54 protein-coding genes and 1 pseudogene (2 of these 55 running past the window's edge) are annotated in these 56,947 nt (G+C 65.3%); 31 read left to right on the top strand and 24 right to left on the bottom strand.

Going from position 1 to position 56,947, the window contains the following annotated elements; translation table 11 throughout:
- Nucleotides 1–192: the 5' portion of a hypothetical protein gene (locus GFY24_RS04445; RefSeq protein WP_153803703.1), read on the bottom strand. The gene continues 69 nt to the left of window position 1, outside the view; only the first 192 of its 261 coding nucleotides appear in the window; its start codon is at nucleotides 190–192; its stop codon lies beyond the left edge, outside the window.
- Nucleotides 193–396: 204 nt separating this feature from the next.
- On the opposite strand from GFY24_RS04445, the gene GFY24_RS04440 reads away from it, so the two are divergent.
- Nucleotides 397–1,242, top strand: coding sequence for an alpha/beta fold hydrolase (locus GFY24_RS04440; protein ID WP_153803702.1), 846 nt, complete (start codon nucleotides 397–399; stop codon nucleotides 1,240–1,242).
- Between the two features lie 201 nt (nucleotides 1,243–1,443).
- On the opposite strand, the gene GFY24_RS04435 is transcribed toward GFY24_RS04440, so the two are convergent.
- Nucleotides 1,444–1,848: a DUF732 domain-containing protein gene (locus tag GFY24_RS04435; protein WP_194852744.1), complete on the bottom strand. Its 405-nt coding sequence runs from the start codon at nucleotides 1,846–1,848 to the stop codon at nucleotides 1,444–1,446.
- A 239-nt stretch (nucleotides 1,849–2,087) separates the two neighbouring features.
- Nucleotides 2,088–2,903: a hypothetical protein gene (locus tag GFY24_RS04430; RefSeq protein WP_153803700.1), complete on the bottom strand. Its 816-nt coding sequence runs from the start codon at nucleotides 2,901–2,903 to the stop codon at nucleotides 2,088–2,090.
- Between the two features lie 455 nt (nucleotides 2,904–3,358).
- Here GFY24_RS04430 and GFY24_RS04425 point away from each other — a divergent pair, with 455 nt between their 5' ends.
- Nucleotides 3,359–3,910 (top strand): hypothetical protein, encoded by a 552-nt coding sequence (locus GFY24_RS04425; protein WP_153803699.1) that lies wholly within the window; start codon nucleotides 3,359–3,361, stop codon nucleotides 3,908–3,910.
- A 285-nt stretch (nucleotides 3,911–4,195) separates the two neighbouring features.
- Here GFY24_RS04425 and GFY24_RS04420 read toward each other — a convergent pair whose 3' ends face one another.
- Nucleotides 4,196–4,588, bottom strand: coding sequence for a nitroreductase/quinone reductase family protein (locus GFY24_RS04420; RefSeq protein WP_309230451.1), 393 nt, complete (start codon nucleotides 4,586–4,588; stop codon nucleotides 4,196–4,198).
- Nucleotides 4,589–5,028: 440 nt separating this feature from the next.
- A complete protein-coding gene (locus GFY24_RS04415; RefSeq protein ID WP_153803697.1) occupies nucleotides 5,029–5,754 on the bottom strand; it encodes a response regulator transcription factor in 726 nt (241 codons plus the stop codon).
- A gap of 1,169 nt (nucleotides 5,755–6,923) precedes the next feature.
- Between GFY24_RS04415 and GFY24_RS04410 the strand changes: the two genes are divergently transcribed.
- Nucleotides 6,924–7,940, top strand: coding sequence for a hypothetical protein (locus GFY24_RS04410; protein WP_153803696.1), 1,017 nt, complete (start codon nucleotides 6,924–6,926; stop codon nucleotides 7,938–7,940).
- On the opposite strand, the gene GFY24_RS04405 is transcribed toward GFY24_RS04410, so the two are convergent.
- Nucleotides 7,922–8,116 carry a hypothetical protein gene (locus GFY24_RS04405; protein WP_153803695.1) on the bottom strand — a complete coding sequence of 65 codons (195 nt, stop codon included), beginning with the start codon at nucleotides 8,114–8,116 and terminating at the stop codon, nucleotides 7,922–7,924. The two genes, GFY24_RS04410 and GFY24_RS04405, sit on opposite strands and share 19 nt — an antisense overlap.
- A 154-nt stretch (nucleotides 8,117–8,270) precedes the next feature.
- A complete protein-coding gene (locus tag GFY24_RS04400; protein ID WP_153803694.1) occupies nucleotides 8,271–9,173 on the bottom strand; it encodes a hypothetical protein in 903 nt (300 codons plus the stop codon).
- A 380-nt stretch (nucleotides 9,174–9,553) separates the two neighbouring features.
- On the opposite strand from GFY24_RS04400, the gene GFY24_RS04395 reads away from it, so the two are divergent.
- Nucleotides 9,554–10,600 carry a hypothetical protein gene (locus GFY24_RS04395; RefSeq protein ID WP_375336008.1) on the top strand — a complete coding sequence of 349 codons (1,047 nt, stop codon included), beginning with the start codon at nucleotides 9,554–9,556 and terminating at the stop codon, nucleotides 10,598–10,600.
- A gap of 147 nt (nucleotides 10,601–10,747) precedes the next feature.
- On the opposite strand, the gene GFY24_RS04390 is transcribed toward GFY24_RS04395, so the two are convergent.
- The 4 genes from GFY24_RS04390 to GFY24_RS04375 form a co-directional block, all read right to left on the bottom strand.
- Complete coding sequence (locus tag GFY24_RS04390) at nucleotides 10,748–11,515, bottom strand: 2-phosphosulfolactate phosphatase (RefSeq protein WP_153803692.1); 768 nt, start codon at nucleotides 11,513–11,515, stop codon at nucleotides 10,748–10,750.
- Nucleotides 11,516–11,742: 227 nt separating this feature from the next.
- Nucleotides 11,743–12,123, bottom strand: coding sequence for a hypothetical protein (locus tag GFY24_RS04385; RefSeq protein WP_153803691.1), 381 nt, complete (start codon nucleotides 12,121–12,123; stop codon nucleotides 11,743–11,745).
- Nucleotides 12,124–13,113: 990 nt separating this feature from the next.
- Nucleotides 13,114–13,569, bottom strand: coding sequence for a nuclear transport factor 2 family protein (locus GFY24_RS04380; RefSeq protein WP_153803690.1), 456 nt, complete (start codon nucleotides 13,567–13,569; stop codon nucleotides 13,114–13,116).
- A 187-nt stretch (nucleotides 13,570–13,756) separates the two neighbouring features.
- On the bottom strand, nucleotides 13,757–14,146 hold the full coding sequence (locus tag GFY24_RS04375; RefSeq protein ID WP_194852743.1) for a hypothetical protein: 390 nt from the start codon (nucleotides 14,144–14,146) through the stop codon (nucleotides 13,757–13,759).
- Nucleotides 14,147–14,457: 311 nt separating this feature from the next.
- On the opposite strand from GFY24_RS04375, the gene GFY24_RS04370 reads away from it, so the two are divergent.
- Nucleotides 14,458–15,351 (top strand): hypothetical protein, encoded by an 894-nt coding sequence (locus GFY24_RS04370; RefSeq protein WP_153803688.1) that lies wholly within the window; start codon nucleotides 14,458–14,460, stop codon nucleotides 15,349–15,351.
- Nucleotides 15,352–15,609: 258 nt separating this feature from the next.
- Here GFY24_RS04370 and GFY24_RS04365 read toward each other — a convergent pair whose 3' ends face one another.
- Entirely contained in the window at nucleotides 15,610–15,963 is a 354-nt protein-coding gene (locus GFY24_RS04365) for a DUF4870 domain-containing protein (protein ID WP_228565994.1), read from the bottom strand.
- A 409-nt stretch (nucleotides 15,964–16,372) separates the two neighbouring features.
- On the opposite strand from GFY24_RS04365, the gene GFY24_RS04360 reads away from it, so the two are divergent.
- The 6 genes from GFY24_RS04360 to GFY24_RS04335 all read left to right on the top strand — a co-directional run bounded on the left by GFY24_RS04360 (nucleotide 16,373) and on the right by GFY24_RS04335 (nucleotide 21,145).
- A complete protein-coding gene (locus GFY24_RS04360) occupies nucleotides 16,373–16,768 on the top strand; it encodes a hypothetical protein (RefSeq protein ID WP_153803686.1) in 396 nt (131 codons plus the stop codon).
- A gap of 185 nt (nucleotides 16,769–16,953) precedes the next feature.
- Nucleotides 16,954–17,307, top strand: coding sequence for a VOC family protein (locus GFY24_RS04355; RefSeq protein WP_153803685.1), 354 nt, complete (start codon nucleotides 16,954–16,956; stop codon nucleotides 17,305–17,307).
- A 496-nt stretch (nucleotides 17,308–17,803) separates the two neighbouring features.
- Nucleotides 17,804–18,040 carry a hypothetical protein gene (locus GFY24_RS04350; protein ID WP_228565993.1) on the top strand — a complete coding sequence of 79 codons (237 nt, stop codon included), beginning with the start codon at nucleotides 17,804–17,806 and terminating at the stop codon, nucleotides 18,038–18,040.
- Nucleotides 18,041–18,580: 540 nt separating this feature from the next.
- Nucleotides 18,581–19,042 (top strand): hypothetical protein, encoded by a 462-nt coding sequence (locus GFY24_RS04345; protein ID WP_153803684.1) that lies wholly within the window; start codon nucleotides 18,581–18,583, stop codon nucleotides 19,040–19,042.
- A gap of 265 nt (nucleotides 19,043–19,307) precedes the next feature.
- Nucleotides 19,308–19,658: a type VII secretion target gene (locus GFY24_RS04340; RefSeq protein WP_153803683.1), complete on the top strand. Its 351-nt coding sequence runs from the start codon at nucleotides 19,308–19,310 to the stop codon at nucleotides 19,656–19,658.
- Nucleotides 19,659–19,678: 20 nt separating this feature from the next.
- Entirely contained in the window at nucleotides 19,679–21,145 is a 1,467-nt protein-coding gene (locus GFY24_RS04335) for a hypothetical protein (protein ID WP_194852742.1), read from the top strand.
- Nucleotides 21,146–21,335: 190 nt separating this feature from the next.
- Here the strand turns inward: GFY24_RS04335 and GFY24_RS04330 are convergent, their stop codons facing one another.
- Both GFY24_RS04330 and GFY24_RS04325 read right to left on the bottom strand, forming a co-directional pair.
- On the bottom strand, nucleotides 21,336–22,979 hold the full coding sequence (locus tag GFY24_RS04330) for a DUF6301 family protein (RefSeq protein WP_153803681.1): 1,644 nt from the start codon (nucleotides 22,977–22,979) through the stop codon (nucleotides 21,336–21,338).
- Between the two features lie 97 nt (nucleotides 22,980–23,076).
- On the bottom strand, nucleotides 23,077–24,564 hold the full coding sequence (locus GFY24_RS04325) for an MDR family MFS transporter (protein WP_153803680.1): 1,488 nt from the start codon (nucleotides 24,562–24,564) through the stop codon (nucleotides 23,077–23,079).
- A 510-nt stretch (nucleotides 24,565–25,074) separates the two neighbouring features.
- Between GFY24_RS04325 and GFY24_RS04320 the strand changes: the two genes are divergently transcribed.
- The 4 genes from GFY24_RS04320 to hrpB all read left to right on the top strand — a co-directional run bounded on the left by GFY24_RS04320 (nucleotide 25,075) and on the right by hrpB (nucleotide 29,750).
- Nucleotides 25,075–25,698 (top strand): hypothetical protein, encoded by a 624-nt coding sequence (locus tag GFY24_RS04320; protein WP_153803679.1) that lies wholly within the window; start codon nucleotides 25,075–25,077, stop codon nucleotides 25,696–25,698.
- Nucleotides 25,699–25,722: 24 nt separating this feature from the next.
- On the top strand, nucleotides 25,723–26,547 hold the full coding sequence (locus GFY24_RS04315; protein ID WP_153803678.1) for a helix-turn-helix domain-containing protein: 825 nt from the start codon (nucleotides 25,723–25,725) through the stop codon (nucleotides 26,545–26,547).
- A gap of 91 nt (nucleotides 26,548–26,638) precedes the next feature.
- A complete protein-coding gene (locus GFY24_RS04310) occupies nucleotides 26,639–27,238 on the top strand; it encodes a hypothetical protein (protein ID WP_194852741.1) in 600 nt (199 codons plus the stop codon).
- Nucleotides 27,239–27,284: 46 nt separating this feature from the next.
- Nucleotides 27,285–29,750 carry an ATP-dependent helicase HrpB gene (gene hrpB / locus GFY24_RS04305; RefSeq protein WP_194852740.1) on the top strand — a complete coding sequence of 822 codons (2,466 nt, stop codon included), beginning with the start codon at nucleotides 27,285–27,287 and terminating at the stop codon, nucleotides 29,748–29,750.
- Between the two features lie 55 nt (nucleotides 29,751–29,805).
- On the opposite strand, the gene GFY24_RS04300 is transcribed toward hrpB, so the two are convergent.
- Nucleotides 29,806–30,255, bottom strand: coding sequence for an SgcJ/EcaC family oxidoreductase (locus tag GFY24_RS04300; RefSeq protein ID WP_153803677.1), 450 nt, complete (start codon nucleotides 30,253–30,255; stop codon nucleotides 29,806–29,808).
- 161 nt (nucleotides 30,256–30,416) lie between these two features.
- On the opposite strand from GFY24_RS04300, the gene GFY24_RS04295 reads away from it, so the two are divergent.
- The 6 genes and pseudogenes from GFY24_RS04295 to GFY24_RS04270 all read left to right on the top strand — a co-directional run bounded on the left by GFY24_RS04295 (nucleotide 30,417) and on the right by GFY24_RS04270 (nucleotide 36,954).
- Nucleotides 30,417–31,340, top strand: coding sequence for a hypothetical protein (locus GFY24_RS04295; protein WP_153803676.1), 924 nt, complete (start codon nucleotides 30,417–30,419; stop codon nucleotides 31,338–31,340).
- Between the two features lie 120 nt (nucleotides 31,341–31,460).
- Nucleotides 31,461–33,465, top strand: a pseudogene (locus tag GFY24_RS43570) (ArnT family glycosyltransferase).
- Between the two features lie 79 nt (nucleotides 33,466–33,544).
- On the top strand, nucleotides 33,545–34,669 hold the full coding sequence (locus tag GFY24_RS04285) for a BTAD domain-containing putative transcriptional regulator (RefSeq protein WP_153803675.1): 1,125 nt from the start codon (nucleotides 33,545–33,547) through the stop codon (nucleotides 34,667–34,669).
- A 121-nt stretch (nucleotides 34,670–34,790) separates the two neighbouring features.
- On the top strand, nucleotides 34,791–36,020 hold the full coding sequence (locus GFY24_RS04280; protein WP_153803674.1) for a cytochrome P450: 1,230 nt from the start codon (nucleotides 34,791–34,793) through the stop codon (nucleotides 36,018–36,020).
- Nucleotides 36,021–36,066: 46 nt separating this feature from the next.
- A complete protein-coding gene (locus tag GFY24_RS04275; RefSeq protein WP_153803673.1) occupies nucleotides 36,067–36,636 on the top strand; it encodes a TetR/AcrR family transcriptional regulator in 570 nt (189 codons plus the stop codon).
- 24 nt (nucleotides 36,637–36,660) lie between these two features.
- A complete protein-coding gene (locus GFY24_RS04270) occupies nucleotides 36,661–36,954 on the top strand; it encodes a chorismate mutase (protein ID WP_309230450.1) in 294 nt (97 codons plus the stop codon).
- A gap of 36 nt (nucleotides 36,955–36,990) precedes the next feature.
- Here the strand turns inward: GFY24_RS04270 and GFY24_RS04265 are convergent, their stop codons facing one another.
- The 3 genes from GFY24_RS04265 to GFY24_RS04255 form a co-directional block, all read right to left on the bottom strand.
- Nucleotides 36,991–37,761, bottom strand: coding sequence for an SDR family NAD(P)-dependent oxidoreductase (locus tag GFY24_RS04265; RefSeq protein WP_153803671.1), 771 nt, complete (start codon nucleotides 37,759–37,761; stop codon nucleotides 36,991–36,993).
- Nucleotides 37,762–37,842: 81 nt separating this feature from the next.
- Entirely contained in the window at nucleotides 37,843–38,760 is a 918-nt protein-coding gene (locus GFY24_RS04260) for an alpha/beta hydrolase (protein ID WP_153803670.1), read from the bottom strand.
- 7 nt (nucleotides 38,761–38,767) lie between these two features.
- Nucleotides 38,768–40,231: an NAD(P)/FAD-dependent oxidoreductase gene (locus GFY24_RS04255; protein ID WP_153803669.1), complete on the bottom strand. Its 1,464-nt coding sequence runs from the start codon at nucleotides 40,229–40,231 to the stop codon at nucleotides 38,768–38,770.
- A 140-nt stretch (nucleotides 40,232–40,371) separates the two neighbouring features.
- Between GFY24_RS04255 and GFY24_RS04250 the strand changes: the two genes are divergently transcribed.
- Entirely contained in the window at nucleotides 40,372–41,415 is a 1,044-nt protein-coding gene (locus GFY24_RS04250; RefSeq protein WP_153803668.1) for an NAD(P)-dependent alcohol dehydrogenase, read from the top strand.
- 147 nt (nucleotides 41,416–41,562) lie between these two features.
- Here GFY24_RS04250 and GFY24_RS04245 read toward each other — a convergent pair whose 3' ends face one another.
- Nucleotides 41,563–42,453, bottom strand: a complete 891-nt coding sequence (locus tag GFY24_RS04245; RefSeq protein ID WP_153803667.1) for a hypothetical protein — start codon at nucleotides 42,451–42,453, stop codon at nucleotides 41,563–41,565.
- Nucleotides 42,454–42,736: 283 nt separating this feature from the next.
- Here GFY24_RS04245 and GFY24_RS04240 point away from each other — a divergent pair, with 283 nt between their 5' ends.
- Both GFY24_RS04240 and GFY24_RS04235 read left to right on the top strand, forming a co-directional pair.
- Nucleotides 42,737–44,251, top strand: coding sequence for an amino acid permease (locus GFY24_RS04240; protein ID WP_375335999.1), 1,515 nt, complete (start codon nucleotides 42,737–42,739; stop codon nucleotides 44,249–44,251).
- 150 nt (nucleotides 44,252–44,401) lie between these two features.
- A complete protein-coding gene (locus GFY24_RS04235; protein WP_153804144.1) occupies nucleotides 44,402–44,692 on the top strand; it encodes a hypothetical protein in 291 nt (96 codons plus the stop codon).
- Between the two features lie 68 nt (nucleotides 44,693–44,760).
- On the opposite strand, the gene GFY24_RS04230 is transcribed toward GFY24_RS04235, so the two are convergent.
- Both GFY24_RS04230 and GFY24_RS04225 read right to left on the bottom strand, forming a co-directional pair.
- Nucleotides 44,761–45,405: a DUF305 domain-containing protein gene (locus GFY24_RS04230; protein WP_153803666.1), complete on the bottom strand. Its 645-nt coding sequence runs from the start codon at nucleotides 45,403–45,405 to the stop codon at nucleotides 44,761–44,763.
- Nucleotides 45,406–45,495: 90 nt separating this feature from the next.
- Nucleotides 45,496–45,915: a DUF6153 family protein gene (locus GFY24_RS04225; protein WP_153803665.1), complete on the bottom strand. Its 420-nt coding sequence runs from the start codon at nucleotides 45,913–45,915 to the stop codon at nucleotides 45,496–45,498.
- Between the two features lie 120 nt (nucleotides 45,916–46,035).
- Here GFY24_RS04225 and GFY24_RS04220 point away from each other — a divergent pair, with 120 nt between their 5' ends.
- From GFY24_RS04220 to GFY24_RS04195, 6 genes are all read left to right on the top strand, one after another.
- The gene (locus GFY24_RS04220) at nucleotides 46,036–46,953 is read left to right on the top strand and encodes a ribonuclease Z (RefSeq protein WP_309230449.1); all 918 of its coding nucleotides are present in this window, start codon (nucleotides 46,036–46,038) and stop codon (nucleotides 46,951–46,953) included.
- Nucleotides 46,954–47,112: 159 nt separating this feature from the next.
- Nucleotides 47,113–48,789, top strand: a complete 1,677-nt coding sequence (locus GFY24_RS04215; protein ID WP_228565991.1) for a DUF885 family protein — start codon at nucleotides 47,113–47,115, stop codon at nucleotides 48,787–48,789.
- A 145-nt stretch (nucleotides 48,790–48,934) separates the two neighbouring features.
- Entirely contained in the window at nucleotides 48,935–50,332 is a 1,398-nt protein-coding gene (locus GFY24_RS04210) for an MDR family MFS transporter (protein ID WP_309230448.1), read from the top strand.
- A 109-nt stretch (nucleotides 50,333–50,441) separates the two neighbouring features.
- A complete protein-coding gene (locus GFY24_RS04205; protein WP_153803663.1) occupies nucleotides 50,442–51,602 on the top strand; it encodes a methyltransferase in 1,161 nt (386 codons plus the stop codon).
- Between the two features lie 57 nt (nucleotides 51,603–51,659).
- A complete protein-coding gene (locus GFY24_RS04200) occupies nucleotides 51,660–52,586 on the top strand; it encodes an LLM class F420-dependent oxidoreductase (protein ID WP_309230561.1) in 927 nt (308 codons plus the stop codon).
- A gap of 166 nt (nucleotides 52,587–52,752) precedes the next feature.
- The gene (locus tag GFY24_RS04195) at nucleotides 52,753–53,661 is read left to right on the top strand and encodes a Bax inhibitor-1/YccA family protein (RefSeq protein WP_153803661.1); all 909 of its coding nucleotides are present in this window, start codon (nucleotides 52,753–52,755) and stop codon (nucleotides 53,659–53,661) included.
- Nucleotides 53,662–53,725: 64 nt separating this feature from the next.
- Here the strand turns inward: GFY24_RS04195 and GFY24_RS04190 are convergent, their stop codons facing one another.
- From GFY24_RS04190 to GFY24_RS04180, 3 genes are all read right to left on the bottom strand, one after another.
- Nucleotides 53,726–54,046 (bottom strand): DUF1330 domain-containing protein, encoded by a 321-nt coding sequence (locus GFY24_RS04190; RefSeq protein ID WP_153803660.1) that lies wholly within the window; start codon nucleotides 54,044–54,046, stop codon nucleotides 53,726–53,728.
- 243 nt (nucleotides 54,047–54,289) lie between these two features.
- Nucleotides 54,290–55,507 (bottom strand): acetyl-CoA C-acetyltransferase, encoded by a 1,218-nt coding sequence (locus GFY24_RS04185; protein WP_153803659.1) that lies wholly within the window; start codon nucleotides 55,505–55,507, stop codon nucleotides 54,290–54,292.
- Nucleotides 55,508–55,681: 174 nt separating this feature from the next.
- Complete coding sequence (locus tag GFY24_RS04180; RefSeq protein WP_153803658.1) at nucleotides 55,682–56,143, bottom strand: hypothetical protein; 462 nt, start codon at nucleotides 56,141–56,143, stop codon at nucleotides 55,682–55,684.
- Between the two features lie 81 nt (nucleotides 56,144–56,224).
- Here GFY24_RS04180 and GFY24_RS04175 point away from each other — a divergent pair, with 81 nt between their 5' ends.
- Nucleotides 56,225–56,947, top strand: partial view of a cystathionine beta-synthase gene (locus GFY24_RS04175; protein ID WP_153803657.1) — the 5' portion only. 666 nt of this gene lie beyond the right edge of the window; the window shows 723 of its 1,389 coding nt (coding positions 1–723); it begins with the start codon at nucleotides 56,225–56,227; its stop codon lies off the right edge, out of view.

Here is a 56,947-nt window from a genome sequence, read left to right as displayed (position 1 = left end):
AGCGGCTTCCATAGAGTCGGCTCTGGGCGTGGTGCCCTCGAAGAGGCCGATGGTCCCGTCGGTGGCGTAGCGCTGGGCGGCGGTGACGTTCACCGGCTGCGGCGCGCCGCAGGCCAGTTCGCCGACCAGATACCGAAGAAGACGAATTGTCGAGGGAGCGACGGTGCGTTCGGCTCGGCCGCGGATCGGCACGGCCAGTTGACCTTCGCCCGCCCGTTGTAGCCGGTTCGGTCAGCGCGGTATGCGGCATGACCGGATACTTTCGTTAACTATAGTCAGCACTTGGGGTGGGCACTCCCTGTGCAAAACGCTCCAGCCGGGGAATGGCTGGGGCAGAGGGCGGCCCCGAAGCTAGAGTGGCCCTGGCGATATCAACCTGCCTGGGGGGAGCGAATAATGGTCGGTACGACCGGTTTTCTCGATGTGCCTGGTGCGCGTCTGCGCTACGAGGTTCGCGGCGACGGCCCGCCGCTCGTCCTGTTGCACGGCAACACGGGTGACGGCGACGTGTTCCAGTTCGTCGCCGCTCCGCTCGCGCAGCGCTACACGGTCATCACCTACGATGCGCGCGGCAACTCGCGCAGCGCACTGACCGTCAACAACCCCGGCCCGCAACCGGTGCGCGAACGCGCGGATGACGCGCTCGCGATCATCGACGCGCTCACCGACGAGCCGCCGTTCGTGTTCGGCAATAGCGGCGGCGCTATCACCGCGCTCGACCTGCTCAGCCGGTATCCGGACCGGGTGCGCCTGGTCATCGCGCACGAGCCGCCGATGTTCACCGTCCTGCCCGCCGCCGCCGACCACGCGGCCTTCTTCGCCGACGTCCACGCTACCTTTCTGCGCGAGGGCACCGACGCCGCGTTCCAGAAGTTCGGCGCGGGTATCGGCATACCAGCACAGAACCGGTCGGCCGAGCCGACGCAACTGCCGCCCGCTATCGGGGAGATGCGCGCACGCATGCACGCCAACCTGCCGTTCTTTCTTGGCAACGAAATGCTCGACGTCGTCGGCTACCAGCCGGACGTGCCCGCGCTCGCCAAGTCGGCCGACCGATTGATCTTCGGCATCGGTGCGGACTCGCGTGCGTTCCGGCCCGCGCTGCCTGCCCTGGAGTTCGCGCCGACGATCAACGCTGAACTCGTCGAGTTTCCCGGCGACCACGCTGGCTACCTCGGCTCGGCCGAGCCGTTCGTGACTACACTGCTGAATGTTCTCGCGGCCCGCTCGATCACGCAGTAACGGATCAGAGGCTTGCGACAGAACGGCCCCACAGGTCAGAGAAGCGCGCGTTCAAGTGAATTCGCGCTTCTCGGCATGTGTGTGCACTCGTTGGCCGAGCCCGCGGCCGGTTTCGAACGCCCGGGTCGCGGCAATAGAGTGCGTCGCGAGAGCCAGCGAGGACGAGGCGAACGTTCAGGGCGGGCCAGCCATGCACCGGCATCAGCCGGGGCAATAGGCAGTCTCGGCAGCGTTCACGAAGGCCATCGCCGAGCCGAACTCGCCTGGCTCCTCGCTCAAGAACTCGGCCAGACTGTGCTTCGATAGGCCGTCCGCGAGCAGATCACAGACGGCATGGCCACCCTCGGAAATGCCCGGGAAATCCGAGATGATGTCGGGAAGTACCTGAATGCCATCCCGCTGGATGAGCAGGAACCCGAAATGCGCGTCCTGTAACGGGCCGTAGTTGTGGGGCCCCGCGACCGGCCGAAGCTCTGCCGACGGCAATGCCGAGGCGGGGGCGGCGAACAGAACAGCAGCGGCCGCGGCGGCGAGCCCTGTAGCGATCTTCGAGAAGAGCAAGACAATTCCAATCGTGGGACAACTGCGCGACCCGGTGATCGCCACGAAGATCGTAAATGAGGTCGCTGAACTCCGCCTGGCGTCAATTCGCGTTACGCCACTGGACCCCACGTGGCGGGTACCGGCGGCCAGGCAAGGCCGGTAGCGGCAGACCTACCGCCACGCTGGCCGTTCCGAACAGCGCGACATGCGGCATTACCGGATATCTCGGGCCGCAGCGCGTTCCGCAACACTCGGTCGCACACCCAGCGGCAATCGCGGGACCTCCTGGACCCCAGACGATTTCACTCGTTCTTGGGAAGTCGTGGTTCCGTGTCGGGTGAAAGCCGTTCGCTGCCGGGAGCGTCGACCGGACCCGGGCGAGTGACGACCAGACGGCTGATAGCGTCCAGCCACGCGTCCTCGGGTGAAAGCGGTTCGCTGCCGGGAGGATAGATCGGTTCCGGGCGAGTTCCGAACAGGTAGTCGCGGAAGGCTCGCAGGTACTCGTCGAGCTCGCGCTGGTCGGTGAACCTGGTTTCGGTCGGGTCGAACCATTCGTCCGGTGTCGGCCGCCACCAGATCATGAAGTCGAGGGCTTCGCGCACCAGGGCCCCGTAGGTCGGATCCGCGGCGCAGGCGGCGCGCAGCGCCGTTGCGCTAGAGCGCATTCCGCGGCCGTATTCGGTGTGGTGCATGTTCACCAGCGGCCACAGCAGGCTACCGCTATGCGGGATTTCGTCCCACCACGTAGCCTTCGTGCACAGGGTCTCACTAGCTCGCCTGGGGCGTGATTGCGTGACAGGTGTCGGGTAGTCGCAGGGCGCGCCTCTTCGGTCGATGCTGCGGGTCGGCCCGATTCCGAGGTTCACGGGTGGATACCAGACCCCACGCCACACTGAAACGCCGAGATAGCGAGGATTCACCGGTAGTGGGTCGGCCAGCGAGACGTCGACGGTAATTCGGTGCACGGGTGGCAACAGTCCATCGGGGAACAGATCGGCGACTATCGACAAGCAATCCCGCACGTCGAAGCCGGTCACACCGACACCCCGCCAGAACCGGGCGTCAACGCACTCGTGCGGGTCGAATTCGATCCAGAACCGCCGCGCCGTGGTCATCCGCGATTTCCTCCCACCGGCACCGATGTCGAACGTCAACCCGATAATCCCAGAGCTGATCAGCGTCCACCACTCGATAATCGGCAATAGCGGACGTTTGGCACCGCACCAGGTTCCGGCCGCCAGCGCCCGCGCTGGCCGGTTCGCTCAGCGCGGGCGCGGCAGTTCCGGAAGTATCGCCACCCGCACACCGAGTAGTCGGACATCTGAATTGGATGTTCGACCACCGCATCGATTGGGAAACCGCTTCCGCGTCCGCCCTTCGAAGTTAGGGCTACGCGACCTTGTCGCCGGTTTCGTATCGTGAAGCGACCGCGCAGGAGAACACAGCCTCGCCCGCACGAAGAGCTGACCCGCCATGTCTCTCGAATCGCCCTCGGGCGCAACCAGGTACCGGTTCTGGCCGTGCCCGCATCGAAGCCCGACTACTGCCGCTGCTGCGCCTGCTCCTGGCCGTGCCCTGGGCGGTCGCGACCGTGGTGATGCTCCGGAGTCTGAGCGCCTGGGCCGGGCGCTGGGCGACGATCAGCGTGATAGTGGTCTGGTGTCTGATCTGCAGTTACGCGCTGCTCGTCGCACTGATCAGGCCGGACGAGTTGACGATGCGACGACGTGCCATGGAATCCCCGGGTGCCGCACCGAACGTCGCCCTTGCCGTCGAGAAGATCTCCGTCGGGGCGTGGAACCGCTACAACCGCACTTCGCTGATCGCCGGCATCGTCCTGGCGGTAATCGAAGTCGCGCGACTCGCGGCAGGCGCCGGACCGATCGCCGCGGTCTACCTCACCGGCGCGCTGGTGATGGCCGCGATCCTCGCCGTCAAGCTCCGGGTCGACGCCGCACTCTCCACCCGCGCCGGCAGCAGTGCAGACAGTGCTCGCGGTTTCGCCGCGGACGGCACGCAAGCCAATGCCGATCTCGATCGGACCCACGCCCTCGTCGAGCGACTCTCGGTCCTGTTGCTCCTCATCGCGGTCCTGCTCGCCCTGCTACCAGTCCTCCGCTGAACCGAAAAGGCCTGGTTCCATCGACCTTTCGCCGAACCACATGGCCAGTTCGAACAGCGCGCCACGCGGCATGAGCGAGCGTTCGAAGCGTCTTTAGATTGCCTAGGCCAGAGAACGTGGACGGGTCACGGTAACAGGCCGTCACATCCCCCCGGGATTGCCAGGTCGAGTCACGCTCGGGCCATTGAAGATCGAGGGAATCCGAACCGGCCTCGGATGGGTAGGCGCAGGCCCCAGCCATCCGACCGGATGGATTCGCTGACAGTAGTACGAGAGGTCGACAGGTCAGCCCAAGTCGATGCGAACGGTCAGCAGATCAGTACCGACCGCTCGTACAACTGCGCTGTTGGCCCACGGCAGCTCACGCAGCCGAGCTCGTGCGTCGTGGCCGTGCACCAAGTGAGCGGTGCCGGAGTACCACCGACCACGAATACGCAGCCGAACATGGTTGTCCACCTGGATGTTTCGGATGTATTGGGATTTCTCGCCGAACTCGGAAACGAGCCAGAAGGAGTTGCCGCTTCGGCGGCCGCCGATCGGCGTGATCCGCGGCTGACCGCTCTTACGCCCCGTTGTTTCGAGCAAGGTCTGAACCGGCAGCCGTCCCAGGATCGGGTTACCGATGTATCGTTGCCCTGTCGTTACCACCCGGTGTTGCAGGTCTCGCAACTTGGTCACGACCCCAATTTACCGAAGAATCAGTTCGATTGTTGACCAACGGAGGTCGGCGCGATGTGGCTCCCGGTCAGTGATCATCGAGCGGCCCGCGCGACAACGTCGAACCGCCGCAACCATGGCCAATAACCTGGCGCGCACAAACTGACCGAGCCGCCCCTGATCTCAGCGACACATGCGCGGTAGTCGGCAGATCAGTGTGTTCTGTCAGCCGAGATGATCTCAGCCCGTTGAACTTCCGGAGCGCCGAGTAACTGCTTCGAACCAAGCGATGAGCGGCGTGAGCGTGCTCGTGCTGGCCGCAAATTGGGTGGCCCTACGCTCGGTCGCCCGGCTGTAGCGCTCGCAAGGTCTCCTCGAACACTTCGACAAGGAGTCCGGTTCCGGCCTGCCGCACCACCTTCCGATGGTGGACACCGGCGGATTCTTCAACCGACAGACTCTCAAAGATTCGGGGCACTACCGGCAGGAGGACAGGGGCAGGTCGCGGTGAGGGCCGCGGCGTGCTCGGTGAGGTCGGTGCGGTCGTCGAGCCCGAGTTTGCGGGTCAAGCCGATGATGTGATTGCGGATCGCGCTCTCGCTGAAGAACAACCGGTGCGCGATCTGCTTGTTGGTCAACCCATGTGCCAGTAGCAGCAGGATCGTCATCTCTATGGTGGTCAGCGCCAGGGCCGGTGCGTGATGCCCGGCCGTGCGGTGCCGCAGCGGATGGGTGAGGCTGGGCACGGGCCGCCGGTCCAGGTGCGAGTGCCCGGTGGCGATGGCTTTGACCGCGCCCGCCACGTCGAGTTCGGTGAGGTCTTTGACCATGTATCCGGCCGCTCCGGCGTGGACCGCGGCGAGCATCGCCTCGGGGGCGATATCGGCGCTCAGAACCAGCCAGCCGATCCCGGGATGTTCGGTGCGCATTGCCCGGCACAGGTCGAGTCCGTCACCGTCGGGCAGGTGCGGATCCACGATCACCACTTCGGGCCGCAGCCGGGGCAGCAGCGCTTGGGCGGCGGCGACGGTGTCGGCCTCGCCGACGATCTCGACTGCCGGATCCCACTCCAGTAGATCGGTGAGGGCGTGCCGGACGATGTGGTCCTTGTCGATCAGGGCCACCCGTACCGGATGGTGGCGCGAGGGCGGCCGGCGAGTCGCGCCCGCGCGGGTGGGAATGCTCATTGCTTCACGATCGGCCTACCCCGCTGTTCTGCCATCGGGCCAACGGCACCACCGGGCGGGACTTTCGCCCCCGGACGGTTCTTTGAGGCCGACGGGTTCGCGGACAGCTATCGATCGGACATCTGCGACAGACGGTACCGGCGGCAGTGGCCTCCGATGCCATCTGTAGGCGTTTTACGGCGCTGACGAGCGTGGAGGGTTTAGCGTGGCGACGGGCATTCCGATCACGAGACCGATGCGCGCTGGTCTACCGGCTAATCATTGGGCTGTTCTCGTGCTCGGGGTGTTCGGGGGAGCCGCCCCGCCCTGGCGAGCTCTTCCTGCGGTTCCGGCCTGCAACCGGACCCGCGCTGTACATGGCAGTCCCCATCGGTGGATGCGACAACCCAACATGGCGAGAGCCTGTCCGTCCGCCGATGGTGCCAGCCTCATTCCCCAAGCGCGAGAACGGAAGTTCCGGCACCGGCGAGTGAGACCAGCAAGGGGCGACGTCTGCTACCCGCCGGTGCCCGTCGGAGCGGTTCGGTGGCACAGGTTGTCAGAGTTCAAGCGACCGGTGGAGGACCAATGGCAATGGTGAGCACTACAAGCCACAGCGCCGTAGCGTTGCGATTGCTGGCTGAGATCACGGCACGCTACGGCAGTCTGGATGCTTTCTGCGTACGCCTGCGCAGAGAATCAGAGGCCCCGACAGTGGTCCTGCCCCGGGTGGTCGAACCTACCTCGTTGACGTCCGGGCACCACCCCGCAGGCTCGGCCCTTTCATCGGCTCTGCCCAGGTTTGGGGGCCGCCACGCCCCCGCCGAGGGCTGAACCGCCCGATCCAGCACCACCGCCATGCACGCGTTGGGAAGTCGCTGTCGGCCAACCAGTTTGGACGGTCGAACCACGCGCGGGTCGCGGCATTACAGGTCGGCCGGTCGCGGTTGGCGGACGTTCGGCACGGAACGAACGCGGTCGCTCACATAATCCTCACAATTCGGGGCATGTATTGTGCCGCATCGCTGACGTAGGTTGCTGTTGTGTTCCTCAAAGCTTTTCGACCCTCCGATCCCATAAGTCGTTGGGGGGCAGTACTTTTCCCGGCCGACACTCCCACATCGGCGTCTTCGCCGCTCATCGTCCGCAGAATCAAAGCTGTTCGCTTCACCACCCCGACCGTCATATTGATGATGACGGCAGTCCTGCTGACCGGATGTGGCTATTTCGATCGAGGACGCGACCAGGCCGAGCATGACAGCTGGTCACGCAAGATCGAGACTGCCATCCGGGCCCTTCCGGGGGTGACCGACGCGTCACACCGGTTCGAGCACTACAAGGGCAGACACTTCACCGCCAATCTCGACGTGCGGCTCAGGGACGACGCCACACCGGCCGAGGCCGCGTCCGTGGTGAGTGCCATGGGCGCTCAACAGCTTCCGCGGCGTTTCCGCGGCGATCCGATAGAGGTCACCATCGATCGGATGGCGGACTCCTATTCCGCATACTGGCTTCTCGGCCGTGACGTGAGCGCTGAAGCGAACGCCGCAGACACCTGGGCGCGACTATGGGCCGCCGGCACCGAAGTGCACTGGGACTCGAGCGGCGGCGACGCGAGCCGCATAACCAACTCCATCGACGTCCGAGCGGGCTCCGAGAGCGAACCTCACCGCGCCACCGCGGCGATGCGCCGAATCATCCGGGACTTCCCCGAACTGGCATCCAACCAGTGGACCGTATCCGCCGTTCATGAGCGGGAGCGCGGGTTCACCAATCACTCGGAACGGAGCCCCGGGTCGTATCCATGGCCCCACGATCGCCTCATCCCCCACCAAGAGCCCACCCCCCGCTTCCCGTCCAATGATGAACTCGACCTGTGGCAGTGGTTCCTGACCGATCAACCCATCCCGTTCTTCGTTCGGGTGTCGGTCTACGACCCGCCCTCCGAAGGCCGCACACTGGCCGTCACCGTATTCCCTCCCGTGGGTACGGAATTCAGCGCCGCGCAGACCACACAACTCGCCGATCTGCATCTTCCCTACCTGGCTGGCTCCGGCGCGGCGGTCGACTACACGATCCACACACCCAACGGCCCCGTCTACTCCATGGGCCCCTTTTTCGAGGTCGTGGTCGGCGGCTGCCAGACACCCGGGTACAACGTCTTACCGGAGTCGCAGCCCTACGTGCGTCAGTACGAACGCTGCTGATCCGCGTCCCACAACCGCCGTGTTGAGATGATGGGTGACGGCGGCGTGGTGCGGTGCAGGTAGCTGAGTTCGAGGTGATCGGCCAGGGCAAGGCGGACCACGAACGATTCCGTGGTTTCACCGGGCTGGGGCCGAAGTCGGACGGGCAGCGGGCTGCGGTGGTCGCCGATGGTCATGGCTGACGTTCGGCCGGCCTCGGATCGGTACGGTCAGTTGATCTTCCGCTGGGCCGCTGGCCGGTGCGGTCAGCGCGGTATGCGGCAGATGAGTGCGTTCGTGGCGCGGTAATCGACACGGCAGCAGCCTGTGCGCTGCCGCGAGGGTTGGGTGCTAGCGATCCGGTGAGACCGGGATGTCCATGCGCCACAGGGGCAGAGTGCCGCGGTCGTATTGCCAAGTCCGCGCTGCGAGGTCGGCGGGAGATTCGACTCCGGACCGGCGCAGCGTGGCAACGATCCGGCGGGAGATACTGCCGCAGACCGCGTGCGCGTTCGATAGCGGTGTCTGCCACCAATTCCCGAGGCCGAATTCGTCATTGAGGGTCCAGCCTTCAGCGACCACTTCGCGCGCCTCGTCGCCGGTGAATGCGAAGGGATCGGTCATCACCTCCAAGGTGTGGAAGCCCGATTCGCTGATTTGCACACCAACTTCACCGGGGCCGGTGAACTGGAGCACCGTATCCCCGCCAAGGCCATGTCGGATCATCGCCGCGAGGTCTTCGGTGAATCGGTCCCAGTCGCTCATCGTTGCGCGTGTACCGACCATATTGCGATCGCTCACTGGCCGGGCTTGCTTCGACCAGGTGCCAAGCCTGAGTACCTGAAGCCATCTGTCGGTCCGGTCATTGCGCCTGGCGGCGAGGTCCGACTCGGACATGACGACCAGACAGTAGGCGTCGGAATCGGTGTTTATCGAGACCAGTGCATACCCCTGTTCATGGAGACATTCGCCGGTCAGCTGAAGAAAACGTTCGAGCTTGTCTCCGGAATGCCAATCCTCGCATTCGGCAAGGAAATTCGGGTGCCAATCCCAGGACGAGCCAGAGGGATACGAGGCCAGGTACTCCAGGCCGTCTCGGGCCGACTGAATGTCTTCCTTCCAGTCGAAATACCCTGCCATGTGATGGTCACCGAGAGCATAGATCAGCTCCAGCCGAGGATTGTCGGCTGCGGTCCGCACCGCCTCGGCCACCTCAGGAACGTTCGGCGCCACCAGTGCTGCGACGGCGAGCATGTCCTGCCGGACCGATTCGCCCGACTCCTCGCGGCGGGACTGCCCACCATCCACCGAACCCTGCTCGTTCACCTAGCATCCTTCACTCGAAACCTAACTGCTCACGTCGAGTTGTACTCGACGGCACTGACACTCGACCGTATCGGCCGCCATCTTCGAGCGCAGTGCCCTCAACTCGGCAGTTGCGGACGTTCCGCTGGACTCAGATCAGCACGGCCGGTTGATCTTCCGCTGTCCGGCGCTGGCGGGTTCGGTCCGCACGCCACGCGGCATAGAGGATGCCGCGCATCCCTCCGGAATTCCGCCGGTCGGTGGTTCGGTCTGGTGCCCTTGTCGTTCTGTGTTGTTACATTGTCGGCTGCAATGAGGAGAGTGTGACCATGGCCGATGACTGGGCGATGCTGCTGACTGATATTCCTGGAGTGCTCAACCCGGACCGGGGCGCACATGGGGAGGTCGTGCGGCCTCAGCGTGGTGAGTTCGTGCAGCTGCGCGATTCGGTCGGCGGACAGCGAATTCTGTTCTACCCCGACGAAAAAGGCATCGCGATCACCGTCTCGGTTCCCGATGATCAGGGAGCAGCCACCCGACTTCGGTCGGTCCTTCGGTCACAGCGGACAACCTCGTTCTCGCGCGGGCGCGATTACGAATCCGGCGGTATGCGGCCGCTGGAAGAATCGGTGTGGCACCCGCTTCCGGGGTCGGCCCGCGCTGTCACCGAGAACTGCAACGTCGGCGAACCGAAGGTTGATTCCGAGAACCTCGCGCGCGAATGGCGCACGGGCTGGCGCTACAACGCGGGCTACCGCGAGGAGATCGCGGCAGCAATTGTTGCGGTCATTCGCGATGGATTGGGCAGTGCGCCAACGGATCTGCGACTGTGCGCCTACGATGACGCCGGGCCTGCCCGCGCCCCGCGTCTGGGATCGGTGGTCTCGGACCAGCCCACGTCCAGAGGTGCCGCACGATGCACGGGATGGGACGACTTCACCGATCGCCTGGGATGGGTGCTGACCACATTGCCGTGCCAGGGGTATCTCGACCTGCCGATTACCGGAACCTCACTGCTCATTCAGCTCTCGAAGGGGCAGAGTGGCGATGTGATCGATGGTGAGCTCTGGAATGAGAAGTGGGCGAATCCGGGTCCACCGGAACTGCATGATCCATTGGTCCGGCTCGGATGGCGATGGGGCACTCCGGACTATCTCATCGACCATCCCGACAACCGGAAGTGGATGGGTCCGCGGACCGGAAGTGGTACCGCGAACCCCACGATGCACAGTCTGGCGGCCCGAGCGGTTGCGACCTTGCGCACGATCGGCGGGATTTCGGACCCGAACATGTTGGAGTTCAGGGCCTTCGTAAACGGCGCGGAGGTTCAGGAACTCCCGTATGTCGGCAAGGAGTTGGGGTTGAGTGACGCCTGAACCGCCGGGACTCTGCGCGCTCGGTCATCGGCCTGATGGTGCGGTCCGCCGGCCTCGGATGGGCATGGCCAGTTGATCTTCCGAGGTAGCGCGCTGGCCGTTCCGAACAGCGCGGTATGCGGCATGAGCGGATGCGTAAGTGCCTATTCACAATGCGTGAGTGAAGGCTCCATCGACCAGTATCGGCACATCCTTGCTGGCGTCGATTTCTGTCGCGATAGCCACGTCCTCGCCGAATCCGATCGCAGCAAGTTCTCGACCGGACGCGCAATCGCGGATCAACGCACCGACATCATCGACACCGTCGTAGCTGGCCTTGACGACCGATGCCTCCGGAGACAGTGGACCCGAGCCACGTTCGGCGAGCGCGGCAATGACCGCCGCAGCACCGAGCCAGTCCTCGACCGCGGGCCGTATAGCACCACCGCCGGGCCAGTGTTCACCGGCAGCGAATACCGCAACGGGTTTCCACTGGGTTCCCCAGCCCTGTCCAGCAATCCAATCCGCGACCGCCGAGGCGTTACGAAGGCACGCCGCGATCACCGGAACTCCAGTCACGGCGGCGGAAATCGCGGATCCGTTCGGTGAGGGCAGCACCAGACGCGCAGGAGCGGACGCACGGCGCAGAGCGGCAGGAGACAGCGACCACGGCTGTTGTCGCGAGACAGCCGTGCGACCGACTGCCAACTCCGCGTCCTGCTCGACGGCGAATTCCACAGCGCTGCCGTCGCGCCACCGATACGGCAAGACTAGGGTCCCGGCGTCGACCGCGACCGAAACCGCTGTCGTGAACGACAATACGTCCACCACCACGACAGCTGCGCTCTGCGGACCGAGCGCCTGTGCGCCCGCCAATCCCCAATCGAATCGCACACCCGATCCCAATTGCCTTGACCACTCCGGAAACTCGGACATCCTCGATCCCTCCCCATGCCCTGACGCAACACTCGATCAGCAGGTCAGTGTGTCAAAGATCAGACAGATGCGCTGAACGACATCGCGCCGACTGAGCCCCGTCATCAGCACGCGCATTTCGGAAGTGCTGGCAGACAACCGGTTTGGGTGGCAGACCAACGCGCGGTATGCGGCAGTTCAGTGCGTTCGCTTGTCCGGACACCCCAGTCGCCGCGAGGTGCCCGCGTTCAATGCGATGAGCCCGAGCTGTTGAAGGGCCAGGGCGGAATCGGACCGTTGTCGACCACCACGTTCTCGTACCGCATTCCGAGGATCGGATTGTCCGTGCTGCACCAGCGCTCACGGTCATACAAACAGCGCTCGTCGTGAGAACCACAGTTACCACCTGCGGCCGTGGTCAGATGTGGGGGAAGGTAGGCACGGGCTATTTGCTGTTTTCCTAGACCGCAGTCGAAGATCACGTCCACGCGGTAGGTGTCGTCAGTTTCGTTGCGGCACCAGCGGTCAGTGCACGAGACCCAGGGAGCCAGCACCACCGGATTGCCCGCGGCGGCCTGCGGTGCGGCAACACTGACGGCAATAGCGAACAACGAGCTGGTGGTGCTCAACAGGGCTGTCAATCGGTGCGGCATACGGCTAGAAGCTACAAGCCGTCCGGACGGGGCGCTATAGGGCATATGCCCTAATTCGATTCGGGCAGTGGCCCGTTGTCCATCGCGGCGCCACCAGATACTCTGGGGACAGCCTCGTCGCGTTCAGTCATACGCCGCTCGCTGCGGTGCCACCGAACCGGCCGGACTTCGCCGCTGCGTTGCTGGATCGCGTTGTCATCCTCCGGTCCTAAGCTACTGCGGCATAACCTGATCGATCGTAGGAGCATCCTTGTCCGAGCCTTCCATCAGCAGCTGTCACCGCTGGCTTGCTCCGCGGAGTACGCGCTGATTTCAACAGCTGTGCTGCTCGCCCAGGATCAGGACTGGGCATCACACCTCGTTCGGGTGGTCACCGATGCGCTGAACGAACCTGAAGAGTTTCAAACAGGAACATCGCAACTGGCTCGACGAACAGCCCTGCACCCCTGTCGAACTCGCATGTGAAGCGCTCATCGTCTCCCTGGGGGGAGGCATGTGGGGCATGGAGTCGTTCCTGGCCCTGTGTGATCACAGTGACGGTGCTGTCGATATATCCGACCGGCTGCGCCACGTTTCTCGCAACTGGAAGATGCCGTTGGACCTCAACCCCGCGAGCCTCGGATTCGCACAGCCCGACCAGCTCGACGGCGATACCTATCTGCGCGAAGTGGCAGGGCGTTGCCGTGCGGTCGGCCTGGCCCTGTTTCGCTTGTGGCGAGGTGACAGTTACGAATTGGCTTCGTGCGAGCGAACCGTTGCGCTCTGCTGCTGGCCGATGCGGCCGCTGCCGGCTTCACCTACGAGGCAGACCGGATTTTCGAGGTCGTAGAGCCGCGGTAGGGTGCTCGCTCATCGGCAATAGCGTGCGTTCGGCCGACACCAGATGGACGGGGCCCGTTGATCTTCCGCACGGTACCGCGCTGGCCGATCGGGTCATTGCGATCAGCGGCATTGTGGGACGTTCGATCAGAGGCCCTCGGGCTGACGGCCATCGTCGAATGCCTGGGCGACAGCGAGGCTGTCCTCGTACACGTGGTGGCGAGTGATGAGTCCGTTCTCGACGGTCAGGTGCAGAGCGAATCGGGAACGGTAGGCGCGTCCGGTGCGGCGGGTCATCTGGCGAATCTCGCCCAGTACCACCGCATGCGGGCCGTCGACGAGAATGCGCTCGACCACGGTGCCAGCTCGTTCCGGCACGTGGTGACGGGCAATCTCTTCGTAGTGCTCGGCGGCGTCGGCGCGCGTGGCGCGGGGGCGGATCCACGGGGTCGCCGGTCGGTCGTGCTCATGCTCGGGCCAATTCAGTTTCCAGTCGCTGACCTGGGCGTATAGTGCGGCCGTCGCATCCGAATCACCCGCACCGATTCGGCGCAACAACTCCTCGACGACTGTGCGGGTGGCGCTCGTTCCGACATCGTTCATGCCCACAATCCTGTTCGCGACAGCACGTCTCGTCGATTACTTGCGAGGTAATACAGCGCGGAGTGGCCGCTGTCATAACGCCACACCTCACGCTGCCAGGGGTCGATAGCGACCCCGCGGATATCCGCTCAGCTGTCGAACCGGCGTAGGGCTTCCTCGATCTCCTCGAGGGTCGTTTCGCTGGGATTCAGCCCAGGTTCACCGCGCCTCGCCTGTCCTCGACGTGCACGACGTGAAGTTCGGTGCCGTCCCGATGGCGCTTGGAACGTCCGTGCAGCCCGACGGCGATCTGCGACGGATCGTGAGGCTCATCGGGGCCGACGTAGGTGAGGACGTCGTTGTGGTGTCCGGTGACGACCCATCCCTCGGCATCCTCGAGGTCGATCACCCCGAAGTCTCCTGCCGCTGATCCGGCATGCGCCGGGCCGAACTCCGCCAGGATCGAGGTGGCTTGTTCGGCGAGGTCCCCATCCGGAGCGGTGAGCACGACACAAGTGCCGTGCTCGAAAAGCACCCACGACTTGCGCGGGTCGGCGAGAAGCTGCTGCCAGACATCTATGAGCATTTCTGCGTTCATGACGGTCATCCTTGCGCAGAGCACCGACCTGTCCGGTTTCTGTTGGACAGTCTCACCCGAATGATCCGAGAGATCGTCATGGGCGGGCTCGCAGGCGCAACTCAGCGCATCACGCTCAACTCGGCAGTAGCGTGCGTTCGGATGGCACCAGATGCCTAGAGGCGGTTGATCTTCCGCAGCGGCGCTCTGGCCGTTCCGAACAACGCGGTCAGCGGCTTACCGGATGGCGTCGGGAGGATCTCGGTGTACATGCGAATGGGGCTGGCGGACTGTGAGTTTGGACGTCGGAGTTCACAGCTATGGTGACGGCCGTGACAAACGCGTTCTACTTCATGCAGCTATCGGTGACATTGACGGCGGCGCTGACAGCGGACGAACTCGACGAGCTGCGCTGGCATCTCCGCATTGGACCTCGACCACAACGGTCACTGCAGGTCGACGGCAGCTTCCGATTCTTCTACTTCACCGGTAGCAGTCGGGGCGAAGGCTGCGGTGTCGAACTCTCGCAGATCGATGACGGACGATGGGCATTGACAGCCGCGCAAGAGCCGTCTCCCGACGATGTCGATCAGGCCGAACCCCTATTTCGTTGGCTGGCAGCGAAATCAGATCCGTCGGTGGTGAATCCGGACGGCTCGGTCCTCCTCGGACGACTCCGTTTTTACGACGAATCGGACTGGACAAACGGGCTCCTGATTCACAGGGACCAGCTTCACTATCCCCGCATCCACAAGCGACCAGCGTCCGAATCCATGACCGACGCCGAGGCCGTCGTGACCACCTGGAACGACTTCGCCTCGCGGTTGGAGCTCACGTTGGGGCGGATCCGCGGCGGCGACTGGATAAGGCTGGGCACCACAGGAAACCGGCACGCCTGCTTCTTCGGCGATTCCAACGACGAGACTGTGTGCAATATCGTTTCCAACGACTACCTCGACGACGACTTCCTGATGTCCGACGACGAGGAGGCCGGTATGAGACGGCTCGGATGGGACGGGCCCAGCGACGGATACTGGATCCGGCGCCTACTACACCCGGCCACGACCAACCAACTTCACAGCGCTGCCGAGGCATCCATGTTGGCGTTCCGCGATCTGCTCGACGTGGCATCCCCACAAGAACTTCTGCTCTCGGCCTTCAGCGAGCACCCCGGTGAACAGCCGGACACCACTGCGATGGGAATGAACCTCTCACCATGGCCATAACCTCCAGGACAACACCCGGACGCAAGTCCTGACCATCCTGGAATCGGCAGTTCCGGACGTTCCAAGCGGACTCCAACGGCCCGAAATGAGCGGGTTCACGCGGTCGCCGCAACCTCTCAAATCGTGAGTGTTGCGACGACCGCGTGAACCCGCTATGACTCGGGCCGTTGATGTTCGGACTGTCGCGTCCGGCCGCCGTGCGGGGGTGTTGACAGCATCATCGATTACGTAATCCGGCTGGGGACTTCGATTACGCCGCTACTTGACCGAGTCGGCCAGCTGATCGGCATAGGGGGCAATGAATTTTCCGACAATGGGAAGTTGTGCGCGGACACCGCCGGTGTTGTTCGCCTGGACCATGGCCCTGATCCAGATGACGACCGCGAAGACCGCGACCGCGAGTCCGGCGAGGCTGAAGATGATGCCGAGGGCTCCCAGGAGTGAGCCGACGATGCTCAGCACGGTATTGAGGACCGAGACCGCTCCGAAGAAGACGATCGATTGTGCGGCATGGAATTTCACGTCGGGGTCGTTCTTTCCCATGAATAGGAAGATGATTCCGGTGAGCCATCCCAGCGCGTACGACAGGATCGCGCTGGTCTTTTTATCCAAGCCGGCGGACTGGGGTTGGTTCGCGGGGGGTTGTGAAGATGTCATGGGGTAAGTAGATGCCGCACACGCCTCCTCCCGATCCCAACTTTCAGCTCGAACCCTCAGGTCGCGTGCCAACCGACGTCTGCGATCTCGGACGGGGTTCTCGCGACGAGATGACTGCCAGCGAGCTGGAAACCCCTGGGCGACGGCTCATTACACAATCGAGCACCGGAACGCCGAAGCAGCCCCGGGGCTCTGCCGACTGCCGGTTGACTCCAGACCGGGGCCGGGCTCCGTATACCCATCCTCGACCTCCCCGTCGAATGGTCTTTGGCCAGGCACTTGCGGATCTTGTCGGCCCTATGCAGCAGTATCTTCCCTGCGCCCGAGACGACACGTTCGCGGGCGCTGAAAGAAGGGCGGGGATATGACAATTCACCGATTCACCAAGTACGCACACCGCGCAGCTCTCGTCGGTGCGATACAGCTGGCTCTCATCGCGGGGCCCGCTGTCGTCACCGGGCACGCTGACGTCGATCCGCTGACCACCTGGTGCGGCCTGTACCTCGGGCAGAGCAAGGGGGAAGTCATGGCCGCCATGGGAACTCCGAACGGGCACCAGGCCGAGTCGCTCATCGCCACGGTGAAGTGGATGCATGACGGGGCGACGACTGCCGAATGGGATCCCGCGGGAGCGATCCTCTTTGCGGCATTCGACAAGGACGACACCACGATCAAGTTGCTGTCCTACGACGCGACATCCGGGGTCAACGGCTCCGTAGCGCCGGCGGGTCTCGCCTGCGATCCGTGGCGCGCATCCTGACAACCCCGAACGACCGGGCCTGACGACGGGCGGATCTCGACCCGTGAGAGGACGCCGCCCGCGACCACACTCGAGGTCGCGGGCGCCGTCATCTCCCGCTCTGGCCCCTTCGGACCGCGCGGGTCGCCGCATGTGCGGACGTTCGGTGGCCGTTGACCGTCCGGCAGTACCGCAATACTTGTGGAATGGGGAACCGATGGGTTGGGGTGACAATCGATTGCGTGGACGTGGAACAGGTCGCGACCTTCTGGAGTGCGCTGTTGGACCGTGAGCGGGGACCGTCCGAACCCGGTTGGGTCTATCTCGGCCGTTCCGGTGATCAGCAGCCTCGTCTGGTCTTCCAGCCCGTGACAGGGCCGAAGTGTGGCAAAGTGCGGCTTCACCTTGACGTCGCCGTGGATGACATCGACGAAGGGATTGCTCAGGTCATCGTGCTCGGCGGTCGGTGCACTGGTGAGCGGCACAACTACGACGAAGGTGTGGTTGTTGTGATGGCAGATCCGGAAGAGCACGAATTCTGTCTTGTGCAGTACTACTGATCCGCTCATCCCAGCGTGCTGTCCGCAGTGGCGGATGTGCTGAGCCCCAACGGGTCTGGTCAACAGCTGCTGCGGAGTCGCCGGTTCGGTCAGCGGGATATGCGGCAAGAGCGGATGTTCTGCCATCAGTCCGTGGTCCCGCCTCGCTGGTAGTGTTTGTCGAATGGGGAGGGCGGGATGGGATTCGCTGTGCGGCAAGGTGATTCGACAGTTGCCGCGATTCGGCGTCGTGCGCGGGCGTGGATGCTGATACTAAGCGCCTGTTAAGGGTTGCGCTGCCGATGCGTACCGGACGGCCGAGTGAGCGAAGGGCGGACCGATGCGAGTTATGACAGCTCTGAGTGTTGCCGCCATTGCGGTGGTCAGTGGTTGTTCGAATAGCCCGGCGCTGTTGCCGGACAGTCCGGAACGGGCTGTGCGAGACCACATCGCGGCCGCCGGCGCAGGCGACGTCGCGACACTGCGTCGGCTCGCTTGCGGCAACCTGGCAGAGCAAATGGCTGTCCGGAGCGACGAGCAGGTCCGGACAGCCTTCAACCGGTTCTATGAACCAAAGCCCGACAAGTTCAGCGCGTCGGCTCCCACCGGGGATTCGGTCAGCGTGCTCGGGTTCTACACCGGTGTCACGGATCTGGATATCGCCTTCGATACCGAGCAACACGGCCGATGGCAGGTGTGTGAAGTCCGCAAGGGCAACGGGGTCTTCGGCCCGCGGCCCGGCCCCTTCCCGTGAATGTTCGGCCACCCCGGACTACTCGGTCATCGGCAAGTGCGTGTGTTCTGTCGATGCCGGGTCGCATACGGCCCGTTGATCTTCCGCGAGGAGCGGGTCGGCATTGGGGTCACGCTGGACCGTCGCCGCCACGGCCTTCCGCCTCGAGCGCGAACTCAGGCGGGGGCAGCGAGTTACAATTTGATGAAACCGACTGTGGCAGAACGTGTCTGACAGTGTCCGGCTAGGTCTTTCGTCGGTCGGGCGACGAATAACTCTGGCTTGAACCCAATGCGAATGGGGGCGAAATGCAGGGTTTCTGTCCCAATGTCGCCTATCGCGCTGAACTCGGAATTATGGTGCGCCGCCGTGCCATGGTCTTTTCCGGCGGCTTGGATGTCGGCCATGCGTTGGGGTAGTTGCGCGTGTGTTCGGTCAGCCTCGAATCGATACAGCCACCCGAAGGTCGCGCGCCGGCCGGTTCGATCAGCGCAGTATGCGGCATGACAGCGTATTCCTAGCTGTGCTGCGAACACTCGATGCGTTGGAGCAAAGGCACAAATGGTCATCTTCGAGTTCTCCCGCCACAACGACGACCACGACGACCCGGGTCCGACCGGGTTCGACTTCGGCGACATGGAAGTCGTCGGCGATCTGGGCAGCGCCTCGTCCGAGGACGACGGCATGGGATCCATGATGATTTTCGTGTCTGTCTCGATGTTGCTCGACGAGCTGTGCACGCTGGTCGAACGGGGACGCGGCGGATTCGACTACCTGGGAATATCCTCGCATTTCTCGCTCAACTTCACTCTCATGAAACGGCGGATGGCTGTTCGCGCCGGCCGCGTCACGATCGTCGATGCGGACGCCGGGCAGGTCCTTGACGCTGTCTTGCAGGCCGCCAATGAGTTCGCCGCTCGAGAGCTGCCACTGCTCGACGCGGACGACGGCGGGCGGACTGATGTGGAGGCCTCCATCGCGAGCTTCTCACGGGCTGCCCGGCGTTACGCACAAGCCGATTAGTGGTCCTCCCGTGCTCGAGCGCGCGTTCCTGTGCCCCAACCCAGCAGTCGAGACACTCGCTTCGAGATCGAGCCGTCAGGGTAATGGCCGCTGCCATCATGCCGTCTCCGCCGTGGCAGAGCGGTGTGTCGCCGCAGTAACCTCCCGCATCGAGCGGGAACATCGACTCGGGGGCGCGGGACGCAAAGCGGCGAAACCTACTGTGGCAGAGCGTCTCTGATAGTGTCCGGCTAGGTCATTCGTCGGGCGGGCGACGAAGGACGCTGTGCTTGAACCCAATGTGAATCGGGGCGAAATGCAGGTTTCTCCGGAAGAATTGCGTGCCGCGGCGGACAAGTTCGATGGGATTGCCGGTGCGGTTGGGAAGTTGCCGGCTATCGATGCGGCGGCTGGGTTCATAGGGACGTTGGGGTCGTTCATGCAGGGCTCCGACACGGGGCCGGAGCTGGATCGTATGGAAACGGTGCGCGCCAAGGCGATTCCGGTTGTCAGTGGTCGGTATCAGGAGTTCGCGGCGTTGCTGCGGGAGTCTGCCGATACCTATCACGGTTCGGATCAGGACTCGGCTGCCCGGTTCGATGCTCTGGGGGACTTCAACTCCGGGGTCAAGGGGTGAAGGTTCCCACCGTTGTCCAGGTGATGTTCTGGAATGTCGATATGGGGTCGGTGGTACCCAAAGCCGAGGCTATAGCCACGGGCATCCGGGATGCGGCCGACGAAATGCACAAGACCGTCGATGGGATGAACTGGTCGGGGGATGGGCGGCACGGCGCGGAGGGTCGAGCGGACCGGGAACGTGCCCAAATGCGGTTGGTGGCAGATGCTTTCGATGATCTCGCTGCCGCATGCCGGTATGGGCAGGCGGCGTTGGGGCCGCTTGTCGCCACCGCGAGGCAGCGGGTGCCGAATCTGCGCGAGGCCGGGTTCGAGGTCGATGACGCTGATTGGTCGGTACGCGACGGCTACAACTATCAGGCGGCTCTCGACGCGGCGGGCACGGATCAGAAACTCATCGACCAGGTGAATACCCTGCAGTCGACGCGCGCGAACGAGGCCGCGAATCAAACCGTCGTCTTGCAGCGGCTGGCGGCCGACCTCGGCTGGGCCGACGACACCACCGCCACCGCGATCCGGACCGCCCTGGACTCCATCGAACAGCTGACCCCGGCAACCTCCGGACTGAATCCGACTGTCGCAGCACAGGATGAAGCCGCCCTGCGCAATGGCACCGCGACCCCGGCCCAAATCGAGCGGCTGCAATTGGCCACTCATCTCACCCAACAGCAGCTCGACGACCTGCTCGTGGGTAAACAAGTCGACCTGCCGCAAGGGCAGTTCGACTACCTGCGCGGATTCATGCGCTCGATGGACACCATGAGCGTCACCGATATCCAGAAGCTGGGTGACGGCCTCCCGGCGGATCAGCAGCAGACAGTTCGGGCGGGCGTCGCGGACGCGCTCCAGATCATGTCGAATCCAGAGATCGAGACCGCGGGCAATCCCGGCAACGGGAAACAAACGTTGGAAGACACCGGTGGTATGGCCATGCTGCCCACCCAGATTCGGACCCTGCTGACCGAAAAGCCTTACAACTCACTGAATCCGCAACGCGGGGGTGGGGCGGGCGGCGTCATCTCGGTACCTCGAATGGGCGATTTCAACGCGCTGACCGACGTACTCGGCAAGGGCAACCCGAGCCTGGCCCAGGGCACCGATATCGACCGCGGCCTACTCAAACAGAGCGCGGAGATCGCGGGCAGCAATGTGAAGAACATTCAAAGTCCCTGGGGCAGTACCGAAACCCCGAGTTCGCTGGCCGACAAGATGCTGGGTCGCGCCGGGATCGACCATCTCGCCGTGCACGATCTGCTGACCGGTGGCGCTCAATTACCCGACGGCACACACCGAATGGACGTCACCGTCACCCCGGGTGGAAAATACAATCCCGAGTCGCATATCGGGAACCTGCTCAACCACAATTGGGAGGGCCACGACGCCGGCATGGCCACCGTGCTCGGCACCGCCGGCGAATTCGCTACCTCACCGATCGCGGCGCAACACGCAGAGTCCGGCGAACCTGCCGACACCGGTACCGGCAAATGAGTTCCCCGCAACTGCCACCCGAGATCATGGCGGCACTCAGGACACCTATTACCGAACCGACTCCCGAATCGCCTGTTGGAGCAGATGATTCGGGTAGCGAGGCCCCGGCCGGTTTCAGCAATGCCGTGAGTTACGAAGACTGGCACCGGGAACAGACCTGGTCGATTCGGGAACGGCCTTGATCAGCAACTCATCTGGCGCGCTTCGGCGGATCGAAGTCGACACGCGAGATCTCGTGTAGTTCGCCGTCGACTATCTCATACGTCGTCTCGGACTTGACGTACGCGTGCTCGACCTGTGGCCTGCCCCGCCATTGCGACGGGCTGAGGCCGGCGTCGTCGTCGGCTTCCTCCAGACCGAAATGGGCGTCCATGATCTGATGCGGCGCCTGTGTCGCGCGAGCGCTGTAGCGTAAATCCGCCGGTGAGTTCAGGTTCGCCGCTTCGACAGCGTCCATGGTCAGCTCGGCCATCTCGATGCCGTTGGAGCCACCCGGCGGGAAACGCTGCGTGTGTGTCCGTCCGTGGATCATCGTCTCCACCGTGCAACCATCGGGTGAGAACTGCCCGCGCGCCAGGAACCCGGCTTCGTCCGCTTCGGCGATGCTCCAGCTGATGTCCGAGGTATACCGGTGCAGCACAGGGACATCGGCGGCGAGCGAGGCGAACACGGCGCGGAGCATCTTGTAGAGCTCCATCCAATCGTCGGCGTCCTCGCCCGGGGAGAACAACAGACCCGCCAGTGCCGGACCGGAGTACTGGGTATCGGGAACGCCACGCCACAGGTCCGGCGGCTCGAATTCGGGATCCGATTGGGGATTCACGCGCTGTTCCCAATCGGAGGGCTGCGTCGGTTTCAGCGAAACATGTAGTCGGGCATCGGAATCCAGCGTGCGCGTCAACTTGATGGTGTCATCCTCGAATCGCCAGAGCGCGAAGGCATTCGGCCCGCCGACCATATGCGGGTCGCCGAGGCGCTCGACACAAACCGCCAGCGCCCGCCGATAGAAGCTGTCCGCCGTCTCGGGCGGCACGAACGCCACGTAACGAAGTTCGCAGTACTCGCCGTATCCATACCGCTCTTGATTTTCATAGGTCTTGGCGGCAATCAAGCCCAGGCCACTCTCGTGCACGGCCATCAGGCTGCCCTCGCCCATATCGTCCGGGCGCGCGCGAAACGCCTCGTAGAGGTCGTCGATATCGCGTTGGGACCAGATACCGCGCCCGGAACGCCGGCCGAAAACGTTCAATGTGTCGCGGAGCTTCGAGCGCCCGCTCTCCGACCCCAGCCGATCACCCAGGTTCGAACCGATCACCGTGTTCAGATGCTCGAGGAACTCCTCGCCCGCGCGTTCGTGCTCACTGGTGATCTCCCGCAACCGTTCCTGCTCCGGGGCGTGCCAGCGCGCGGGGTTCTGCAGTACCAACTCGACCGTCTCGCCACCGGATACTTTGAGAACGACCCGCGGCCGCACCCAGGCCGCGCCGGTGCCGTCATCGTGCGCCGGACTCGCAGACGGGCCCAAATGGGGGAGCAGGGCCGCGACCGTATCGGCCAGCGCCGCCGCCGGTCGTCGCAATGGCAGGTTTGCGAGAAGGACTGTCGCCAAGATGATCTCGCCGTGCTCGTCGATGCCGAACATCGCTATCGGATCTTCGTGATCCAGGTCCGTGACCACGTAGATCACCGACGAGTCCTCGTCGTCCGGTGCGGGTTCACTCCATCCGACTGCGGCGGCGAACCGGGTGATGTCACGAGCCGACCAGGTCCAATCGAATTCCGCCGCTGCCAAGGCAATTCGCAATGCCCCTGGAATATCCACACGCACACTCACCGCGTGAGCGTAACTCGCCGTATACATGTGTAAAGCCGACAGCGCGGGCGGACCCTTTTCGGATGCGCCCGCGCTGGAATCACTTACGACTGAGGACTCAATCCTTGACGAGTTGCGGTGTGGCGTCCTCGAATTCATCCACCACGACCGCCTCCTCCGGCGCCGGAGCGCGGTTGGGGAGCAATACCGCCATGACGATCACCAGGATTGACAGCGCCGCGGAGACCGCGAAGGCCAGCTGCAGACCGCCGAGATGCGCGGCCAGCGGCGCGGTGCCGGAGTTGATCAGCGAGGTGCTGCGGGACGACATGACCGTCACCACCAGCGCGGTGCCGAAGGCCGCCGCCACCTGCTGCAGGGTGCCGAGCATGGAACTGCCGTGCGAGTACAGGTGCATGGGTAGTGCGCCCAGGCCGAGGGTGAAGACCGGCGTGAAGGCGGCGGCCAGCGAGACCATCAGCAGAATGTGCAGGGCCAGCAGCTGCCAGTACGGCATGGACAGCGAGATCTGGGTGAAACCGGCCAGGGCCACGGTAATACCGATCGCGCCCGGAATCACCAGCAGTCGCCCGCCGAAACGGTCGAAGATCTTGCCCACGGTCGGGCCGAGCAGACCCATGGCCAGACCACCGGGCATGACCAGCAGGCCGGTCTCCAGCGGGCTCAGACCACGCAGGTTCTGCAGGTACAGCGGCAGCAGGATCATCGAGCCCATCATCGCCAGGAAGGCGACCGCCATCAGGACCAGCGACTTGGAGTAGGTGCCCGCCAGCAGGATTCGCAGATCCAGCAGGGGAGTGCCGGTGCGCTGCAGGCTGATCTGACGCCAGGCGAACAGGCCGATCAGCACCACGCCGACGGCGATGAGGATCGCGGGCGTGGAGACATTGCCGCCGCCGAACTTGCTCAGGCCGTACACCAGGGTGCCGAAGCCGAGCGCGGCGAACGCGACACTCGAGACATCGATGGCCCCGGCCTCCGGCTCGCCGATGTTCTCCAGCTTGCGCAGACCCAGCCAGGTGACAATGCCCGCGATCGGCAGCACCAGCACGAATAGCCAGCGCCACGAAGCGATCTGCAGCACCAGGCCGGAGATCACCGGACCCATGGCGGGCGCGACCGAAATCGCGAGCGTCACATTGCCCATGACCCGGCCGCGATCCTGCGGCGGCACGACCGTCATGAGGGTGGTCATCAACAGCGGCATCATGATCGCGGTGCCGCCGGCCTGAATGACACGGCCCACCAGCAGAATCGCGAAGGACGGCGCTACCGAGGAGAGCGCGGTACCGGCCAGGAAGGTGCCCATGGCGATGGCATAGGCGCGGCGGGTGGTGACCCGCTGCAGGAACCAGCCGGTGGCCGGAATGACCGCGGCCATGGTGAGCATGAAGGCGGTGGAGACCCACTGCGCCGCGCGCTCATCGACCTTCAGGTCCGCCATCAGGCGCGGAATCGCGTTGATCATAATGGTTTCGTTCAGAATCACCACGAAGGTCGCGAGCACCAGCAGCCGGATGACCGTCGGTGTCCGACCTCCCGTGGAAGCCGCGGCTTCCGAGGGTGCGGATATATCGGCGTGCATCGGGTACCTCCGGGGACGTGAGCGTGAACGATGTATGGCCCGACGCAGAGTCATCGACTTCCGCTTCCCGATGCCATACGAGAACAGACGGGAACGAGACGCTCAACTCATCGGTCGAGCGTTAGTATTCCTGTCACCACCGACACAAATCCCCGGGTTTTCGGCTGTGAGCGGCATCATGTGTTGCCGGATTGGGCCGCTTACCAGCAATTTTCCTACGCACCAAGATTTAATGGTGACCCTGATCACGGGCGGTCCCGCGCGTCGGGCATCCCCGCGCTATCGGGCCCCGCGACCGGGGGCGCGGGGAGTCCGTGCGCACCCTCCGTTCGCATCGCCACCCACCCAACTTGGGTGGGCTCCGGCTGGTGTGCGGTGAACGTCGGTGCTGCACAATCGAATCAGTCGGTTTTCCTATCGGCCGCACTTGGCGTGCACTTAAGAAATCCGACCGGATCGGCCGCTATTTCCTTAAGTCGTCGTGAATCCGGGTCTGCCAAGCTTTCGCCCATGACGGCGGGTGCATCCGGCACACAGCGGGACTGTGAGGCGTTGTGTATCGCCGTCGAGCGGCGCATGGCCATCCGCCTCACGGTGGGACCCGTTGCGGGGGAACTATTTCGGGTGATCGAGCTGCTCGGCGGAGTACTGCGGCACAGTCGCACCGTGGCCGGGGTGTGGGAGCTGGACCCGACCCTCGCCGATGAGTTGCCAGGCACCGAGCGCATGCGCGAAATCGAGGACTTCCTGGCACTGGCACGGCGGATCGTGCGCGAATCCGATCAGATCTGCCCGGTCGAACCCACCGCGCCCGAACGGCGGCGGCGAGTCTGGGGCGATCTGACCGATCTGCTCATTCGCGCCGAGTTGCTCGCCGAGCGCATCGTGCGGGTGGTGCCGCGCCGGCACGACACCGACGAGGGCAGCCGGGAGATCTCCCGGCTGCGCCTGGCCACCCACGCCGACACCCTCGTCGAGGCCGCGCTGCTGCTGCGCTCGGCGGTGCGCGAGGCGCTGCGCGTACCAACGCCCGATGCCGACGCACTCCGGCTGGCCGCCACCGCCGACCTCGTCATGCGGTTGGCCGCCGACCTCGACGCCGAAGTGTGTATCGGTACGCACCAACGTATTTGAAACCAGTCCGAGAGAGCAGGGAGCATGATGCGCGCCGTTCCGGCCGAGAACCACGGCAGCGAACAGAAGATGCTGGGCAGCTATATGCAGCGGCAGCGACTCGAACTCGGGCTGACGCAGGCGCAGGTCGCGGCATTGCTCTTCATGTCCAGCTCCGGCTTCGAGAAGTATGAGAACGGGCAGCGCGTACCCACCGTCGCCGCCATTCGATCCTGGTGTGCCGCATTGGAATTGCCGCGCTACAAGCGCCGCAAGGTGTGGTCCATGGTGATGGGGGAGGATCTCACCGTCGCGGCCGGACGGCTGGAGGTGGTGACCGCGGCCGAACTCAATCTGATGAACCACATGCCGGGACCGGCGTTCCTGCACCGGGTTCCGGAGTATTACGTGCTCGCCGCGAATACCCGTGCGGTGGAGATGTTTCCGTGGCTCGACCCCGCCCTGGGCACGCCCGACCGGCCGATCAATGTGATCATCCAGATGATGACCGACCCGCGAGCGCGGCGGGCACTGGTCAACTGGGAGGCCATCGTGCACCGGCTGATCTACATCCTCAAGGAGAACTCCCTGGGTATCGTGCCCGAAGCCGAGATCGCCGTGATTCGGCAAGCCTGCCAAGCCAATCCGTACTTCGATCGGATGTGGGACACCGCCATGCCCACCACCGCCTACTACGACGACACCGTCATCGTGCGCGAGCCCGGCTCGGGCGAGGAGATCGCATTCCAAATGGATTCCCTGCGCTGGGCGCATCCTTGGCGCGATATCGAAATGTTCAGTCTGACACCGCGAAACACCGATGGAGTTCCGCCCTTGCACGAGACGGTGCCGGGTATCTTCGCCTGGTGAACCGCGGTGATCGTGCGGTCGGTTAACGACCGGGCGCTCCCGATCGATGTTCTTCATGGCTCGGGGTGAATATCGAATCGGGGAGAAACGCATGAAGGCATGGGTTTTGGCGTTCGCGGCTGTCGCGGCAATCGGCGTGGTCGCCGGATGCAATGACGACACCGTTGTCTCCGGTGCCAGTACATCGGCGAACGTTCCGACCGACGGCGGCACCGCACCGGGCGCACCGAGTACGGTCGCCTCGCCCGTCACCTCGCAGCCCAACCGCGACGACACGAGTGTGGACGCCGCCGACTTCAAGCAGGGCGACAAGTACTACTTCCAATCGCCGACCGGAAACATCATGTGCGGCTTCGTCAATGAAGGCCCCTTCGGCACCGGCTGCCAACTCGAACACGCCTCGGTCGTACCAGCCGAACTACCCGGCTGCGGCCAGGACGGCGCCCACGCCGTAGCCGCCTACATCACCCACTCCAAAGCCCAATACAAATGCCTCAACCAGGGCGTCTTCGTAGGCTCCCCCCTGGGCCCGGTTACCTCCGGCACCACCAAGGGCGGCGGCAAGGTCCTCGAATACGGCCAAACCATCGTCGTCCATGGCGTCATCTGCGCATCGACCCAAGCCGGTGTCCGCTGCAACTCCGACGGCCACGGCTTCCTCATCGCCGCCGATCGCCAACTGCTGTTCTGAAACCAGGTCGTCTGCGGGACCGGTGGGGCAGGCAGACTGGTCGGCAATGAAACTGCCTGAACTGCCTGATCTGCCGGTGCGCGGCGTGCTCGACGAGGTTGTGAAGACCTTGGACGGGCGTGGGACCGCGGTATTGGTCGCGCCGCCGGGGACCGGGAAGACGACCCTCGTTCCGCTGGCCTTGGCCGCTGGAACCAGTGGGCGGGTGGTGGTCGCCGAGCCGCGCCGGTTGGCGGCCAGGGCCGCGGCCGGGCGGATGGCGGCGCTGCTGGGGGAGCCGGTCGGGGCGACGGTCGGGTATTCGGTGCGCGGTGATCGGAAGGTCGGGCCGGGGACGCGGGTCGAGGTCGTCACCTCCGGATTGCTGGTGCGGCGATTGCAGAACGATCCCGAGTTGGCCGGGGTGGATGTGGTGGTGCTCGACGAGTGTCATGAGCGGCACCTCGATGCCGATCTGCTGTTGGCGCTACTGCTGGACGCGCGCGGCGGGTTGCGGCCGGATCTGCGGGTGCTGGCCACCTCGGCGACAGTCGCCGCGGATCGGTTGGCGGTATTGCTCGGAGGTGAGCGCCCGGCGCCCGTGCTGCAGGTGCGGGGTCGCGCGTATCCCGTTGAGATGGAGTACATTTCGGCTCTGCCCAAGGAGGGGGTGGAGGCGCATGTCGCTCGCGTCACCCGTTCGGCGCTGACCGGATCCGACGGCGATGTGCTCGTGTTCCTGCCGGGTGCGGCCGAGATCCGCCGCGTGACCGCTCAGCTCTCCGGGTTGCACGGGGTGGACGTGCTTCCGTTGCACGGCAGGCTGTCCGGGGCTGCCCAGGATGCCGCGCTGCGGCCGGGTGCTCGTCGTCGAGTCGTATTGTCCACCGCCGTAGCCGAATCCAGTCTCACCGTGCCCGGCGTGCGCGCGGTGGTCGACTCCGGGCTGTCCCGTGTGCCCCACGTCGATCACCGACGCGGCCTTTCCGGCCTTGCGACAGTGCGTGTTTCGGCCGCTGTCGCCGAACAGCGCGCGGGCCGTGCCGGGCGGGAAGCCCCCGGCTGGGCCTGGCGCTGCTGGCCCGAGTACGAGCATGCCACCCTGCCCGCATATCCCGAACCGGAGATTCGAACCGCCGACCTCACCCGCCTCGCCCTGGAACTGGCCTGCTGGGGCACCGCCGACGGCCAGGGCCTCGGCTGGTGGGATCCGCCACCGCCCGGAGCCCTCGCAGCGGGTCGAGAAGTACTGCGCGCCTTGGGAGCTGAGCGCGCCGACGGCGCCGTCACCGAACGCGGCCGCCGCATGGCCGCCCTCGGCCTGCATCCGCGCCTGGCCCGAGCACTACTCGATGGTGCGGCCGCCGTAGGTTCCCGGTCGGCGGCCGAGGTGGTCGCGCTCCTGGACGACGACACCGTCATCAGCACCGTCGATCTCGTCGCCGGAATCCGCTCTCTTCGCTCGGACCCACCCCAGCGCTGGAAACGCGAAGTCGACCGACTCAGGCGGCTGGTCGAGGATGCGTCAGCCGTTGCGGGCTCATTGGGGCGAGCCGCGGACGATGTGGCTCTCGTTGCCGCACTTGCCTATCCGGAGCGATTGGCGCGGCGGCGCGGACCCGGATCGCCGAGCTATCTGATGGCGGGCGGCACCGCGGTATCCCTGCCGCCGGGTTCCGGTGTGGCAGAAGCGGAATGGCTGGCTGTCGCCGGCGCCTCGCGCGATCCGGGACGGTCCGAGGGGCGAATTCGATTGGCGGCCATCGCCGATGAGCAATTGGCCCGGCAGGCGGCGCCGGATCTGGTGGTCACCGCCGACGAGGTCGACTGGGCCGGCGGCGATGTGGTGGCCCGGCGCGTCGAACGGCTCGGTGCGATCATCCTGTCGGAGAAGCCTTTACGTAAACCGGACCGAGCCCTGGTGGAGCAGGCCCTGCGCCGCGGCCTGGCCTCGATCGGCCCCGAACTGCTGCGCTGGAACGCCGATGCCATAGCGCTCCGCCAGCGCCTGGACTTCCTGCACCGCACCCTCGGCGCACCCTGGCCCGCCGTGAACGATCAAGCGCTGCTGGCCGATCCGGACAGCTGGCTCGGCCCCGAACTCGCCACCGCCAACCGCCGCTCCGACCTCGAACGCGTCGACGCCGGTCAAGCCCTCCGCCGCCTACTGCCCTGGCCCGAAGCCGCGCGCTTCGACGAACTCGCCCCCGAACGCCTCGAAGTCCCCTCCGGCTCCCGAGTCCGCATCGACTACTCCGGCGAGGTCCCCGTACTGGCCGTGAAAGTCCAGGAAATCTTCGGCTGGACCGACCTCCCCCGCCTCGCCGACGGCCGCACATCCCTTCTCCTGCACCTACTTTCACCCGCCCAGCGCCCCATAGCCGTCACCGCCGACCTGCCTTCCTTCTGGCGCACCGGCTGGCCCCAGGTCCGCGCCGAACTCCGCGGCCGCTACCCCAAACACGCCTGGCCCGAAGACCCCACCACCACCCCCGCCCACCGCGGCACCTCCCGCCGCATCCCGCGGGACTAGCGAGGTGCACCCCGCCGAGGGGTGTACGTGGCTCGGCGGGGTGCGGCTCGCGCCGTCAGTCGGCGCGAGGGATCGGGGTGTTGTGGCGGGCGATCGTCCACCACCGGCCGTGCTCCTTGGCCAGGACATACAGGGCCACCATGGCCGGCTCCTGGTCCACGAGTTCCCCGGTCGCGGTGGTCTCGCGAGCGAGCTTGTGTACCAACGCGATATCGGGGCGCGGAAAGGTGATATCCGCGATGTCATAGCGGACGTACTGATTCTTCAGGAACCCGGCGAGCCCGACCTCGGAGGCGGCGCGAACCGCATCCGCGCCGTGCATAACCATCCCGACCGCATTACCCGCACTCGCATTGGCGGCATAGTCCGCCGCCATGAGCTCGGCGTCATTGGCATTGAACGCCTGCTGCGAATTCGCGATCACCTGCGTGATGGCGGTGATATCGGCCGTGTGATCGACCGTGGTGTCCTCGATGACCGGTGCGGTCGCGCCTGCTCTGCTCATGATCATCATGTTGATACCTCAACCAATGTTCAGGTCAAGTCGATGCGGCCGGAGCCGGCCGAAGTGATTCACATCACCCATGCGGCACTTGCCTGAATACCCCTAGGGGGTATTAACTCTCCCTCGTACAAAAGATCGAAACCGTTTGAGAGGGGCCGAGAATGACCACCCACACACACGCCACAGACCACGCCGATCACGCGGCGCATGGCGCCCACGCCGCGCACGATGCCGCAGCCGGGCACGATGCCGCAGCCGGGCACGACGCCCATGCGGGTCACGCCGATCACGCGGCGCATGGCCATCACTCGGCTGCCGCTGGGCACGATGCGCATGCAGGGCACGATGCGCATGCCGGGCATGGGGGCGGGTTGCCGGGTGGGTTGCAGGTTACTCAGGATGGCTACACACTCGAGTTGGCCGAAACCATCCTGCGGGCAGGCGAATTCGAGTTCCGCTTCCGGATTCTCGGCCCCGAGGGTGAACCGGTTACTGACTACACCCCGCTGCACGACCGCGACCTGCACCTGATCGTCGTTCAGCGCGAGCTGACCGGCTTCTGGCACGTCCACCCCGAACTGGACGCCGACGGCACCTGGGCAGTCCGCCTGAATCTGCCTGCGGCAGGGGCATACCGCGCCTTCACCGATATCGCGCCGACCGCCCTGGGCAAGACCATCACCCTCGGAGCCGATTTCGCGATCGCCGGTGATTACGCCCCTCAACCCACCCCCGCCCCGGCCCACACCGCCCTGGTTGACGGTTACGAGATAACCCTCGACGGCGACCTCGTCCCCGGCGAAGGCCGCCTGCTCACCCTTACCGTCCACAAGGACGGCTCCCCGGTGACCGACCTCCAGCCCTACCTGGCCGCCTACGGCCACCTGGTGATCCTGCGCGCCGGCGACCTGGCCTACGTCCACGTTCACCCCAATGGCGAACCCGGCGACGGCATCACCACCCCCGGCCCCCGAATCACCTTCCACACCGCGGTCCCCGGCCCCGGCACCTACCGCCTCTTTCTCGACTTCAAACACGCCGGCACCGTCCGCACCGCCCCCTTCACCCTCACCACCCACCCCTGACGAACCCCGCAGCGCGCTCACAGCGAACTCCCAGCCGAGCTGGAGCGCGGGCACATCGGGGGCGCTTAGGCTCCGCGAGTCATAGCAGGTGGATGGTGGTTTCGGAGGAGGGTTGCGGGCATGACAGCGGTGATCGGCGTTGCGGATAATGGGGTGCCGGTGCGCGATGAATCATGGTGGCGGGCGGTGATATTCGGGCCGACCGGGCGTCCACGCTGGGAGCGGCCGGGGATGCTGGCACTGCTCGGGGCGACCGCGGTGCTGTATCTGTGGGGGCTCGGCGGGGCGGGGTGGACCAACGAGTATTACGCGGCGGCTGTGCAATCGGGGACGCAGAGTTGGAAGGCACTGCTGTTCGGGTCGCTCGACCCGCAGAACTCCATCACCGTGGACAAACCACCCGCCGCCATGTGGATCATGGGGCTTTCGGGGCGGATGTTCGGCTTCAACTCATGGTCAATGCTCGTGCCCGAGGCGCTGATGGGAGTGGCGGCGGTCGGACTGCTCGTGGTGAGCGTGCGGCGCTGGTCCGGTCCGGCGGCCGGACTCATCGCCGGAACCGCGCTCGCGGTAACTCCGGTGGCGGCCATGATGTTTCGATACGACAACCCCGACGCACTGCTGACCCTGCTGCTGGTCGCAGCGGCCTACTGCACCGTGCGGGCGGTCGATGCGCCGAGTGAACGCTGGTGGTCGGCGAGAACCGGCTGGCTGGTCGGTGCCGGCGTGCTGATGGGCTTCGGATTTCTGACCAAAATGATGCAGGCATTCCTGGTGCTGCCCGGGCTCGCACTCGTTGTGCTGGTCGCCGGAGCGGGCGGAATCCTCGCGCGCATAAAGAAATTGGCGACCGCCGGACTCGCCGTGCTGCTGTCCTCCGGCTGGTACGTGGCACTGGTGGCCCTATGGCCCGCCGGATCGCGGCCCTACATCGGTGGCTCGACCGACAACAGCCTCTGGGAACTGGCCGTCGACTACAACGGCCTCGGCCGGGTCTTCGGAAACCACAGCGGCGCAGGACATCCCATCACACCCCATCCCACGCCCGCCGGTGGTGGCGGCACGGCGGCAGGTCAAATCCCCGGCGGGTTCGTTCCAGGGATTCGGCAGTCAGCCGGGGGTTACTCGGCTGTTTTCGGGGGAGTTGGGTACCGAGTTCTCGTGGCTGCTGCCTGCGGCGGTTGTCGGGTTGATTGCCGGTGTTTGGGTCACTCGGCGCGTTGCTCGTACCGACCGGGTGCGGGCGGGGCTGGTGTTGTGGGGTGGGTGGCTGGTTGTTACCGCGGCGGTGCTCAGCTATATGAGTCGGTCGTTTCACTCGTATTACTCGGTGATGTTGGCTCCGCCGATGGCGGCGCTCATCGGAATCGGTGCTACTCAGCTTTGGCAGCGAAGGGATCAGATCGGCGCTCGCGCAACGCTTTCCGTAATGTGTTTGGCCACCGGTGTGTGGACGTTCGTGCTTCTCGACCGCACCTCGAACTGGCTGCCATGGTTGCGCTGGAGCATTCTCGCGCTGTCGATCGTGGCCGCTGTGCTGCTCGTGGGCATGCCGCGATTGCGGCGCTTCAGTCTCGTAATAGGTGCTGTCGCACTGATTTCCGGGCTGATCGGGCCGACCGCGTATGCGGTGGAGACTGTCGCGCAGGCGCATTCGGGTGGAAGCCCCGTCGCCGGTCCGGCGCGTCCGTCGCATGGCGGGCAGAATCGCGGTGGCAATACCGATGATTCGGCGATCGACGACCTCATTACCTCGGCGAATACCCGTTGGGCCGCCGCCGCGGTGGGCGCCTCCGATGTGAGCGCGATCGAATTGCGTACCGGCGCACCGCTACTGGCGGTCGGCGGCTTCAGTGGCCGTGATGAATCCCCGACCCTGGCGCAATTCCAGACCTATGTGGCCGATCATCAGGTCGGCTACTACCTGGTCCGGCAGCGCCCGAACCGCGACGAACAGGATGAGCCCGAGCAGAACGATCAGAACGGGCAGGGCGCACAAGGCCGAAACGGGCAGGGCGGCCGTGATGATTCCGCGCAGTCCACTTCGGCGCAGATCACCGCCTGGGTTCGGGCCAATTACGCCGTGACCATGCTCGGCAATGTGGAGGTCTACCACCTCGACTGATAACAGGTGCCCGCACCGGCGCGAAAAAGCTTAGAGTTGCGGTCGGAAGCCACGGGGGGCGGTCGTGAGGAGTTCGGCGATGGCCGAGGCGTGCGCACAGGTGGGCGTGCTGGGCCCGGTGCAGCTCACCATCGACGGGGTCGAGCAGCAGCTCGGCGGGCCTAAACAGCGTGCGGTGCTGGCCTATCTCGCGATCAATGCCAACCGGCCGGTATCGGTCGATGCGCTGGCCGCCGCGGTGTGGGAGGAGTATCCGCCGCCGGACGCGCGGGTCAGCCTGCACGCGATCGTCTCCAATCTGCGAAAACCCCTGCGCGACGGGGGAATTGACGCACGCACCGTACTGCAGCACATGGGCACCGGATACCGGATCGTGGTCGATGACGCCGCCTGCGATGTCTTCCGCTTCCGCACCCGCCGCGAGGTCGGGCTGCGCGCCTTGGCCGGTGGTCGCTTCGCCGCGGCGACCGCGGCCCTGTCCGAAGCGCTCGCGCAATGGCGCGGTCCGGTCCTGTCCGACCTGCGCGGACTCGGTTTCGCCGACGCCTACGCCGTAGCCCTGGACGATGAACGTTTGGGCGTGATCGAGGCCCGCGCCGAATCCGATATCGCCCAGGGCCGTGCCGACTCCGTCGTTGCCGAACTCGCATTGCTCGTGCGCGACCATCCGCTGCGCGAATCCCTTTGGGAGCAGCTGATCACCGCCCTGTACCTGGCCGGACGGCAATCCGACGCACTCGACGCCACGCGGCGACTGCGCGGCACCCTCGCCGAGGAGCTCGGTATCGATCCGGGGCCTCGGATCCGGGAACTGGAGGCCCGCATCCTGCGCCAGGATTCGCTCACCGTCGGTGTGGTCGCGGCCGCCTCCGCCACCCGCGCCACCACCATCGTCGACCGCAGTTGGCATGAGCCACAGGCGATTCTGCGCGATCGGAACGGCAATGTGTACCCGATCGCCGGCACCGTCACGCGCATCGGCAGGCTCTCCGACAATGACATTCCGCTGGCGGATGGCCGGGTGAGCCGCCACCACGCACTCATAGTCGACAACGGCATGGCCTACGTACTCAAGGACCTGCACTCCTCCAACGGAGCGTTCGTCGACGGCGTTCGCGTGGTGGACAGCGCGATCCTCGCCGACGGTGCCCGGTTGCGTATCGGCGATACCGAACTGACCTTCGTGCTCATCCGTCCGGTGTGACGCGGGCTGGCCGGGCGAGGGCGATCTGAACGGGCCCGAGTCCGGCCGACCGAGTCCGGGAACCGACCCGGGACTGAAACCCGTTCTAGACATAGTTGGCATTTTGTCTTACCGTCGATTCATGAGTTCAATGGCGTCTCAGGAAGTCCGATTCGAGCTGATGTCCGGGGAGACCTGGCGTGCCCCCTGGCCGACCTACTCGGCCCTGCGGGACAACGACCCCGTACACCGCGTCATCCCCAGTGGCCGCGAAACGGACGACTTCTACGTGCTCTCCCGGCACGAGGACGTGTACGCCGCCGCCCGCGACCCCGAAACCTATTCCTCCGCAGCCGGATTGACCGTCGACTACATGAGCCTGGAGGCCGCGGGCATCCCGATCCGCCCCTTCGTCTTCATGGACCCGCCCGAACACACCGACTTCCGTCGTCGCGTCGCGGGCGGATTCACACCGCGCCAAGTGAATTCGGTCGAGCCCGCGGTACGGGCCTTCGTGGTGGAACGCCTCGAACGACTGCGCGCCGCCGGGTCCGGCGATATCGTCGCCGAACTCTTCAAACCCCTCCCGACCATGGTCGTCGCGCACTATCTCGGTGTGCCGGAGGCGGATCGCGACCGCTTCGACGAATGGACCTACTCCATCGTCGGCGGCGCGGTCGATGGTGCGAAGATCGCCGCCGGTGGCGAATTGCCGTCGGCCCTGGGCGAAATGGTCGGCTATTTCGCCGAACTCATCGCCCGCCGCCGCGTCGACCCCGGCGACGACACCATCTCGCATCTGCTCGCCTCCGGACTCGGCGAGGACGGCGACAATGAGGGCATTCTCGCCATTCTCGGCTTCGCCTTCACCATGATCACCGGCGGAAACGACACCACCACAGGTAATCTCGGCGGTGCGGTGCAACTCCTGCACCAGTACCCGGAACAGCGCCGACTGCTCGCCGAACACCCCGAACTCATTCCCGACGCGGTCGAGGAATTCCTCCGGATGACCTCACCCGTGCAGGGCCTGGCCCGCGCCACCACCCGCGATGTGGAACTGCACGACACCATCATTCCGGCGGGTCGCAAGGTACTGCTGCTCTACGGCTCCGCCAACCGCGACGAACGCGAATTCGGCCCCACCGCAGCCGAACTCGACGTCCGCCGCAATCCCAAGCGCATCATGACCTTCAGCCACGGCCACCATCACTGCCTCGGCGCGGCCGCCGCCCGCATGCAGGCCCGGGTAGCCCTGGAGGAACTCCTGACCCGCTGCCCGGAGTTCACCGTCGACCTCGAGAATGTCACCTGGTCCAACGGCAATTACGTGCGCTGGCCGATGAGCGTCCCCTTCCGGACGATCGGCTGATGAACATCCCCCGGTAGGGTCGAGCGGATGCGCGAAGGGAGACAGTATGAGCCGGGACTGGTTGTCCGACGATAGAGCGGACCTGGCCGCCGAGCGCATCCTCGACGCCGCCGCGGCACTGTTCGCCGAACAAGGCGTCACCTCGGTCGGCATGGCGGATATCGCCAAGGCGGCCGGATGCTCGCGGGCCACGCTCTACCGGTACTTCGAGAATCGGCAGGCGGTACGGCTGGCCTTCGTGCACCGCGAAACCCGCAGGATCGCGGCGCGCGTCGTACACGAGGTGCGGGGGATCGAAGATCCGAGCCAGCGGATCGTGGCCGCCATGCTCGGAGCCGTGCACGCGGTACGCGCCGAACCGCTGCTCATCGCCTGGTTCCGGCCGGGCGAGTCGGGCGCGGCCGGGCGCATCAGCCAGGACTCCGATGTTATCGAATCCATTGCGGCGGGACTGTTTACGCCGACCGGGCTGACCGGACCGGAACGCAGCAGGCTGGCGCGCTGGCTCACGCGGATCATCGTCTCGCTGCTCTCCGCGCCGGGGCGCGATGATGACGATGAGCGCGCGATGCTGGCGGAATTCGTCGTTCCGATCATCAGCCGCGCCTTCGCCTGAACCGTCCGGCTAAGGTCGTTGACCGTGTCTGCTCCGGAATCGCTTGATGAAGTTCGTGCTCGTATCGATGCTCTCGATGGGGAGTTGATTCGGTTGCTGGCCGAGCGGCAGGAGTTGGTGCGGGCTGCTGCCGGGTTCAAGAAGGATGAAGCGGCCGTGCGTGCACCGGATCGGGTGCAGCGGGTTGTCGCTCTGGCCAGGGAACGCGCGGCTGCCGCTGGACTGGAACCTGCTGTGGCGGAGGCGGTGTGGCGGGCCATGATCGGAGCCTTTATCAACCTCGAGCTTGACACACATGCCGGGATCGGGCGGGGCTGATCCGCTTCCGACCTCGGGGCCCGCTGCGTTTCGGTGCTACTGGCCGCCGATGGCGGTGACGCCGCCGTCGACGGTGAGGTGGGTGCCGGTAATGAAGGAGGCTTCGTCGCTGAGGAGGAATCGGACCGCACGCGCGACCTCCTCGGGTGCACCGAGGCGCTTGAATACTGAACGTGTGGCCTCGATTTCGATGATCTCCTCGGGGATATTGCCGCGCAGCATAGGGGTATCGATATAGCCCGGGCAGACGGCATTCACCCGAATCCCGTTCGCGCCCAACTGATGTGCCAGAGCGCGCGTCAGCCCGAGCAACCCGGCCTTGGACGCGCAGTAGGCGGGAATGAACGCCTGCCCGATGAACGCCTCGATGGACGAGATACCGACCACCGCCGAACCCGGATTGTCTTGCAGGTCTTGCAGAATCGCCTGCACGATGAGGGCCTGGGCGCGCAGATTCACATCCAGCACGGCATCCCACTTATCGGCATCGAGGTAGCCGACCGGTTCGGCGCGCACAACGCCCGCCGCGTGCACCAGACCGCCGATACTCCCGAGCCCGGCGCGAGTGGGCGCGACCGCCGCCTCCACCGCCGCGGTATCGGTGACGTCGATGCCCAGCGCAACGGCGGCCACCCCATACTTCTCCCGAATCGCGGCCGCCGCGGCCCGCGCGGGTTCCGCCGCCAGATCCCACAGCGCTACCGGCCGCCCGACCTCGGCGAGCGCGTTCGCACACGCCAATCCGATTCCGGACGCGCCGCCCGTCACGATCACTCCCGTATGCGGCGAATGCTCCAGCGATATCATGGATTCCCCTCCGTAACAATGAAATTCGCGATAGATATGAGATGTGCTCGGCACTGTGGCGTGGGCGGTGGCCGGACTCGGTCAGTGGGTGGCGCGGTACCCCGTGCGATGGCCGTAAATACCCTCGGCGAGCATGGCGGCCATATCGCCGACCGCCGCGCGGGCGGGTTTCATGGGCATGGCGTGGAAGACATGCCAAAGCTTGCGATACTCGCGATGCCGCAGTGGTACACCGGCTTTCGCGGCCTTATCCGCCAGGCGGCGGCCATCTCCGGAGAGCGGATCATCGGTGGCCGAGTGCAACACCATCGGCGGCAATCCCGTGATGTCCTGGTATATCGGTGAAATCGCGCGCCGCTCATCGGCCGGTACACCCGGCAGATACCCATCCAGGCACTTCGCGATCACCTTGGGAGTGAGCAAAGGTTCCCGGGTGGGACCGCCGTGGAAAGCCATCGAATCCGGTGAGAAATCGATCAGCGGGCAGATCATGCCCAGCACTGCCGGAGCGGGCAGCCCCGCATCGCGAATGCGCAGCCCGAGTTCGAGGGTGAGTCCGCCACCCGCCGAATCTCCCGCCACCGCAATGCGTTCCGCCGGAATCCCACGCGCCAGCAGCGCCCGATAGGCCGCCTCGGCATCGTCGATCGGCGCGGGATGCGTATATTCCGGGGCGAGTCGATAGTCGAGCGCGTACACGGTGGTATTCATATCCAGCGCCAGCGGCCCGGTGAGCGGCCGCATCATCTTCGGACTGCCCATGACGAACCCGCCACCGTGCAGGTAGAGCACCGCCGCATCGGCGGGAGCCGCAGGGGGAGTGAGGATTTCGACCGGCAGGCCCGCCAACTGGTCCTGCGTCACCGTCACCGCGCGTGGCGCGCTGGACGACTTGGTGCTCAGTGTCGCCCGGCGTCGGACCTCCACCCAGTCGGGAGCCGCGCCGAACCACCAGGCGCCCACGGCGCGGGCCATCAGTCGTGTCAGTGAAATCAGCACTGCGCCTTCACTTCCCGCTCTTGACGTGCCGGTCCAGTCGATAGTCCACCGGATCGGGTTGCCGTCGAATGCGCTTCTCGTACTGCCCCGGACTCCACGGCCACAGCTCCGGCATGCCATCCTTGCCCAGATACCAGCTCTGGCAGCCGGTGGACCACACCGTGCTGGGCGCGGCCGCCCGCATCATGGCGTTGTAGCGGTCGGTGGCGGCGTGTGTCGGTGCGATGGTATCGAATTCCCTTGCGCGCCAGCGCTTCAACCACCAGACAATGCGCGCGGACTGGGCCTCCGCGACCGCGGTGAGGGGATGATTGGCGAATGGACTGTGCGGTCCGACCAGCATGAACAGATTCGGGAAGTCCGGCATCATGATGCCCTCGTAGGCGCGCGGCCCATCGGCCCATGCCTGATCCAGGGTGCGGCCGTCCGTCCCGGTAATCGCCATCGGCCGCATGAACGCATGCGAATCGAATCCCGTTGCCAGTACCAGAATATCGAGTTCGTGCAGCTGACCATCGGCGGTCACCACCCCGGCGTCCTTCACATGATCGATCCCGTTGGTGACCAGGTCGACATCGGGTCGCTGCACCACCGAGTAGAAGCGATCGGACACCACCAGGCGCTTACACATGGCCTGATAGTCCGGGGTCAGCTTGCGTCGCAGTTCGGGATCCTTGACGGACCGCAGATTTCGCGCCACCACCCACTGGATCAGCGAGCGAATTCGCCCCGGATGCACCAGCCCCTGCGAGAACGCCGCGAAGAACCCGCGATTGAGATGGTATGCGGCGGTGCCCAATACGGGCAGCCGCTGATAGACCTTCTTGGTCACCTCGCGATACCGCTTATTTACCGTCGGCAGAATCCACTGCGGAGTCCGTTGGAACATAACGACTTTCGGCACCTGCCCGGCCAGCGCGCTCACCAGCTGCGTCCCGGTGGATCCGGTGCCGATCACCCCGACCCGCTTCCCGGCCAGCTCGACGCCGTGATCCCAGCGCGACGAATGCATGACGGTCCCGGCGAAATCATCCAGCCCCGCGATATCGGGCCGCTTCGGATGATGCAGGAATCCCGTTGCGCACATGACGAAGTCGAAGCGCTCCACGCCGCCATCGGAGGTGGTGACCTGCCAGGAATTGCCCTCGAACTCCGCGCCCGTCACCTCGACACCGAACTTGGTGAAGGGGCGGAGCCCATGATCGTGCGCCACCCCGACCAGATAGTCCTTGATCTCGGGGCCGGCCGAATACAGTTGGGACCATTCGGGATTCATGGCGAAAGTGAACTGGTAGTACCGCGAGGGCACATCGCAGGTGAGCCCCGGGTAGGTGTTGTCGCGCCACGTACCGCCGTAATCGTCGGCCTTCTCGAAGAGGGTGAAGTTCCGGAATCCGGCTCGGCGCAATGCCACGCCCATGCAGATGCCGGAGATCCCGGCGCCCACAATGGCGATACGCGGTTCGTTCATGTGACGGCAGCCTAGGTTCGCGACCGGGCTTCAGGAAGGGTTTTCGAGAAATTCGGTAGACATTCCGTCATTAGGTAGACGCACTGTACAGTGACTGTTACCGTGTGCCCCAGATCACAAGCTAGAGCCGAGGATGAAGTATGCGAGCACTCCAGTGGACCGGCCCCGAGAAAGTCGCGGTCAATGACATCCCGGTACCCGATATCGGGCCCACCGACCTGCTGTTGCGGGTCGGCGCGGCGGGCGTCTGCCACTCGGATCTGACCCTGGTCAACTTCCCGTACCAGCTGCGCGAGGACCCGCTGACCCTCGGACACGAGATCGCGGGCACCATCGAGGCCATCGGCTCGGATGTGAACGGCCGCGAGATCGGCGAACGCGGTCTGGTGTACCTGTTCTGGACCTGTGGCGTCTGCCGCGAATGCGTCAGTGGCAATGAGAATGTGTGCATCGCGGCCGGACGCGTCGCCATGCCGCCCACACCCGGCCTCACCATCGAGGGCGGAATGGCCGAGTACGTGCGCATCCCCGCGACCTCCTTCGTGCCGATCGGCGACCTGGACTTCCTGCAGGCCGCACCGGTCGCCGACGCCGCGCTCACCGCGTACCACTCCATTCGTGGCGCGCGAGATGTATTGCGCCCCGGCGGAACCGCCGTCGCCATCGGTATCGGCGGCCTCGGCCATGTGGCCGTGCAGATCCTGCAGGCTATTACCGGCGTGCGTGTTATTGCCGTGGACGTCACCCAGGACAAGCTGGACCTCGCCGCCAAATGCGGTGCGGACCTTGGCATTCTGTCCAGCGATGACACCTCCAAGGAGATTCTGGAGCTCACCGGCGGGCGCGGCGCGGAGGCCGTCTTCGACTTCGTCGGTATCGATGCCACCGCCAAGATGGCCGTCGAGAGCGTCGCGCCCAATGGCGCGTACCGCATGATCGGCATCGGCGGCGGCACCCCGCCCGACATCAATTCCGGACCGGCCGGCGGCCCGGGCCTGCCATGGGGTGCGTCGGTGCGAAAGTCGCTGGGCGGCACCAGGGCCGACCTCTACGACTGCGTCGGCCTCGCCCAGGCGGGCAAACTGCATATCGAGGTCGAACGCTTCGATCTCAACGACGGACCGGAAGCCCTGCACCGCTTGGACAATGGCCAGATCCAGGGCCGCGCGGTACTCGTTCCCTAACCACCCGTCCCGCGTCCCCCCGTCATCCCGGCATGCTTTCGGCCGGGATCCACACCGCATGTACTCCAGCGGGTTTCGTGGATCCCGGCCAAAAACGCGCCGGGATGACGGGGGATTCGCGCCGGGATGACGGGGGATTCGAGCGTACTAATGCAGCCCGGTCAGGCGACGCTCCAGCCACGCGCGGGTCTTCGCAGTAGGCGCGTGATCCAGGATTTTGCGCTGTGTTGCGGGGGAGAGGTGTGTCAATAGCGGTGTGAGTCGTTGCCGCCCCGGCCAGCTCACCAAGTATCGGACGGTGCCGAGCAGCGCTCGCGCATCGCCCGTCTCTACCGCGCGCGCGAAATCTACCGGCTGTTCCTGATCCAGGAACTGCGCCGGAATCGCTTCGTGCGTGGGATATCCCGCGGAGCTCCCGGTGCCCGATCCGTACCAGGCGAGCAGCCGCGCGGTTCGATCGACCGGATCCGGGTGAGCCGCGAGCAAGCGAGCCCGGACCTCGATCAACTCCGGTTCCAGCAGTGGCACACCGCGGTCGGTGGTCTCCAGGAACATCGCGGTGAACGACGCGATCGACGCCGGAATATCGGCGGTCCAGCGCAGGCGGGCGCGCAGGGCCGCGGCGGCGCGGCGCTGCGATTCGCGGAATTCGCGCAGCGGCCAGGTGACGCCCCGTACCGCCAGCCACTCCAGGGAGCGGGCGCTGTCGACCAGGATGGCGTCGTCGCGCCAGCCGCCCCAGCGCGCGGCATCGTCCCAGCGCACCGAATCACCGTGGTGCAGGGTCACTCCGGTGAGTTCGCGACCGGAGGTGTCGAGGAAGACCAGGGACACATCGCCGAAGCACATACAGGACAAACCAGGTTCGTCGGTGACCCGCAACGCCTCCCGCAGCGCCTGCACGGCAACCGGGTCGCGCTCCACCAGCAGCGACTTGGAATCGCCCCGCATCTCCCGAATCTGCACCGCGCGGGCATCGGCCAGCACGCGGTCCAGCGCCGCCCGGTCACCCTCGGGCCGGCCACCCCCGTACTGCATACCAAACCCTAACGGGACCGGCCGGTTCTGGGAGCGGAGTCGTTTGTACTGCAACCGGGCGAATGTTGTCCGTCCAGTTGCTGAACTGGTCCGTACCAGTGGGTGATACGGTTCGATGTGACGCCGACAACTCAGATCTCGCCCCGAGATCGAGAGCGCTGACCGGGGCAGGACCAGGGTTTCTGTCTGCCGGTCGCATGCGAAGTCGGAAAAACCTGGTGCCGGGCCTAATTCGGCCGGCGCCAACTGCATTGTTGCCGAGAAGCCAGACATAGGAGACACAGTGGCGATATCGGACCCCCAGCCGAACCCGGTCGGGAAGCTGTCCCGCCGCGACAGCGGGTTGTTCCGCACCAAGTCCGTCGAACAGTCCATTCGTGACACCGACGAACCCGATGCCAAACTCCGCAAAGACCTCACCTCGCTGGACCTGACCGTCTTCGGCGTGGCCGTCGTGGTCGGCGCGGGTATCTTCACCCTCACCGCGCGCACCGCGGGCAACCTCGCCGGACCCGCCGTATCCCTGGCCTTCGTCTTCGCCGCCGTGGCCTGCGGACTCGCCGCCCTCTGCTACGCCGAATTCGCCTCCACCCTGCCGGTGGCCGGTAGCGCGTACACCTTCTCCTACGCCACCTTCGGCGAACTCGTCGCCTGGATCATCGGCTGGGACCTCATCCTGGAATTCGCGCTCGGCACCTCGGTGGTGGCCAAGGGCTGGTCGCAGTACCTCGGCGTGGTCATGGGCGGACGATCGCCCATCTGGCACTTCGGCTCGATCAAATTCGATTGGGGCGCAGTACTTCTCATCGCCATCCTGGCCGTACTGCTGGCGCTGGGCACCAAGCTGTCCTCACGCGTCTCGGCCGTCGCGGTCGCCATCAAGCTCGCCGTCATCGCCCTGGTGGTCGTGGTCGGCGCGACCTACTTCAAGGTCGACAACCTCAAGCCGTTCATCCCGGAATCGGTCCCCGGCACCGGCGAGGACACCGGCAAACTCCATCAGACGCTGTTCCAGCTCGTCACCGGCGGCGGCCACAGCAGCTTCGGCTGGTACGGCCTGCTCGCAGCGGCCAGCATCGTCTTCTTCGCCTTCATCGGCTTCGACGTGGTCGCCACCGCCGCCGAGGAGACCAAGAACCCACAGCGCAATGTGCCGCGCGGCATTCTCGGCTCGCTGGCCATTGTCACCGTGCTCTACGTGGCGGTCTCGCTGGTGCTCACCGGCATGGTCTCCTACAAGGACCTGCAGGGCAATGACGCCACCCTCGCCACCGCCTTCGCCATCAATGGCGTCGACTGGGCCAAGAACATCATCTCCATCGGCGCGCTGGCCGGTCTGACCACCGTCGTCATGGTGCTGTTCCTGGGCCAGACCCGCGTGCTGTTCGCCATGGCCCGCGACGGCCTCATGCCGCGCAAGCTGGCCAAGACCGGACCCAAGGGCACACCGGTGCGCATCACCATGATCGTCGGCGTCATCTGCGCCGTGCTGGCCGGATTCGTCGACTTCGGCACCCTCGAGGAAATGGTCAATATCGGCACGCTCTTCGCCTTCGTGCTGGTCTCCATCGGGGTGGTCATCCTGCGCCGCACCCGTCCGGACCTGCCGCGCGGCTTCCGGGTTCCGCTGGTGCCGTTGGTGCCGATCCTGTCCGTCATCGCCTGCGCCTGGCTCATGTTCAACCTGTCGGTGGAGACCTGGCTGCGATTCGTCATCTGGATGGCACTGGGCTTCGTCGTCTACTTCCTCTACGGCCGCAAGCACTCCCTGCTCGGTAAGGCGAATGCCAATCGATAACTGAACAACCGCTCGAGTTCGCTGCAGGTGGTGTGTCTTCACGCCATGACCTGGCGGGATGAGGTTCAATAGCTCATATTAGTGAGAGTTGTGCCACTAGTTCTGCCCAGTCAGCACTACCTCAGCATCCGAGAGGAACCGATCGTGAGCATGCTCCTCGCCACCGTGCACGAGACTTACACGACCGTGGTCGCGCAGATCGGCAATCCGACACCCGAGACACCGCCGGTGGCGGACAAGCTGATGAAATTGGTTCGCTACTTCACCTGGTTCACCATGCTCTCCGGCGTCACCGCCATCACCTACGGCGGCGGCCGCTTCGCCTGGGAGAAGTGGAGCGGCGGCGGGCTCGAATCACCGAAGATGGTGGCGGGAGCCATGATCGGCGGCGCGACCGCCACCAGTGCCGGAACGATTATGAATACGGTCATCGGCAGCTGACAGCTGCCGGGGCGCGAACATCCAACGGGTGCACCGGAATATGGTGCACCCGTTGTTTCATTGGGTGACTAGCTCCGGCCGAGCATGGCATTCATCTCATCGATCTCGGTCTGCTGACCGGTCACGATGGCCTGCGCCATGGCCTTGGCTTCGGCATTACCGCCACTTGCCAATTCGGTATTCGACATGGTGATCGCGCCCTTGTGATGCTCGATCATCATCCGCATCCACTGCGTGTCGAATTCCGGGCCGGACAGCTTCTCCAGCGCCGACATCTGATCGGCCGACATCATGCCCGCCATACCCTCATGGCCCATGGTCGCGCTCGGCGCGCCCTTGCCGAAAGCCTGCAGCAGCGTGGTGATCTGCTGCATCTCCGGGGTCTGCGCCTGCTCCACATTCTTTGCGAGCGTGCGCAATTGCTCATTCTGTGAACGGGACGGCACCAGCTTCGCCATCTCCACGGCCTGGGCGTGATGTGGGTACATCATCTGCAGGAAGGTGATATCCGCGGCATTGAAATCCGTGCGTGCGGCGGGCTGGGTGGACATGCCGCCGTGATCCATTCCGGGCATGGAAGAACTACTGCCGGTGGTGCTTTCGTGATTCGTGCCGGACGTGGAGGAATCGTTGTTGCTACAGCCCGCGGCGATCAGGGCGACAGCGGCGGTACCTGCGACAACGGCGATCTTGATACGGCTGATGGTGAACATGGTTGTACTCCTTGGTAATTGCGAATGACCTGAAAATGGGTGCGCGAAAACTCGCGTCCGCGTGGGAGATACGCGGTCGCGGCGGGTCCATCAGATCCACAGAATCGCCAATTCGGCCAAGGAGAGCACCGTCCACGGTGGTGGACGAGCGCGATGCGCGCGCAGTCGCCGCAGTTTCGTCGCGGCGGTTTCGCGGTTTTTCAGCGCGAACCAGCCCAGCAGGGTCAAGCCCAATCCGAGTAGCAGAGCGGTCAGTACGAACAGGCAGCCATGCATTCCGGCGTGCCCATCGCATTCACCACCGGCACAGCCCGGCATGGTCTCCGCATGCGCCGCGCCCATCGAGGCGGTGATCGCGGTACCGGAGCCCATTCGGCTCATATCGTGCGACGAATCGGAACCGCCGCTCATGCCGAAGACCACCGCATGCATGATGGCGACCCCGGCAAGCAGGGTGAACAGGCCGAATGCCCGGGTCAACCGGGTTCCGAGGGCCTGTTGTTCCAACACCCGAGCCATTCTAGTGCGACTCGATTCGACCACTCTGATACCCCCGCCTGGTATCGATCCATGGCGCGCCCGGAATCGCGCTGCCATGAGGATTACTCGCCCGCCCGGTAGCCTGACGCCGTGTCACAGCGCGAACTGGTCATTTTGGGAACAGCCAGTCAAGTACCGACCAAACAGCGCAATCACAATGGGTATCTGCTGCGTTGGGACGGCGAGGGATTGCTCTTCGATCCCGGGGAGGGCACCCAGCGGCAGATGATCCACGCCGGCGTGTCGGCCACCGATCTCACCCGCATCGGCGTCACCCATTTCCACGGTGATCACAGCCTCGGGCTGGCCGGAGTGGTGCAGCGGATCAGCCTCGACAAGGTGCCGCATCCGGTCGACGTCTATTACCCGGCCTCGGGGGAGCAGTACTTCCAGCGGCTGTGCAGCTCCACGGCCTACCACCAGACCGGGGAACTACGGCCGCATCCGATCAGCGCGAACGGTGAACTCGACGCGCTCGGAGCGCCTTTCACACTGCGCACCGCCCGGCTTTCACATCCGGTGGAGGCATTCGGATATCGGCTCACCGAAGCCGACGGCCGGCGCATCGTGCCGGAGCGACTACGCGAGCTCGGACTCTCGGGGCCGATCGTCGGGCGACTACAACACGACGGCGAGGTCGAGATCGACGGCCGCACCATTTATCTGGACGAGGTCAGTGAACCGCGGCGCGGTCAGAGCTTCGCGTTCATCATGGACACCCGCATGTGCGATGGCGTACACGACCTGGCAGCGGGCGTGGACATGCTGGTCATCGAGGCCACCTTCGTCGATGCCGATACGCATCTGGCCACCGAATTCGGGCACCTCACGGCGGGACAGGCGGGCGCGGTCGCGGCGCGCGCCGGCGCTCGGACGCTGGTCCTCACCCACTTCTCCCAGCGCTACCGGTCACTCGACGAGCATTTGGCCGAGGCGCGCAAGGAGTTCGACGGGGAGATCGTCGTCGCCGAGGACCTCATGCGAATTCCGGTGCCGCCCCGTCGCTGAGGCTGGGCTCACCAACCCGTTCATCTCACCAACCCCGTCATCCCACCAACCCCGCCGGAATGACGAGTGCTGTTGCTGTACTAAGTGGCCGGAAGTCGCAGGGGTGCGAAGTCGGCGGGAGCATTTCGATAGGGGAGAGGCCGGGGCATGATGGTTCTCATGGATGCGCACGAGGAACTCATTGCTCTTGCCGACCGCTACTGGGACGCCATGCTGGAGAATGCGCCCAGTGAGGCAACCCTGTTGGGGGACAGGCGATTCGACGATCGGATCGAGGATCTCTCCGAGGCTGCCGAGCAACGGCTGCTGGGCGCTTGGCGGGGTTTGATTGCCGAGGTCGACGCCCTCGATCCGGAGCGGTTGTCCTCCGAGGATTGCATTACCCGAAGCCTGTTGCGCACCGAATTGATATCCGCCGCAGCGCATCTGGAGTGGCGGCCGATGGAGCTGGCCTCCGATCAGATGACGGGCGTGCACGCCGGCATGCTCACCATGGCCCCGCAGCTCAACGCGCCGGAGCCGGAGAACGCGCTGAAACTGGTTCAGCGCTACCGGAAGTTCGGCGAGCTCATGGACCAGGCCGTGCAAAGGTTCCGCGCCGGTCTGGCCGCCGGGCGCACGCCCGCGCGCATCACCATCGAGCGTTCGCTCAATCAGCTCGACGGCTACCTGGCCTCCGATATCGCCGCCGACCCGTTCGCCGTCTTCCCCGGCCCCGCCGACTGGGATGGTGAAAAGGCTTGGCGCGCAGACCTCGCCGAGGTGGTGCGCGAGGTCATTCGCCCCGCCTTCGCCGCCTACCGCAAGGTCCTGGCCGAGGAACTGCTGCCCGCTGCGCGCCCGGACGAGCAGCCCGGATTGTGCTGGCTCGGTGACGACGGTGTGGATATCTACCGCCGCCTACTACGCCACCACACCACACTGCCCGATCTGGGTGCGGACGAGATCCACCAGCTCGGCCTGGACGAATTGGCCGGGCTGCGTACCGAATACGCCGAGATCGGCGAGCGGCTGTTCGGCCTCACCGACCTGAATGAAATCTTCACCCACCTGCGCGAGGACTCCGCGCTGCGCTACGGCGACGGTGAGGAGATCATGGTCGATGCCCGCGCCTGCCTGGCCGCCGCGCAGGCGGCCATGGGCGAGTGGTTCGGTCGCCTCCCCGTCCAGTCCTGCGACATTCTGCCGGTACCGGAGTTCCTCGCCGCCGATGCGCCCGCGGCCTATTACTTCCCGCCCGCCGCGGATGGTTCGCGCCCCGGCGCGTACTACGTCAACCAGCATGATCCCAAGGGCCGCAATAGGTATGAGACCGCCTCGGTGGCCTATCACGAGGCGATTCCCGGCCATCACCTGCAGCTCACCATCGCCAATGAACTTGACCATCTCCCGCGCTTCCAGCGCATGTCGTTCTCCAATACCGCCTTCGTCGAAGGCTGGGCGCTGTACACCGAGCGCCTCGCCGACGAAATGGGTTTGTACCCCGACGATCTCACCCGGATCGGCATGCTCGCCGCCGACTCCTGGCGCTCCTGCCGCCTGGTGGTCGACACGGGTCTGCACGCCAAGGGCTGGACCCGTCAGCAGGCCATCGACTTCATGGTCGCCAATGCTCCGGTGGGCGTGGACGAAATCCGCACCGAAGTGGACCGCTATATCGCCATGCCCGGCCAGGCCGTTGCCTACAAGGTCGGACAACTCGAAATCCGCCGCCAGCGCGCCGCCGCCCAGCAACGCTTGGGAATAGCCTTCGATATCAAGACCTTTCATGATGTGGTGCTGGGCTCCGGCTCCGTAAGCCTGCCCGTGCTACGAGAACTCGCAGGATCTCTCTGACCCTGCGACGGTCGCGAGCCGCCACCGCAGAGGCGGCTCGCGACCCTGGGCCTGTGCCCTAGCCCAGTTGGCCGGGTTTCGGAATAGCCGGGCGGGTTCTGCGTTCGACTCCATTGTTGAGTTGAGCTAATGAAAGGGGTTGCCGGTGACGGCCACCGAATCGGTCTCGAGCATTGGACTGCGTTCTGAACGAGGCCCGGTACTGGCGGCCATTATGCTGGCGACCTCGCTGGTGGCGCTCGACTCGACCGTGATCGCCACCGCCGTGCTGACGATTACCGATCAGCTCGGCGGGTTCTCGCAGTTCCCCTGGCTGTTCAGCATCTACCTGCTGGCGCAGGCGGTGACCGTGCCGATCTACGGCAAGCTCGCCGATATGGTGGGCCGAAAGCCGGTGATGCTCTTCGGAATCGCGGTATTCGCGCTCGGGTCACTGCTGTGCGGGCTCGCCACCAGCATGCTCGGGTTGATCATTTTCCGGGCCGTACAGGGCATCGGCGCGGGCGCGGTCGGGCCGATGGCCATCACCATCGCGGGCGATATCTATACCGTGCAGGAGCGGGCCAAGGTGCAGGCGTACCTGGCCAGTGTCTGGGCGGCCTCCTCGGTACTCGGGCCGCTGCTGGGCGGGGTGTTCTCCGAATACGTCAGCTGGCGCTGGATTTTCCTGGTCAATCTGCCGCTCTCGGCCGTGGCCGCCTGGATGATCCTGCGCGAATTCACCGAAAGCGCACCGCGGCAAAAGCATCGGATCGACTATCTGGGTGCGGGACTGCTCACCCTCGGTGCGGGCGGGCTGATTCTGGCGCTGCTGGAGGGCGGTCAGGCATGGGCCTGGACGTCACCGGCAAGCCTCGGGCTCTTCGCCGGCGGCATAGCGGTGCTCATCGCATTCGGCCTCGTCGAGCGCAAGGCCGCGAATCCGATTCTGCCGCTGTGGGTTTTCACCCGCCGCATCATCGTGGCCAGCAGTCTGGTCTCACTGCTGGTGGGCGCGGTACTGCTCGGACTCACCTCGTACGTGCCGACCTTCGCCCAGGGCGTACTCGGCACCGGAGCCCTGATCGCCGGTCTCACCGTCGGTGCGCTCACCATGGGCTGGCCGCTCTCGGCCTCGCAGGCCGGAAAGGTATACCTGCGCATAGGTTTCCGCGCCACCTCCGTGATCGGCAGTGTGCTCGCCGCGATCGGCGCGGCCACCCTGTTACTGGTGAACGAGGATTCGACCCTGCTACAGGTGGCACTGGGCTGTTTCGTGGTCGGCGCGGGTATGGGCCTGGTGGCCAGCCCGACTCTCATTGCCGCACAGTCCAGTGCCGAATGGTCCGAGCGCGGCGTGGTCACCTCCACCAATATGTTCGCCCGATCACTGGGCAGCGCACTCGGTGTGGCGGTCTTCGGCGCGCTGGTGAATTCCCGCATCGGCAGTACCGATCATCCGGCCCCGCAAGACCTCTCACCCGCCATCCATCTCGTCTTCGTCGGCGTGGCGGCAATGGCGGTGATCATGATCGCGGCGGCCGCCATGATGCCCAGGAATTAGCCCGCAACGGCTGCTCACCGGGCACCCGCGACGGCTCCCGGCCGGTGCGCGCAACGCCCGGGCTACCGCTTCGTCGGCAGGAAACCCGGCCCGATGCGACGCTTCGGCAATGATCCAGCACACTGTAGGTGTGGTTGAGGTCGAGGACGTGTTCAGTCGATTGCGCAGGTATCCGGATGTGGAGGCGGTGAACCTCTACGCGGTCGATGCTGCGGATCGACTGCTGCTCGACGAGGCGGCCGAATCCCTCGCTGCCGCAGGCGATGACCGGGTGGCGGTGATCGACGACGGCTACGGCGCGCTCACCCTGGGCGCGGCCGCCGCGCACGAGCTGCGCGGCCTGCGCGTGCATCAGGATCTGCTCACCGGTGAGCTGGCGCTGGCCAATAATGCCCGCCAGGTCGGCCTCGCGGACCGCTACTCCGCACACGAACTCGGCGAGCGACTGCTCGCGGATGTGCGCGTGGTGCTGTGGCGGCTGCCGCGCGCGCTCTCCGGAATCGCCGAGACCGCCGATGCCATCGCCCGCTACGCCGCACCCGAGGTCCGCGTCTACGCGGGCGGCCGGGACAAGTACCTCACCCCGGCCATGAATGAGGTTCTCGCCGAATCGTTCGGTTCGGTGCAGGCCAGCCGGGGCCGGCAGAAGTCCCGCGTACTCCTCGCCACCGATCCGAAACCGGTTGGCGAACAACGCTTTCCGCTGCGCAATCAACTCGACGACCTGGGCTTGGAAGTGGTCGCGCACGGTGCGGCGTTCTCCGGCTCACGCCTCGATATCGGCACCCGCTTCCTGCTCGACTATCTCAAGCGGATGAAGCCCGATGCCCGCGATGCCATCGATCTCGGTTGCGGCACCGGCATTCTCGCGGTCGCATTGGCCGCGGCGCGCCCCGGCATCCGGGTCACCGCGACCGATCAATCGGCCGCCGCCGTGGCCTCCACTCGCGCGACCGCCGCGGCCAATGCGGTCGCCGACCGCATTACCGTGCTGCGCGATGACGCCATGTCCACGGCCCCCGACAACAGTGCCGACCTGGTCCTCTGCAATCCGCCCTTCCATGTCGGCGCGGCCGTGCACACCGGTTCGGCCATCAAGATGTTCTCCGAGGCGGGTCGCGTACTCCGCCCCGGCGGTGAACTGTGGACGGTTTACAACACCCATCTCAACTATCGCGGTGTCATGGAGCGCCTGGTCGGCAAGACCGAGGTGATGGGCCGCAATCGCAAGTTCACCGTGACGCGTTCGGTGCGCGGTCTGCACACCTGAGACGGCCACCCCCGCGCTACTGAACGACCGACCAGCACAATATGAGGCATGGGACGAATTGATCTTCGTATCTTCACCGAACCTCAGCAGGGCGCGAGCTACGACACCCTGCTGACCGTTGCCAAGGCCAGTGAGGACCTGGGCTACGACGCCTTCTTCCGCTCCGACCACTACCGGGCCATGGGCGACGCCGACGGCCTGCCCGGACCGACCGACGCCTGGATCACCCTCGCCGGCCTGGCCCGCGAGACCAAGCGGATTCGCCTCGGCACCTTGGTCACCGCCGCCACCTTCCGCCTGCCCGGCGTACTCGCCATCCAGGTCGCACAGGTCGACGCCATGTCCGGCGGTCGCGTCGAATTCGGTTTGGGCGCGGGCTGGTACGAGTCCGAGCACACCGCGTACGGCATTCCGTTCCCGGCCGACAAGTTCCCGCGCTACGAGGAGCAGCTGGCCATCATCACCGGACTGTGGGGCACCCCGGCCGGGGAGACCTTCAATTTCGACGGCGAGCACTACACGCTCAGAGACTCACCGGCACTGCCCAAGCCCGCACAGGCGAAGATCCCGGTCGTCATCGGCGGAATGGGTGCCAAGCGCACACCGCGCATCGCCGCCCAGTACGCCGATGAGTTCAATGTGCCGTTCCAGTCGGCCGAGACCTGCGCCGAGCAGTTCGACCGCGTGCGCCGCGCGGCCAAGGACACGGGCCGCGATCCGGAGGAGATCACCTTCTCCAACGCCTTGGTCGCCTGTGTCGGCGCGACCGATGCCGAGGTCGCCCGCCGCGCCGCCGCCATCGGCCGCGAGGTGGACGAATTGAAGGCCAATGGTCTGGCCGGCAGCCCGGAGGAAGTGGTCGACAAGATCGGCCGCTATGCCGAGATCGCCGGAACCAGCCGGGTTTATCTGCAGATTCTCGATCTGAGCGATCTGGATCACCTGGAATTGATCGCCGATCGCGTCATGAGCCGGCTGGGCTGATATCGATCGAGAACCGTCCAACCGGTCGGCATCCAGGGTAAAGCTCGGGTAAAGTCCAGAACGTCCGATCCGTGGCGGTTCGGGAACTTGCCGACGCCACCTCCCGTTGGACAGGTAGAACGAGGCCACGACATTCGTGGGCCGCGACTCCAGAAAGGGAAGCGCCTTGCGCACCACTTCCAACCCGGTCTTCCGGAATCTGTCGCCGCAGCAGAACGGCGGCTACGCCGGCTTCGGCTCGGCCCCCACTGGAGCCGGACCGAACACCCCTCAATACGGTCAGCAGCCCCCGCAGTACGGTCAAACGCAGTATGGTTCGCAGCCGCCGATGTACCCGCCCACCGGCGGATACCAGCAGCAACAGCCCGCGATCCCGACCACGCGGCCCATGACCATCGACGATGTCGTCACCAAGACCGGCATCACGCTGGCCGTGGTCACCGTCGCGGCGATCATCTCGTACGCCATCACCGCGGGCAATCACGCGCTCGCCGGACCGCTCGCCGGCGCCGGTGCGCTCATCGGCTTCGGCCTGGCCATGTTCATCAGCTTCGGTCGTAAGCAGACCAATCCGGCGCTGGTGCTCAGCTACGCGGCCTTCGAAGGTGTGTTCCTCGGCGCGCTGTCGTTCGTGTTCACCAATATCTCGTTCGGTGGTGCGGGCGGTTCCGGGCTGATCGCGCAGGCGGTGCTCGGCACCTTCGGCGTCTTCTTCGGCATGCTCATCGTCTACAAGACGGGTGCGATCCGGGTTACCCCGCGCTTCACCCGCATGCTCGTCGGCGCCATGATCGGCCTGCTGGTGCTCATGGTCGGCAACCTGATCGCGGGCTTCTTCACCCCCGGCGGTTTCGGCCTGCGTGACGGCGGCACGGTTGCCATCATCTTCAGCCTGGTCTGCATCGGCATCGCGGCCTTCAGCTTCCTGCTGGACTTCGACGCCGCCGACCAGATGATTCGCGCCGGCGCGCCCGAAAAGGCCGCGTGGGGTGTGGCATTCGGCCTCACCGTCACCCTGGTCTGGCTGTACGTCGAGATCCTGCGCCTGCTGTCGTACTTCAACAGCAATAACTAGCGCTCGAAACATCAAGGGCGGGTACCGGATTCCGGTGCCCGCCCTTGTCATTGCGGTACATCGGTCATTTCAGCACATCGGTCGCGATGTGATCGACGCCGCAGTCCTCGGCGAGAATTGCTGTGCCCAGGGCATTTTCGGTGCGCAACGGCAAGATCGCCTGATAGGCGGGGGAGCGGTACCAGTCCTGAACCGCCTGGTAGTCGGGGAATTCGATGACCACGGCGATCCCGTTCGCCGGTCCCTCCATGGCAAGCTGATTACCGCCGTGCACGAGGAATTTGCCACCGAACGGAGCCAGTGTCGAATCGATCCGCTCCAGATACTCCACGATCCCGGCGTTGACATCGACGTCGTGCAGATGAGCAATGGCATAACCGGGCATGGTGGGCTCCTCATCGAGTACTGCGTTGGTGCCCTTAAGTTTTCCGCCCGGAGATACTGAAGTCGATTACCTGCCGGGTAATACGAAACGGCCGCCCGACCAAGAAGGTCGGGCGGCCGTCCGGCTGTCCGGGGGGTGGGGGCGAAGCCCCGAGACCTAGCGTCAGCGTCTTCCCTTTCGGGGGTTTGGGGGCGAAGCCCCCGATTTCCCCTCTTCCCAGCTCAAAGCTGGGAGCGTCTCAGCTCAGCTGAGGCGCTCGATGATCATCGCCATGCCCTGACCGCCACCGACACACATGGTCTCCAGGCCGAACTGCTTGTCCTGGGTCTGCAGGTTGTTGATCAGGGTCGCGGTGATGCGGGCACCGGTCATACCGAACGGGTGGCCCAGCGCGATCGCGCCACCGGAGATGTTCAGCTTGTCGTGGTCCATGCCCAGCTCGCGGGCGGAGCCCAGCACCTGCACGGCGAACGCCTCGTTGATCTCGTAGAGGTCGAGATCGTTGATGGTCATGTTCGCGTTGCCCAGCGCCTTGCGCACGGCCTCGATCGGGCCCAGGCCCATGATCTCCGGCGACAGGCCGGAGACGCCGGTGGAGACGACGCGGGCGAGCGGGGTCAGGCCCAGCGCCTTGGCCTTGGTGTCGCTCATGACGACCAGCGCGGCCGCGCCGTCGTTCAGCGGGCAGGCGTTACCGGCGGTGACGGTGCCGTCGGCGCGGAAGACCGGCTTCAGCGTCGAGAGCTTCTCGTAGGTGGTGCCGGCGCGCGGGCCGTCGTCGGTGGTGACGATGGTGCCGTCGGGCAGGGTCACCGGGGTGATCTCCCGCTCGAAGAAGCCGGACTTGATGGCGTCCTCGGCGCGGTTCTGCGAACGCACGGCCCAGTGGTCCTGGTCCTCACGCGAGATGCCGGTGTAGGTGGCGACGTTCTCGGCGGTCTGGCCCATGGCGATGTAGACATCCGGGAGGGTGTCGGTCTCGCGCGGGTCGGTCCAGGTGGCGTTGGACTCGCCGGTGGCCTTGGTGCGGGCCTCGGCATCGGCGAACTTCAGGTTGTGGGTGTCCGGCCAGCCGTCCGCGGTGCCCTTCGGGAAACGCGAAACCGTCTCGACGCCAGCGGAAATGAACACATCGCCCTCGCCGGCCTTGATGGCGTGGAAGGCCATCCGGGTGGTCTGCAGCGAGGAGGAGCAGTAGCGGTTGAGGGTGACACCGGGCAGGTAGTCGTAGCCCAGCTGCACGGCGACCGCGCGGGCCAGGTTGAAACCGGCCTCACCGGCGGGCTGACCGCAGCCCAGCATCAGGTCGTCGATATCGCTCGCGGCCAGGCCGGGCACCTTGTCGAGGGCGGCCTGCACCATCTGGGCGGCCAGGTCGTCCGGACGCATGCCCACGAGCGAACCCTTGCCTGCGCGGCCGATGGGCGAGCGGGCGTACGAAACGATAACGGCCTCAGCCATGAGGACTCCTTTAAGTGCGAGGGGTGAACCACTTCGAATCTACGACGGGTGTGTCGAGCGTCAAACATCCGGTATGCCTGTATCTCAATCACTGAACGGTGAAATATCCCTCACTCGCGGGACACGGCCTGGATGAGAGGGTGGGCCGGCGGACCCGGTGATGGTGGCGGAAGGTCACGCGGGGACGTCGAATTCGCCGTGTTGGGGGATGTTGGCCAGGTCGGTGTACGAGGTCACCACGATGTGTCCGGGGCCGGTGTCCTGGTAGAGGGCGTACTGGATGCTGCCGTAGATGCCCGCGACGACGGTCACCCGGTATTCGCCCGTCGCTCCGGTGTTCACGTTCCGCCAGGCGACGGTGGTGAGGTTTTCACAGAGCGGGGCGGCGCTGTACTCGCCGGGGCCGTAGCCGACGATCGGGTTGGCCTTCACATTGAAGATGGCGCGGCCTCCCCACTGTGGGTCGGTATCGGCCCAGACGCGCACGCTGCCGCCGCAGAGTCCATCCCGAAACATGGTCGGGACCTGGGGGAATTCGACGGTTCGGGCGTGTGCGGGGGCACTGGAAACGATCATGGTCGCGCCGGTCAGACAACCGAGAAGCAGGGCAGCGCGCGCACAGGTCGGCGTCCTCATGGGGCGATGGTAATTTCCCGTAACCGTGAGATCGCCGACGTGCGCGTAAGCCGCCATCTCCTTTCTGCAACGATAAGGGCTATGCGCATTGCTGACTCCGTCGTCGATCTGATCGGCAACACCCCTCTCGTTCGAGTGAACTCCGTGGTGGGCCCGAATTCCGGACTGGTGGCGGCGAAGGTGGAGTACCTGAACCCCGGCGGTAGCTCCAAGGACCGCATCGCCGTCAAGATGATCGACGCCGCCGAGAAGGAAGGGCTGCTGAAGCCCGGCGGCACGATCGTCGAGCCGACCTCCGGCAATACCGGTGTCGGCCTGGCCCTGGTGGCCCAGCAGCGCGGCTACAAGTGCGTATTCGTCTGCCCGGACAAGGTTTCCGAGGACAAGCGCAATGTGCTGCGCGCCTACGGCGCCGAGGTCGTGGTCTGCCCGACCGCCGTCGCGCCGGAGGATCCGGACAGCTACTACAACGTCTCCGATCGTCTGGTCCGCGAGATCGACGGTGCCTGGAAGCCGAACCAGTACGCCAATCCCGGTGGCCCGGAATCGCATTACGAGACCACCGGCCCGGAGATCTGGCGCGATACCGACGGCAAGGTCACGCACTTCGTGGCGGGCGTCGGCACCGGCGGCACCATCACCGGCACCGGCCGCTACCTGAAGGAAGTCTCCGGCGGCAAGGTCCAGGTCATCGGCGCGGATCCGGAAGGCTCGGTGTACTCCGGCGGCACCGGTCGCCCGTACCTGGTCGAGGGTGTCGGTGAGGACTTCTGGCCCAGCGCCTACGACCCGACCATCCCGGAC

It is taken from the genome of Nocardia sp. SYP-A9097 (genome assembly GCF_009649815.1).
GTDB lineage: Bacteria > Actinomycetota > Actinomycetes > Mycobacteriales > Mycobacteriaceae > Nocardia.
This window is presented reverse-complemented; position numbering and strand designations above follow the sequence as displayed.

What these genes read in the sequence shown, in the direction of transcription:
- GFY24_RS04300 (WP_153803677.1), bottom strand. Translation starts at nt 30,255, where the DNA reads ATGAGCAGAGCAGGCGCGACCGCACCGGTCATCGAGGACACCACGGTC.
- GFY24_RS04430 (WP_153803700.1), bottom strand. Translation starts at nt 2,903, where the DNA reads ATGACCACGGCGCGGCGGTTCTGGATCGAATTCGACCCGCACGAGTGC.
- GFY24_RS04405 (WP_153803695.1), bottom strand. Translation starts at nt 8,116, where the DNA reads ATGACCATCGGCGACCACCGCAGCCCGCTGCCCGTCCGACTTCGGCCC.
- GFY24_RS04415 (WP_153803697.1), bottom strand. Translation starts at nt 5,754, where the DNA reads ATGAGCATTCCCACCCGCGCGGGCGCGACTCGCCGGCCGCCCTCGCGC.
- GFY24_RS04410 (WP_153803696.1), top strand. Translation starts at nt 6,924, where the DNA reads ATGATGACGGCAGTCCTGCTGACCGGATGTGGCTATTTCGATCGAGGA.
- GFY24_RS04235 (WP_153804144.1), top strand. Translation starts at nt 44,402, where the DNA reads ATGCTCCTCGCCACCGTGCACGAGACTTACACGACCGTGGTCGCGCAG.
- GFY24_RS04360 (WP_153803686.1), top strand. Translation starts at nt 16,373, where the DNA reads ATGACAATTCACCGATTCACCAAGTACGCACACCGCGCAGCTCTCGTC.
- GFY24_RS04185 (WP_153803659.1), bottom strand. Translation starts at nt 55,507, where the DNA reads ATGGCTGAGGCCGTTATCGTTTCGTACGCCCGCTCGCCCATCGGCCGC.
- GFY24_RS04275 (WP_153803673.1), top strand. Translation starts at nt 36,067, where the DNA reads ATGAGCCGGGACTGGTTGTCCGACGATAGAGCGGACCTGGCCGCCGAG.
- GFY24_RS04380 (WP_153803690.1), bottom strand. Translation starts at nt 13,569, where the DNA reads ATGAACGATGTCGGAACGAGCGCCACCCGCACAGTCGTCGAGGAGTTG.
- GFY24_RS04375 (WP_194852743.1), bottom strand. Translation starts at nt 14,146, where the DNA reads ATGAACGCAGAAATGCTCATAGATGTCTGGCAGCAGCTTCTCGCCGAC.
- GFY24_RS04355 (WP_153803685.1), top strand. Translation starts at nt 16,954, where the DNA reads ATGGGGAACCGATGGGTTGGGGTGACAATCGATTGCGTGGACGTGGAA.
- GFY24_RS04255 (WP_153803669.1), bottom strand. Translation starts at nt 40,231, where the DNA reads ATGAACGAACCGCGTATCGCCATTGTGGGCGCCGGGATCTCCGGCATC.
- GFY24_RS04215 (WP_228565991.1), top strand. Translation starts at nt 47,113, where the DNA reads ATGGATGCGCACGAGGAACTCATTGCTCTTGCCGACCGCTACTGGGAC.
- GFY24_RS04350 (WP_228565993.1), top strand. Translation starts at nt 17,804, where the DNA reads ATGGCTGTCCGGAGCGACGAGCAGGTCCGGACAGCCTTCAACCGGTTC.
- GFY24_RS04250 (WP_153803668.1), top strand. Translation starts at nt 40,372, where the DNA reads ATGCGAGCACTCCAGTGGACCGGCCCCGAGAAAGTCGCGGTCAATGAC.
- GFY24_RS04230 (WP_153803666.1), bottom strand. Translation starts at nt 45,405, where the DNA reads ATGTTCACCATCAGCCGTATCAAGATCGCCGTTGTCGCAGGTACCGCC.
- GFY24_RS04390 (WP_153803692.1), bottom strand. Translation starts at nt 11,515, where the DNA reads ATGTCCGAGTTTCCGGAGTGGTCAAGGCAATTGGGATCGGGTGTGCGA.
- GFY24_RS04320 (WP_153803679.1), top strand. Translation starts at nt 25,075, where the DNA reads ATGACGGCGGGTGCATCCGGCACACAGCGGGACTGTGAGGCGTTGTGT.
- GFY24_RS04265 (WP_153803671.1), bottom strand. Translation starts at nt 37,761, where the DNA reads ATGATATCGCTGGAGCATTCGCCGCATACGGGAGTGATCGTGACGGGC.
- GFY24_RS04280 (WP_153803674.1), top strand. Translation starts at nt 34,791, where the DNA reads ATGAGTTCAATGGCGTCTCAGGAAGTCCGATTCGAGCTGATGTCCGGG.
- GFY24_RS04205 (WP_153803663.1), top strand. Translation starts at nt 50,442, where the DNA reads ATGATCCAGCACACTGTAGGTGTGGTTGAGGTCGAGGACGTGTTCAGT.
- GFY24_RS04245 (WP_153803667.1), bottom strand. Translation starts at nt 42,453, where the DNA reads ATGCAGTACGGGGGTGGCCGGCCCGAGGGTGACCGGGCGGCGCTGGAC.
- GFY24_RS04325 (WP_153803680.1), bottom strand. Translation starts at nt 24,564, where the DNA reads ATGCACGCCGATATATCCGCACCCTCGGAAGCCGCGGCTTCCACGGGA.
- GFY24_RS04310 (WP_194852741.1), top strand. Translation starts at nt 26,639, where the DNA reads ATGAAGGCATGGGTTTTGGCGTTCGCGGCTGTCGCGGCAATCGGCGTG.
- GFY24_RS04345 (WP_153803684.1), top strand. Translation starts at nt 18,581, where the DNA reads ATGGTCATCTTCGAGTTCTCCCGCCACAACGACGACCACGACGACCCG.
- GFY24_RS04440 (WP_153803702.1), top strand. Translation starts at nt 397, where the DNA reads ATGGTCGGTACGACCGGTTTTCTCGATGTGCCTGGTGCGCGTCTGCGC.
- GFY24_RS04190 (WP_153803660.1), bottom strand. Translation starts at nt 54,046, where the DNA reads ATGCCCGGTTATGCCATTGCTCATCTGCACGACGTCGATGTCAACGCC.
- GFY24_RS04400 (WP_153803694.1), bottom strand. Translation starts at nt 9,173, where the DNA reads ATGCTCGCCGTCGCAGCACTGGTGGCGCCGAACGTTCCTGAGGTGGCC.
- GFY24_RS04180 (WP_153803658.1), bottom strand. Translation starts at nt 56,143, where the DNA reads ATGAGGACGCCGACCTGTGCGCGCGCTGCCCTGCTTCTCGGTTGTCTG.
- GFY24_RS04295 (WP_153803676.1), top strand. Translation starts at nt 30,417, where the DNA reads ATGACCACCCACACACACGCCACAGACCACGCCGATCACGCGGCGCAT.
- hrpB (WP_194852740.1), top strand. Translation starts at nt 27,285, where the DNA reads ATGAAACTGCCTGAACTGCCTGATCTGCCGGTGCGCGGCGTGCTCGAC.
- GFY24_RS04395 (WP_375336008.1), top strand. Translation starts at nt 9,554, where the DNA reads ATGGCCGATGACTGGGCGATGCTGCTGACTGATATTCCTGGAGTGCTC.
- GFY24_RS04315 (WP_153803678.1), top strand. Translation starts at nt 25,723, where the DNA reads ATGATGCGCGCCGTTCCGGCCGAGAACCACGGCAGCGAACAGAAGATG.
- GFY24_RS04285 (WP_153803675.1), top strand. Translation starts at nt 33,545, where the DNA reads ATGGCCGAGGCGTGCGCACAGGTGGGCGTGCTGGGCCCGGTGCAGCTC.